52 protein-coding genes (2 of these 52 only partly in view) are annotated in these 57671 nt (G+C 51.8%); 25 read left to right on the top strand and 27 right to left on the bottom strand.

What is annotated here, in order from left to right; all coding sequences use genetic code 11:
• Nucleotides 1-669, top strand: partial view of a LysR family transcriptional regulator gene (locus SC127_RS22110; protein ID WP_332628271.1) — the 3' portion only. 228 nt of this gene lie to the left of the window's left edge; only the last 669 of its 897 coding nucleotides appear in the window; its start codon lies beyond the left edge, outside the window; its stop codon occupies nucleotides 667-669.
• Here the strand turns inward: SC127_RS22110 and SC127_RS22105 are convergent.
• From SC127_RS22105 to pspF, 8 genes are all read right to left on the bottom strand, one after another.
• A complete protein-coding gene (locus tag SC127_RS22105; RefSeq protein WP_332628161.1) occupies nucleotides 666-1784 on the bottom strand; it encodes a CMD domain-containing protein in 1119 nt (372 codons plus the stop codon). The genes SC127_RS22110 and SC127_RS22105 overlap by 4 nt on opposite strands.
• Nucleotides 1785-2125: 341 nt before the next feature.
• Nucleotides 2126-2914: an enoyl-ACP reductase FabI gene (gene fabI, locus SC127_RS22100; protein WP_215846734.1), complete on the bottom strand. Its 789-nt coding sequence runs from the start codon at nucleotides 2912-2914 to the stop codon at nucleotides 2126-2128.
• Between the two features lie 142 nt (nucleotides 2915-3056).
• The gene (gene sapF / locus SC127_RS22095; protein ID WP_243077862.1) at nucleotides 3057-3860 is read right to left on the bottom strand and encodes a putrescine export ABC transporter ATP-binding protein SapF; all 804 of its coding nucleotides are present in this window, start codon (nucleotides 3858-3860) and stop codon (nucleotides 3057-3059) included.
• A gap of 1 nt (nucleotide 3861) precedes the next feature.
• Entirely contained in the window at nucleotides 3862-4857 is a 996-nt protein-coding gene (gene sapD, locus SC127_RS22090) for a putrescine export ABC transporter ATP-binding protein SapD (RefSeq protein ID WP_215846735.1), read from the bottom strand.
• Nucleotides 4857-5747, bottom strand: a complete 891-nt coding sequence (gene sapC / locus SC127_RS22085) for a putrescine export ABC transporter permease SapC (RefSeq protein WP_243077863.1) — start codon at nucleotides 5745-5747, stop codon at nucleotides 4857-4859. The genes sapD and sapC overlap by 1 nt, the downstream gene beginning before the upstream one ends.
• Nucleotides 5734-6699 (bottom strand): putrescine export ABC transporter permease SapB, encoded by a 966-nt coding sequence (sapB, locus tag SC127_RS22080; RefSeq protein WP_215846736.1) that lies wholly within the window; start codon nucleotides 6697-6699, stop codon nucleotides 5734-5736. Before sapB ends, sapC begins: the two co-directional genes overlap by 14 nt.
• Nucleotides 6700-8322 (bottom strand): ABC transporter substrate-binding protein SapA, encoded by a 1623-nt coding sequence (gene sapA / locus SC127_RS22075; protein ID WP_332628158.1) that lies wholly within the window; start codon nucleotides 8320-8322, stop codon nucleotides 6700-6702. It lies immediately after the preceding gene.
• 591 nt (nucleotides 8323-8913) lie between these two features.
• Complete coding sequence (gene pspF, locus SC127_RS22070) at nucleotides 8914-9918, bottom strand: phage shock protein operon transcriptional activator (protein WP_243077865.1); 1005 nt, start codon at nucleotides 9916-9918, stop codon at nucleotides 8914-8916.
• A 164-nt stretch (nucleotides 9919-10082) separates the two neighbouring features.
• Here pspF and pspA point away from each other — a divergent pair, with 164 nt between their 5' ends.
• The 7 genes from pspA to tyrR all read left to right on the top strand — a co-directional run bounded on the left by pspA (nucleotide 10083) and on the right by tyrR (nucleotide 15823).
• Complete coding sequence (gene pspA / locus SC127_RS22065; RefSeq protein ID WP_215846738.1) at nucleotides 10083-10748, top strand: phage shock protein PspA; 666 nt, start codon at nucleotides 10083-10085, stop codon at nucleotides 10746-10748.
• Between the two features lie 36 nt (nucleotides 10749-10784).
• Nucleotides 10785-11012 (top strand): envelope stress response membrane protein PspB, encoded by a 228-nt coding sequence (gene pspB, locus SC127_RS22060; protein WP_215846739.1) that lies wholly within the window; start codon nucleotides 10785-10787, stop codon nucleotides 11010-11012.
• Nucleotides 11009-11359 (top strand): envelope stress response membrane protein PspC, encoded by a 351-nt coding sequence (gene pspC, locus SC127_RS22055; RefSeq protein WP_332628156.1) that lies wholly within the window; start codon nucleotides 11009-11011, stop codon nucleotides 11357-11359. Before pspB ends, pspC begins: the two co-directional genes overlap by 4 nt.
• Before the next feature lie 56 nt (nucleotides 11360-11415).
• A complete protein-coding gene (gene pspD, locus SC127_RS22050) occupies nucleotides 11416-11661 on the top strand; it encodes a phage shock protein PspD (RefSeq protein ID WP_215846741.1) in 246 nt (81 codons plus the stop codon).
• Nucleotides 11642-13039: a YcjX family protein gene (locus SC127_RS22045; RefSeq protein WP_332628153.1), complete on the top strand. Its 1398-nt coding sequence runs from the start codon at nucleotides 11642-11644 to the stop codon at nucleotides 13037-13039. The genes pspD and SC127_RS22045 overlap by 20 nt, the downstream gene beginning before the upstream one ends.
• The gene (locus tag SC127_RS22040; protein ID WP_243077867.1) at nucleotides 13036-14088 is read left to right on the top strand and encodes a YcjF family protein; all 1053 of its coding nucleotides are present in this window, start codon (nucleotides 13036-13038) and stop codon (nucleotides 14086-14088) included. The genes SC127_RS22045 and SC127_RS22040 overlap by 4 nt, the downstream gene beginning before the upstream one ends.
• Nucleotides 14089-14257: 169 nt before the next feature.
• On the top strand, nucleotides 14258-15823 hold the full coding sequence (gene tyrR, locus SC127_RS22035; RefSeq protein ID WP_243077868.1) for a transcriptional regulator TyrR: 1566 nt from the start codon (nucleotides 14258-14260) through the stop codon (nucleotides 15821-15823).
• Nucleotides 15824-15902: 79 nt separating this feature from the next.
• On the opposite strand, the gene tpx is transcribed toward tyrR, so the two are convergent.
• On the bottom strand, nucleotides 15903-16406 hold the full coding sequence (gene tpx, locus SC127_RS22030) for a thiol peroxidase (protein ID WP_215846743.1): 504 nt from the start codon (nucleotides 16404-16406) through the stop codon (nucleotides 15903-15905).
• A 152-nt stretch (nucleotides 16407-16558) separates the two neighbouring features.
• Between tpx and ycjG the strand changes: the two genes are divergently transcribed.
• Nucleotides 16559-17542, top strand: a complete 984-nt coding sequence (gene ycjG, locus SC127_RS22025) for an L-Ala-D/L-Glu epimerase (protein ID WP_332628150.1) — start codon at nucleotides 16559-16561, stop codon at nucleotides 17540-17542.
• Here ycjG and mpaA read toward each other — a convergent pair.
• A complete protein-coding gene (gene mpaA, locus SC127_RS22020) occupies nucleotides 17517-18224 on the bottom strand; it encodes a murein tripeptide amidase MpaA (RefSeq protein ID WP_215846745.1) in 708 nt (235 codons plus the stop codon). The two genes, ycjG and mpaA, sit on opposite strands and share 26 nt — an antisense overlap.
• Before the next feature lie 156 nt (nucleotides 18225-18380).
• On the opposite strand from mpaA, the gene SC127_RS22015 reads away from it, so the two are divergent.
• The 3 genes from SC127_RS22015 (at nucleotide 18381) to SC127_RS22005 (ending at nucleotide 21594) form a co-directional block, all read left to right on the top strand.
• Nucleotides 18381-20000 carry a peptide ABC transporter substrate-binding protein gene (locus SC127_RS22015; protein ID WP_243078494.1) on the top strand — a complete coding sequence of 540 codons (1620 nt, stop codon included), beginning with the start codon at nucleotides 18381-18383 and terminating at the stop codon, nucleotides 19998-20000.
• A 118-nt stretch (nucleotides 20001-20118) separates the two neighbouring features.
• Nucleotides 20119-21102, top strand: a complete 984-nt coding sequence (zntB, locus tag SC127_RS22010) for a zinc transporter ZntB (protein WP_215846746.1) — start codon at nucleotides 20119-20121, stop codon at nucleotides 21100-21102.
• Nucleotides 21103-21456: 354 nt separating this feature from the next.
• Nucleotides 21457-21594, top strand: coding sequence for a hypothetical protein (locus SC127_RS22005; RefSeq protein WP_243077870.1), 138 nt, complete (start codon nucleotides 21457-21459; stop codon nucleotides 21592-21594).
• Between the two features lie 50 nt (nucleotides 21595-21644).
• Here SC127_RS22005 and ttcA read toward each other — a convergent pair whose 3' ends face one another.
• The 3 genes from ttcA to SC127_RS21990 all read right to left on the bottom strand — a co-directional run bounded on the left by ttcA (nucleotide 21645) and on the right by SC127_RS21990 (nucleotide 25227).
• Nucleotides 21645-22580 (bottom strand): tRNA 2-thiocytidine(32) synthetase TtcA, encoded by a 936-nt coding sequence (ttcA, locus tag SC127_RS22000; protein ID WP_332628147.1) that lies wholly within the window; start codon nucleotides 22578-22580, stop codon nucleotides 21645-21647.
• A gap of 256 nt (nucleotides 22581-22836) precedes the next feature.
• Entirely contained in the window at nucleotides 22837-24255 is a 1419-nt protein-coding gene (locus tag SC127_RS21995) for an amidohydrolase family protein (protein WP_332628145.1), read from the bottom strand.
• A gap of 9 nt (nucleotides 24256-24264) precedes the next feature.
• Nucleotides 24265-25227 (bottom strand): ABC transporter substrate-binding protein, encoded by a 963-nt coding sequence (locus SC127_RS21990; protein ID WP_442955767.1) that lies wholly within the window; start codon nucleotides 25225-25227, stop codon nucleotides 24265-24267.
• Between the two features lie 536 nt (nucleotides 25228-25763).
• Here SC127_RS21990 and SC127_RS21985 point away from each other — a divergent pair.
• Nucleotides 25764-26744 carry an isopenicillin N synthase family dioxygenase gene (locus tag SC127_RS21985; protein WP_332628143.1) on the top strand — a complete coding sequence of 327 codons (981 nt, stop codon included), beginning with the start codon at nucleotides 25764-25766 and terminating at the stop codon, nucleotides 26742-26744.
• Between the two features lie 403 nt (nucleotides 26745-27147).
• Here SC127_RS21985 and SC127_RS21980 read toward each other — a convergent pair whose 3' ends face one another.
• The gene (locus SC127_RS21980; protein WP_215846751.1) at nucleotides 27148-27804 is read right to left on the bottom strand and encodes an MgtC/SapB family protein; all 657 of its coding nucleotides are present in this window, start codon (nucleotides 27802-27804) and stop codon (nucleotides 27148-27150) included.
• Nucleotides 27805-27987: 183 nt separating this feature from the next.
• Here SC127_RS21980 and SC127_RS21975 point away from each other — a divergent pair, with 183 nt between their 5' ends.
• Nucleotides 27988-28263 carry a putative hemolysin gene (locus SC127_RS21975; RefSeq protein WP_215846752.1) on the top strand — a complete coding sequence of 92 codons (276 nt, stop codon included), beginning with the start codon at nucleotides 27988-27990 and terminating at the stop codon, nucleotides 28261-28263.
• 32 nt (nucleotides 28264-28295) lie between these two features.
• On the opposite strand, the gene SC127_RS21970 is transcribed toward SC127_RS21975, so the two are convergent.
• On the bottom strand, nucleotides 28296-29288 hold the full coding sequence (locus tag SC127_RS21970) for a 2-hydroxyacid dehydrogenase (RefSeq protein ID WP_332628140.1): 993 nt from the start codon (nucleotides 29286-29288) through the stop codon (nucleotides 28296-28298).
• A 156-nt stretch (nucleotides 29289-29444) separates the two neighbouring features.
• Here SC127_RS21970 and SC127_RS21965 point away from each other — a divergent pair, with 156 nt between their 5' ends.
• The 3 genes from SC127_RS21965 to SC127_RS21955 are packed head-to-tail and all read left to right on the top strand — an operon-like array spanning nucleotide 29445 to nucleotide 32583.
• Nucleotides 29445-32066: a YdbH family protein gene (locus SC127_RS21965; RefSeq protein WP_332628138.1), complete on the top strand. Its 2622-nt coding sequence runs from the start codon at nucleotides 29445-29447 to the stop codon at nucleotides 32064-32066.
• On the top strand, nucleotides 32063-32251 hold the full coding sequence (locus SC127_RS21960; protein ID WP_215846753.1) for a YnbE family lipoprotein: 189 nt from the start codon (nucleotides 32063-32065) through the stop codon (nucleotides 32249-32251). Before SC127_RS21965 ends, SC127_RS21960 begins: the two co-directional genes overlap by 4 nt.
• 11 nt (nucleotides 32252-32262) lie before the next feature.
• A complete protein-coding gene (locus SC127_RS21955) occupies nucleotides 32263-32583 on the top strand; it encodes a YdbL family protein (protein ID WP_243077875.1) in 321 nt (106 codons plus the stop codon).
• A gap of 84 nt (nucleotides 32584-32667) precedes the next feature.
• Here SC127_RS21955 and azoR read toward each other — a convergent pair whose 3' ends face one another.
• Nucleotides 32668-33267 carry an FMN-dependent NADH-azoreductase gene (gene azoR / locus SC127_RS21950; protein WP_215846755.1) on the bottom strand — a complete coding sequence of 200 codons (600 nt, stop codon included), beginning with the start codon at nucleotides 33265-33267 and terminating at the stop codon, nucleotides 32668-32670.
• A gap of 257 nt (nucleotides 33268-33524) precedes the next feature.
• Between azoR and hrpA the strand changes: the two genes are divergently transcribed.
• A complete protein-coding gene (hrpA, locus tag SC127_RS21945) occupies nucleotides 33525-37427 on the top strand; it encodes an ATP-dependent RNA helicase HrpA (protein WP_332628135.1) in 3903 nt (1300 codons plus the stop codon).
• 130 nt (nucleotides 37428-37557) lie between these two features.
• On the opposite strand, the gene SC127_RS21940 is transcribed toward hrpA, so the two are convergent.
• The 5 genes from SC127_RS21940 to rstA form a co-directional block, all read right to left on the bottom strand.
• A complete protein-coding gene (locus SC127_RS21940) occupies nucleotides 37558-38367 on the bottom strand; it encodes a trypsin-like serine peptidase (protein ID WP_243077877.1) in 810 nt (269 codons plus the stop codon).
• Between the two features lie 269 nt (nucleotides 38368-38636).
• Nucleotides 38637-39053, bottom strand: coding sequence for an acid resistance repetitive basic protein Asr (gene asr, locus SC127_RS21935; protein ID WP_215846757.1), 417 nt, complete (start codon nucleotides 39051-39053; stop codon nucleotides 38637-38639).
• Between the two features lie 171 nt (nucleotides 39054-39224).
• A complete protein-coding gene (locus SC127_RS21930) occupies nucleotides 39225-40712 on the bottom strand; it encodes a carboxypeptidase M32 (protein ID WP_332628131.1) in 1488 nt (495 codons plus the stop codon).
• Nucleotides 40713-40733: 21 nt separating this feature from the next.
• Nucleotides 40734-42035, bottom strand: a complete 1302-nt coding sequence (gene rstB, locus SC127_RS21925; protein WP_243077880.1) for a two-component system sensor histidine kinase RstB — start codon at nucleotides 42033-42035, stop codon at nucleotides 40734-40736.
• Complete coding sequence (gene rstA / locus SC127_RS21920) at nucleotides 42032-42757, bottom strand: two-component system response regulator RstA (RefSeq protein ID WP_215846760.1); 726 nt, start codon at nucleotides 42755-42757, stop codon at nucleotides 42032-42034. Before rstA ends, rstB begins: the two co-directional genes overlap by 4 nt.
• A 181-nt stretch (nucleotides 42758-42938) precedes the next feature.
• On the opposite strand from rstA, the gene SC127_RS21915 reads away from it, so the two are divergent.
• Nucleotides 42939-43352 (top strand): hypothetical protein, encoded by a 414-nt coding sequence (locus tag SC127_RS21915; RefSeq protein ID WP_215846761.1) that lies wholly within the window; start codon nucleotides 42939-42941, stop codon nucleotides 43350-43352.
• On the opposite strand, the gene SC127_RS21910 is transcribed toward SC127_RS21915, so the two are convergent.
• The gene (locus tag SC127_RS21910; RefSeq protein WP_243077881.1) at nucleotides 43349-44740 is read right to left on the bottom strand and encodes an amino acid permease; all 1392 of its coding nucleotides are present in this window, start codon (nucleotides 44738-44740) and stop codon (nucleotides 43349-43351) included. The two genes, SC127_RS21915 and SC127_RS21910, sit on opposite strands and share 4 nt — an antisense overlap.
• A 204-nt stretch (nucleotides 44741-44944) precedes the next feature.
• Nucleotides 44945-45901, bottom strand: a complete 957-nt coding sequence (gene ydgH, locus SC127_RS21905) for a DUF1471 family protein YdgH (RefSeq protein ID WP_215846763.1) — start codon at nucleotides 45899-45901, stop codon at nucleotides 44945-44947.
• A gap of 542 nt (nucleotides 45902-46443) precedes the next feature.
• On the opposite strand from ydgH, the gene pntA reads away from it, so the two are divergent.
• Nucleotides 46444-47973, top strand: a complete 1530-nt coding sequence (gene pntA, locus SC127_RS21900) for a Re/Si-specific NAD(P)(+) transhydrogenase subunit alpha (RefSeq protein ID WP_243077882.1) — start codon at nucleotides 46444-46446, stop codon at nucleotides 47971-47973.
• Between the two features lie 3 nt (nucleotides 47974-47976).
• The gene (gene pntB / locus SC127_RS21895; protein ID WP_215846765.1) at nucleotides 47977-49365 is read left to right on the top strand and encodes a Re/Si-specific NAD(P)(+) transhydrogenase subunit beta; all 1389 of its coding nucleotides are present in this window, start codon (nucleotides 47977-47979) and stop codon (nucleotides 49363-49365) included.
• A gap of 60 nt (nucleotides 49366-49425) precedes the next feature.
• Here pntB and uspE read toward each other — a convergent pair whose 3' ends face one another.
• Together uspE and SC127_RS21885 are read right to left on the bottom strand one after the other, a co-directional pair.
• Nucleotides 49426-50382 carry a universal stress protein UspE gene (uspE, locus tag SC127_RS21890; RefSeq protein WP_215846766.1) on the bottom strand — a complete coding sequence of 319 codons (957 nt, stop codon included), beginning with the start codon at nucleotides 50380-50382 and terminating at the stop codon, nucleotides 49426-49428.
• A 118-nt stretch (nucleotides 50383-50500) separates the two neighbouring features.
• Nucleotides 50501-51253, bottom strand: a complete 753-nt coding sequence (locus SC127_RS21885) for an FNR family transcription factor (RefSeq protein ID WP_215846767.1) — start codon at nucleotides 51251-51253, stop codon at nucleotides 50501-50503.
• 313 nt (nucleotides 51254-51566) lie between these two features.
• On the opposite strand from SC127_RS21885, the gene smrA reads away from it, so the two are divergent.
• Entirely contained in the window at nucleotides 51567-52133 is a 567-nt protein-coding gene (gene smrA, locus SC127_RS21880) for a DNA endonuclease SmrA (protein ID WP_243077883.1), read from the top strand.
• On the opposite strand, the gene SC127_RS21875 is transcribed toward smrA, so the two are convergent.
• Nucleotides 52130-53050 carry a LysR substrate-binding domain-containing protein gene (locus SC127_RS21875; protein ID WP_243077884.1) on the bottom strand — a complete coding sequence of 307 codons (921 nt, stop codon included), beginning with the start codon at nucleotides 53048-53050 and terminating at the stop codon, nucleotides 52130-52132. The two genes, smrA and SC127_RS21875, sit on opposite strands and share 4 nt — an antisense overlap.
• A 328-nt stretch (nucleotides 53051-53378) precedes the next feature.
• On the opposite strand from SC127_RS21875, the gene SC127_RS21870 reads away from it, so the two are divergent.
• Nucleotides 53379-54713: an MFS transporter gene (locus SC127_RS21870; RefSeq protein WP_243077885.1), complete on the top strand. Its 1335-nt coding sequence runs from the start codon at nucleotides 53379-53381 to the stop codon at nucleotides 54711-54713.
• A 67-nt stretch (nucleotides 54714-54780) separates the two neighbouring features.
• Entirely contained in the window at nucleotides 54781-56121 is a 1341-nt protein-coding gene (hglS, locus tag SC127_RS21865; protein ID WP_243077886.1) for a 2-oxoadipate dioxygenase/decarboxylase HglS, read from the top strand.
• A 41-nt stretch (nucleotides 56122-56162) separates the two neighbouring features.
• Here hglS and SC127_RS21860 read toward each other — a convergent pair whose 3' ends face one another.
• Complete coding sequence (locus SC127_RS21860; protein ID WP_243077887.1) at nucleotides 56163-56597, bottom strand: DoxX family protein; 435 nt, start codon at nucleotides 56595-56597, stop codon at nucleotides 56163-56165.
• A gap of 191 nt (nucleotides 56598-56788) precedes the next feature.
• Between SC127_RS21860 and SC127_RS21855 the strand changes: the two genes are divergently transcribed.
• Nucleotides 56789-57671 carry the 5' portion of a carboxylesterase/lipase family protein gene (locus tag SC127_RS21855; RefSeq protein WP_243077888.1) on the top strand. It continues 638 nt past the right edge of the window, so the window shows 883 of its 1521 coding nt (coding positions 1-883); it begins with the start codon at nucleotides 56789-56791; its stop codon lies off the right edge, out of view.

The following is a 57671-nucleotide window of genomic DNA, read 5'->3' as shown; positions in this document are numbered from 1 at the left end:
GGCTTGAAGCTGGAAGTTGAATCCCTCAAGCACGGCGTTAACGGTACCTTGCGTGTGGGCGTAGTGCCGCAATGCAGCGTCGCGCTACCGCAACTCCTCAAGGCCGTTAAAGCGCGCTACCCGCAGCTGGATTACCGTATCGCGGTGCTCAGCGCCGATCAGCTGTTGGAGGCATTAAACAGCCATACCGTTGATGTCGGCATTGGTTTTTTTGAAATGGCAACACTGCGGGAGCTGCATTTCCAAACCGCCATGCTCGCTGATCGTGGTGTTGAGGCCGTTTTTCATCCCGAACATTTTCCTGATCTGCTGCAGCATGAAACGCTCACTTTGCAAACCCTGGCGCAACAGCCGCTCTGTCTGGCCGAGCCGACGCGTTACTTCCGTCGCTATATGGATATGGCGTTCCGAGAAGCTACTTTTACTCCGCGCGTGATTGTTGAAAGCGCATCGATTATGCAGTTGTTGCAGTGTACGCAAGTGGGATTGGGTGTATTGGTCTCGCCGATAGGGCATTTACTGCCGGAATCGCTGCACGGTTTAGCCCAGCGTCCGATTAATGTTACAAAAATGCCGCGAGAGGCGGCATTAGTGATTGCGGAGCCGGGGCGCGCAACGCCGCTGGCTCAGCATTTCTTTGATGAAGCGCGTGGATATGTTACGGCTTAACGCGCCTCGCCCAGTGCGAAGTAGATCCGACTGTTCCAGTTACTCAGCGCAACCGCCTGAATTAAATCAAACAACGCGGGTTGATCCCATTCACGACTGAGTAATGGCTGCAATTGTGCTGCACTAAAGCGTTCTGGCGTGCGGGTGAGCTGCGCCGCCAGCGTAACGATCTGCTGCTGTTCTTCACTTAGCTCAGCCTCATCCACTGATGCAATCAACGCTTCATCTGGGAAACTGTGTTGAAACGCCCAGCGGCTACCGAGAATACGTGCACTGGCGGCTTGCGCCAAACGGGTTGATGGATTGGGTTCTAGTCGCTGATTCAACGTTGCCCAGCCATACAGCGCCGCCGGATCGTGCGCTAACACCCACACTGCATCGGTAAGTTCTGTAATGGGCTGACAGAAAGTGATGGCCGCCAGCTGCTCGGCACTGGCGTAGCGCAATTCAAGAGGCTTAAGTGTGGGCAGCCAGGACGGTGGTTGGCCAAAGCCTCTGCTATCTGCGTCAGGCGGTGGCGTGATACCCGGCAACCAACGTACCGGCAAGCCCTGCAGCGCATGTATTCCCGCTACCACTCGCGCCTGATAACAGACAAAACCGATCAGCTGATTCAACGTAACAATATCAGGCTCGGTTAATCCCACCGCATCCAGCGCGGTAATGGACGCTGCGTTAATAACCTCAGGCTGCATGGCTAACTGGCGTGCATATTGTGTGATCTGAGTTAGCCGATTATTACTTTCACGTGATGAATCAGGCCCCGGCAACGGATTCAGGCGAGCTGAATAGTGATTGCACAAACGCTGTACGCCCGTTACCTGCGCCACGGTCAGCGCGGTGCTGAGTCGATCATACAAGGTGAGCGTGTGCGTCAACGTCGGCGCTGAGCTGTCAGGAAAAAGTAGCTGGCTAAGATCGCGTGCTGCCAACAGTGCAGGCTGATTATCAAGCAGCAGCGACTGCAGCGCAGATGTCTCTTGCTGCAAACCGAGCAGGAAGCGATCGTCAATGTGGGCAGCTTCGGGAACCAGCGGTGCCGCTTGTGAGTTACGCGGGCTGGTCTGGCTCTCGTAAAACCAGTGGTTATGGCCAGGGTAGCGGCGATGTTCCATGGTTAATCCTTTTGCAAATTCAGGTTCGTCGCAGCTGAGCAATAATCTGAAAACAGCGCGGCGACGAAGGGCTGACTTATCGTCGCCGAAGGGCAAGCCAGGGCAAAAGATTGTTCGGTGATAATTAATAGCGATTGAATATAACGACGACTAGCCCGACATCATTCAAACCGCAGATAGGTTAGCCGGGCTTCTTCGCCCCAGCCTTTCCAAAGTAAGCTCCTGGAGCTGATAAGCTTGCTGCCTTTTTGCAGCGCGAATGATTTGGGGTATAAATGATGCAAAAGAAAAGGGCGAGTCAGACTCGCCCTTAAAACTGATTTCACGATTTATTGCAGAACTTACTTCAGTTCCAGCTCGTTCATGGCAGCAATGCTGAAGCCGCCGTCAACGTGAACGATTTCGCCGGTGATGCCGCCAGCCAAGTCAGAGCACAGGAAAGCTGCTGAGTTGCCGACATCTTCGATGGTTACGGTACGACGAATCGGGGTTACCGCTTCGCAGTGTGCCAGCATTTTACGGAAGTCTTTGATACCTGAAGCTGCCAGGGTACGAATTGGACCCGCAGAAACGGCATTCACACGTACGCCTTCTGGACCCATCGCGTTCGCCATGTAGCGCACGTTGGCTTCCAGAGAAGCTTTTGCCAGACCCATCACGTTGTAGTTCGGGATAGCGCGCTCAGCACCCAGGTAAGAAAGCGTCAGCAGCGCTGAGCTTGGGTTCAGCATCTCGCGGCACTCTTTCGCCATCGCAACGAAGCTATACGCGCTGATGTCGTGAGCAATGCTGAAACCTTCACGGGTTACGGCATTCACATAATCACCCACCAACTGGTCGCCTGGGGCAAAACCAATGGAGTGAACGAAACCGTCAAATTTCGGCCAGGTTTTTGCCAGTTCAGTGAACAGTGATTTGATGCTCTCGTCTTCTGCAACGTCGCACGGCAGAACGATGTCGGAACCCAAATCTTTAGCAAACTCTTCCACACGACTTTTCAATTTGTCGTTTTGGTAGGTGAAAGCCAGTTCTGCGCCCTGTTTGTGCATCGCCTGTGCAATACCGTAGGCGATGGAAAGTTTACTGGCAACGCCAGTAATCAGAATGCGCTTACCGGAAAGAAAACCCATAGCTGTAATCCTTATGGTCATTGTTGTTGGCGGTCGCATTGATTAAAAAGTAGGCGACCGACGTTAATCGACGTGCGGATTCTAGCACGTCTCTTTGTGATCGGGTAAATCGACCCGTTATTTCCGCGACAGGCAGCAAAAATCAGTGCTCGCGGCGCCAGGCTTCGGCGGTCAGTGCTTCACCGAAATGGCTGGCAATAAGTCGCTTGGTCAGGTCATGCAGGGGAGACGCCAGCACATCGGCGGTGCCACCACGCTCAACCACTTCACCTTGATGCATAACCAGAACCTGATCGCTGATGTGTTTCATCATACCGAGATGCTGGGTGACATAAATATAGGCGATACCGTGTTTGTCCTGCAGTTCCAGCATCAGATTCACCAGCTGCGAACGCATTGTCATATCCAGTGAAGCCAGCGCTTCATCCGCAACAATTACTTTGGGTTGAAGAATTAACGCTCGAGCCAGACCCAGACGCTGCTTTTGCCCTGGTGCCAGCATGTGTGGGTAATAACCGGCATGGTCACGCAGCAAACCCACCTGACGTAACGTGGCAATAATGCGCTTTTCTCGCGCTTCAGCATCAAGTTCGGTATTAAGCCGCAAGGGGAAATCAAGGATTTGGCTAACACGCTGGCGCGGGTTAAGCGAATTCGAGGGGTCTTGAAAGATCATGCGAATGCGCTGGCTGCGATAGCCATAATCGCCATATTCCAGGGCGTGATCGTCAATCAGGATTTCGCCTTCGCTCGGCGGGATCATGCCGCTCAGCATCTTCGCTAAGGTCGATTTTCCCGAGCCGTTTTCACCGATAATCGCCAGCGTCTGTTTTTCACGCAGCGTGAAACTCACCGATTTTACCGCCTCAACGTGTTGACGGCGAAACAACCCGGTGCGATAGCGAAATGTTTTGCTGAGGTTGCGCACTTCCAGCAGCGTTTCCATGCTATTGGCCCTCCATGTTCAACGGGAAGTGGCAGGCATAGAGATGCGATTTAGTGCCGGTCAGGCGCGGTGTTTCTACACATTTGCGTTGCGCGTAAGGACAACGTGGTCCCAGACGGCAGCCAATCGGTAAGCTTTCTAACGATGGGATCGCACCGGAGAGCGTATTCAGACGACTTTTATGCGGCAGTGAACGGCCGAAATCAGGCATCGCGCGGATCAACGCTTGCGTGTAAGGATGGTGCGGTACAGACATTAAATCTTCACTTTGCGCCGTTTCCACGGTTTGCCCACAATACATGACGTTAATACGATTGGCCCAATGGCTCATGGTGCGCAAATCATGACTGATCAGCAAAATGGTGGTGTTGTTATTTTGATTCAGGCGGCTCAGCAGACGGAAAATTTGCGCCTGTGTAGTCGGCTCCATCGCATTCGTGGGTTCATCGGCAATCAGCAGGCGTGGCTGGTTCGCCAGCGCGATCGCAATCATCACTTTTTGGCATTCGCCATCGGTCAGCTCATAGGGGAAGCTGCGCATAATGTCTTTGTGATCTTTAATGCCGACGCGATGCAATAATTCAATAGCACGCGTTTTGCGCCAGAACCAAAAGCGCCGATACCAACGTCCTTTATAGGTCCAGCGCGGAATCGCCTGCATCAACTGGCGACCAACACTTTCCGATGGATCAAGACAGGCTTGCGGCTCCTGAAATATCATTGAAACGTTGTGACCAATAATGCGACGACGTTCGCGCGGCGACAGGCGCAGCAAATCGATATCGTCAAATACCATGCGGTCTGCTGTCACGCGCCAGTTGTCCTTGGTTACGCCGCAAATGGCTTTGGCAACCAAACTTTTGCCCGAGCCCGATTCGCCAACCAGGCCGCGAATTTCCCCTTCGGTCAACGTCAAATTAATGCGATCAACGGCTTTTACCGGGCCGTCAGCAGTCATAAATTCAATCGTCAAATTACGAATATCAAGTAACGGCATTATTCCACTCCCGCTTCGACAGCACGACGCATGCCATCACCGAGCAGGTTAATAATCAGTATGCTGACCATCAGCGCCGCGCCGGGTAACATCACCGTCCACGGTGCCACATAAATCAGCTCCAGCGAATCACCCAGCATGGCGCCCCATTCAGGCGAAGGCAGCTGCGCGCCCAGATCGAGAAATCCCAATGCTGCAATATCCAGTATTGCCATAGATAACGCGCGCGTGATCTCACTGATCAACATGGGCAACACGTTCGGCAAGATCGCATAGCGCAAAATATTGCGGCTGGTGGCACCATCAAGCCGCGCTGCCACCACATATTCTTTCTCCAGTTCATCGTGTACCGCGCTGTAAATGGCGCGCACCAGCCGTGGCATCAGCGCCAGCCACACGGCGAGCATGGCGTGTTCCAGGCGCGGCCCAAGAAACGCGACCACGATAATCGCCAACAGCAGCGAAGGAATCGACAGCAAGGTATCCAACACATGATTCATCACGGCCGATCGCACGCCATGCGTCATTCCCGCTAATACACCCAGCACCAGCGCCCAGAAGGCGGCAAACAGCGTAACGAGAATGGCGGAGCCCACTGTAGGGGCAACACCGCTCAGCAAGCGACTTAATACATCACGACCTAAGTCATCAGTGCCCAAGAAAAAAGAGACATCGCCGTAACGTGACCATGAAGGCGGCAAGAGTTGATAACCGAGAAACTGCTGATCGATGCCGTAAGGCGCCAGCAAGCCGCCAAACAAACACAGCAGCAGCACGGCACCAAAGCCGTACAAGCCAATCATGGCGGGTGTATCGCTATAAAAGTGGTGCCAGCTCTGACGAAATGCGCTGGGCAGTCGCTTCTCAGCGTAGATATTATCTGAGGGCATACCACTCCTTATGTTTTAACGGATTCATCGCTGCACCCACTACATCAGAGATCACATTAATCAAAATGACTAAGCCACCAATTACCATGACACCTGCGGAGATGGCTGCGTAATCTTGTTGGCGAATGGCGTTGATTAGCCATCGGCCCAAGCCTGGCCAGTTGAATACCATTTCGGTGATCATCGCCAGCGTGAGCATGGTGGAAAACTGCAGACCAAGACGCGGAATCACCGGCGGCAAAGCGTTATGCAGGACGTGGCGACGAATCACTGTTAAGCGCGATAAACCGCGGGTGGCGGCCGCTTTGACATAGTTTTTATCCATCACTTCACTGGTGCTGGTACGCAGCAGACGAATCACTTCGGTGGTGGGCACAATCGCCAGCACTGTAACGGGCAAAATCATGTGATGCAGCACGCTGATCAACATCTCATGGCGCCACGGCGATGGGCTTATCCAGGCATCAATCAGGGCAAAGCCGCTGACGTTTTGCACCGGATAGAGCAGATCGTAACGGCCCGAAACCGGCAGCCAGCCCAGCGTTAACGAGAAAAACAGCGTTAACAGCAGCGCCAGCCAGAACACTGGCATGGAAAAGCCGAGCAGCGCCAGCGCACTGATGATTTTGTCCTGCCAGCGGTTACGCATCACACCCGCGCAGATACCCAGCGGAATACCCAGCAGCAACGCCAAGATAAACGCCAGAATGCACAGCTCCATCGTCGCGGGGAAGACTTCACGCAGCTGTAATCCGATCTCTTGACCGTTGGTACTAGAAAGACCAAAGTCGAGTTGCAACATGCCTTTGAACCAAAACCACCAAGCATCCATCAGCGATGCGCCTTCCAGCGGCGCATTCGGCGTAAAATAGCTCAAACTAAAGCTCACCAGTGACAGAAGAAACAGCGTGATCACCAGCAGCAGCAGGCGACGCAGAATATAGATAATCACTTAAGGCTCCTCTCGCTCATCACGATAGACACCGGCAAACGAGGCGTTGCCAAACGGGCTCAACACCAATCCTTTAATATCGTGGCGATACGCCTGCAAACGCAGCGACGACGCCAGCGGCAGCACTGGTAGCTCCTGCGCCAGCATCTGCTGAACACGATCGTAGTTATCAATTCTTCCCGCCAACTGTTGCGTCAACAGCGCGTCTTGCAACGTTTCATCGAAGGCTGGCAAACACCAGTGCGCGTAATTAGTTTGCGAACGAATGGCGGCACAGCTTAATAGTGGGCGGAAAAAACTGTCAGGATCGTTGCTGTCGGTAGCCCATCCCGCCAGGGTTAAGTCATTATTCATTGACATAAGCTGGGCTTCCTGGAACCTTCCCTCAACTGGCACGATAGTGACGCTAACGCCAACTTGCGCTAAATCCGCCTGTAACAGTTCAGCAGTTTTTAACGGGCTGGGATTCCAGGATTGTGATGACGAAGGCACCACTAAACGCAGATGCAAATCTGTAACACCCAGCGCTTCCAGTGCTGCGCGTGATTTTTTGGGGTTATATTCCGTCACACGTGCATTGTTGTCATAAGCCCAGGATGCGCGCGGCAAAATCGACGCGGCGGTTTCGGCTGTGCCGTAATAAATCGACTCCATCAGACGTTCATTGTTAATCGCCAATGCCAGCGCATGACGCACTTCAGGGCGATCTAACGGCGCTTTACGCGTGTTAAACGCCAAATAGGCAATGTTCATACCGGGACGCAACGTCATGCGCAGACGTGGATCGTCGCGTAAAATACTGAGCTGGCTGGCGGCGGGGTAGGCGAGTACGTCGCATTCGCCGGTCAGCAGCTTAGATAAGCGTCCTGTGCCGCCAGCACCGAGATCGATCACCGCCTGTTGCAGACGCGGCACGCCTCTCCAGTACTGCGGGTTGCGTGCCAGACGAATATATTGACCTGTACGGTACTCGCTGAGCTGGAACGGCCCGGTGCCAACTGGCTGGCGATCCAGTTCTTCCTGACGACCTACAGCGCTGAGCTGATCGGCATACTCTTTCGATAAGACAGGCGCATAGTGCGTAGCCATATGCCAAAGAAACGAAGCATCCGGGCTATTGAGCCGCATCTCAACGGTGTTGTTATCGATTTTTTTCACGCTTTGCACTGAATCGGCAAATTGCAGGCTGTCGAAATAGGGATAACTGCCGCCGTTAACGTTATGCCAGGGATGTTTGCGATCAAACATGCGAGCAAAACTGAACACCACATCATCAGCATTAAGCGTCCGTGTGGGTTTGAACCAGTTGGTCTGCTGGAAATGCACGCCCGAGCGCAAGTGAAAACGGTAGGTCGCACCGTTATCGCGCACTTCCCAGCTTGCGGCCAGATCAGGTTTCAGCCGATACGTGTAAGGGTCGACGTCCAGAAGACGGTCATAGAGCTGGGCAGCCAGCGTATCAACCGCTAAGCCGCTGCTGGCCATTTGTGGATTAAACGTGCTCAGCGTGCCGTTAACGCAATAAACAAAGCCGCTCTGGCGAATGTCGCCCGCAGGTGCAGACCACGCAGGCGCACTCAATACACTGAGGCTGAGCAACAGCGAAAAGATTAGTTTGGACATAGAACTCAACGATTTTGAGGCATTACGCTGAGTGTATAGCAAAGCAGCCTTTGTCCAAAATCTGTGGCGCTGGCAGGTCGATTATTATTCGCTGCGGCGCAAAAAGTAATCACAGTGTTAGTGTGGAAATGAGAAAAATTCTCAATTAGAGCTTTACAGATGATAATAGGAATGATTATTATTCATCTGCGCTTCGACGGTGGCTCTACCGAAGAAGAGCACGACATTGCTCACATTGCTTCCAGTATTTAGCCCGCCTTGTGCGGGCCTTTTTCTTTTTTCGTCATATTTTGCACTGATGCGGCGTTGGCTGTACTCGTTTGCCCTGGTCACTTACCTGATTTTTCGTCATATTTTGCACTGATGCGGCGTTGGCTGCACTCGTTTGCCCTAGTCACTTACCTGAGTAAGCTCCCAGGGACGCTCTCGCTTGCCGCCTTGCCTCAGCACAAACTATTTAGAAAAAAACGGTGCGCGCTCATACATGATTGAAACTCGCTTGCCCTAGTCACTTACCTGAGTAAGCTCCCAGGGACGCTCTCGCTTGCCGCCTTGCCTCGGCGCAAACTATTTAGAAAAAACCGGTGCGCGTTAACTCACATCGTCCCTTGCCTGAATACCGTGTTTTTTCATCATGGCGCGAAGCTGGTGGTAAGTGACACCCAACAAGCTTGCTGCGCGGCGCTGATTATATTTCGCTTGCAGTAAACCAGCTTCGACTAACTCACGTTCCTGCTGATTCTGCCATTGGCGCAAATCAACCGGTAAAGCAGGAAGGTCGGCGAAATCCGTTTTGATGTCAGTCACTTTATTAGGCTCGCCACGTGACGCAAACGGATTGATGATGATCTTTTCCAGCATCTCTTCACTGCTGTTATGACGATAAACCGAGCGTTCAACCACATTCTTGAGTTCGCGCACGTTTCCCGGCCAGCTATGATCCAACAAGGTTTTGCGCGCTTCATAGGTGAAACCCGGAAACAGCGGTAAGCCCAGTTCCCGACACATCTGGATAGCGAAATGTTCTGCCATGACCAATATATCGCTGCGCCGTTCACGCAGTGGCGGTAGCTGCACCACATCAAAGGCCAAACGATCGAGCAGATCGGCGCGAAATTTTCCTTCCGCCGCCATCACCGGCAAGTCTTCGTTGGTCGCGCATACCAGCCGCACATTGACCTGCAAAGACTGATTGCCGCCTACGCGCTCCAGTTGCCCATATTCAATGACGCGCAACAGCTTTTCCTGCACTAACATCGGCGCTGCGCCTAATTCATCCAGAAAAAGTGTGCCGCCATCAGCGCGCTCAAAGCGGCCAAAATGACGTTTTTGCGCGCCGGTAAAGGCGCCCGCTTCATGACCAAACAGTTCAGAGTCGAGCAAATTTTCATTAAGCGCAGCGCAGTTCAAAGAAATAAACGGACCTTGCCAGCGATCGGAAAGATAGTGCAAGCGGCTGGCGATCAACTCTTTGCCCGTCCCGCGTTCGCCGATGACCAACACCGGCTTTTCCAGCGGTGCCAGCTTAGACACTTGCTCAAGCACCTCCAAAAAGTTGTTGGATTCGCCCAACAGATTATCTCTTTGCTCTGACATGATGAAATTCGCCATCCGTTAATCAAATTGACTACAACGAAGTAGGGTTTAAGTGTAGTGATTTTTTAAAAGTCAGCAATATCAGGATGATAAAAACTGGCACGCATCTTGAATTAAGTAATCAGCGCATGACGCACATATGACTTTTAAAGAGGAACATCATTATGGGTATTTTTTCTCGTTTCGCCGATATCGTAAACGCTAACATCAACTCGCTGCTGGAGCGTGCAGAAGATCCGCAGAAACTGGTACGCCTGATGATTCAGGAAATGGAAGACACGTTAGTTGAAGTTCGCTCAACTTCAGCGCGCTCATTGGCTGAAAAGAAACAGCTGAGCCGTCGTATTGAGCAGGCTGAAATCCAGCAGTCTGAATGGCAGGAAAAAGCTGAGCTGGCGCTGCGTAAAGATAAAGATGATTTGGCCCGTTCTGCGTTAATCGAAAAACAGAAGCTTACCGATTTGATTGCCACCTTAACGCAGGAAATCAGCCTGGTTGAAGAAACGCTGGAGCGTATGAAAGGCGAAATCGGCGAGCTGGAGAAAAAACTCAGCGAAACGCGGGTTCGTCAGCAGGCATTGACGCTGCGTCATCAGGCAGCTTCTTCTTCACGTGATGTCCGTCGTCAGCTCGACAGTGGAAAAATCGATGAAGCAATGGCGCGCTTTGAATCTTTTGAGCGCCGCATCGATCACATGGAATCTGAAGCGGAAAGCTACGGTTTTGGTAAGCCTAAAACGCTAGATCAGGAATTTACTGACCTCAAAGCGGATGACGAAATTAGCCAGCAGCTGAATGCGCTGAAAGCCAAAATGAACCGCAGCGAATAAATTCACATAATTGCGAATACTGATTAAGGAGAGTCAATGAGCGCACTTTTTCTTGCCATACCGTTAACGATTTTCGTGTTGTTCGTTGCGCCGATCTGGTTATGGCTGCATTACAGCAACAAACGTAACGGCGGATCGGAGCTGTCGCAGAGTGAAATTCAGCGTTTACAGCTCGTCACCAAAGATGCGCAGCGCATGCGCGACCGCATTGAGGCGCTGGAAGCGATTCTTGATGCGGAGCACCCACATTGGAGGCAGCCATGATGAAAGGACGTAAGTTGTGGCGCATACCCGATGAGGGAAAGTTAATGGGCGTGTGCGCTGGCTTAGCTGAATACCTCGACATTCCGGTGCGTTTGTTACGGGTCATTGTGGTGTTATCGCTGTTCTTTGGCCTGTTCGTGTTTACTGTTATCGCCTATTTTGTTTTGGGTTTTGTGTTAGACGTAAAACCCGCTGATGCTGCGCCGAACGAACGCCAGCCGAGCGCCAGAGAACTGCTGGATCAGCTAGAAACCGCCTTGCGGCATGACGAGCGCAGCGTGCGGGATATCGAGCGCTACGTCACTTCAGAAACCTTTAGCGTGCGTAGCCGCTTTCGTCAGATTTGATCTTCATCTTTCACGGGCCTGTTTCAGGCCCTTTTGCTGACTCCTCGGAGGTGTTGATGTCACTACGTTCATCTGCTTTTCGCCATCGCGCGGCACCCGCGTTGAAGTCGGCGGCTAAATTCATCATTATCAATGCTGTCACCTACGGTCCCGCCGGCGTTACTGGTTGGGCAGTGAAATCCGTAGCGCGTCGTCCTTTACGTCTTCTGCTTTCACTGGCGCTGGAGCCGCTGCTGAAACGCGTGATGAACCGGGCGGCATCGCGCTTCATCAAGGAAAAAGATGAAAAGACTGCAAACTGAATTAACAGCGTTGATGAATCGTGGGGTTGATCGCCATCTACGTTTAGCGGTAACCGGGTTGAGCCGCAGCGGGAAAACTGCATTCATCACTTCGTTGGTCAATCAACTTCTTAATGTTAACAGCGGCGCACGATTGCCGCTGTTTTCCGTGGTGCGGGATGAGCGCCTGCTGGGCGTAAAGCGCGTCCCGCAGCGTGACATGGGCACGTCACGTTTCACTTACGATGAAGGACTGGCGCAGCTTTATGGCACGCCGCCGTCTTGGCCAACGCCTACGCGCGGCGTCAGCGAGATGCAGTTGGCACTACGTTATCGCCCCCGCGATTCGCTGATGCGTCACTTCAAAGATACCGCCACGCTTTATCTCGAAATAGTCGATTATCCGGGTGAATGGCTGCTCGACCTGCCGATGCTGGCGCAGGATTACACTGACTGGTCACGGCAAATGAATGGCTTGCTGCAGGGCGATCGCGCTGAATGGGCAAAACCCTGGCGCGAAATGTGCCAGCAGCTCGATCCTTTCGCGCCTGCTGATGAAAATCGACTGGCCGATATCGCTGCCGCCTGGACCGACTATCTGCATCGCTGCAAATCTGAAGGTTTGCACTTTATTCAGCCGGGCCGCTTTGTTTTGCCGGGCGATATGGCGGGTGCGCCTGCGCTGCAATTCTTCCCATGGCCAACCGGCGACGATGCGCAAGCCAGCAAACTGGCGCAGGCCGATAAAGGCAGTAATTTTGCCACGCTACAACAGCGCTTTCATTACTATTGCCAACACGTGGTGAAGGGCTTCTATAAAAATTACTTTTTGCGCTTCGACCGCCAAATAGTGTTAGTCGACTGCCTTCAGCCACTGAACAGCGGGCCGCAGGCGTTTAACGATATGCGGCTGGCGTTGACCCAGCTGATGCAGAGTTTCCATTACGGGCAGCGGACGCTGTTCCGCCGACTCTTTTCACCCGTGATTGATAAGCTGCTGTTCGCCGCCACGAAAGCCGATCACATCACCAGCGATCAGCACGGCAACATGGTTTCACTGTTGCAGCAGTTGGTTCAGGACGCCTGGCAAAATGCCGCCTTTGAAGGCATTAAAATGGATTGCATCGGTCTGGCGTCAGTGCAGGCTACGCAGAGCGGTTTAGTTGATCACCGTGGTGAGAAAATCCCGGCGCTGCGCGGTCATCGACTTGATGATAATGAACCGCTTACCGTGTATCCGGGCGAAGTGCCACCGCGCTTGCCGGGCAATGCTTTTTGGCAGCAGCAGGGTTTTCAGTTTGAGCAATTTCGCCCACAACAACTGGATGTTGATCGTCCGCTGCCTCACATTCGCATGGATGCTGCGCTGGAATTTTTATTGGGAGATAAACTGCGATGAGCGATCCATTAAAACCTCGTATCGATTTTGCTCGCCCGCTGGATGATGCGCGCGAAATGCCGTTGCGTCCCGCGCAGGCATTTGAAGAAGATGCACAAGCCGCCTTTCTTGCCGTGAAAGAGGATGATGTCAACGTCGAAGAAGAGGGTGCAGGTGAGCGAGCAGTTGAGGCGGCACTCAAACCAAAACGCAGTATTTGGCGAAAAATGGTCGGCGCTGGAATCGCTCTTTTTGGCATAAGCGTGGTTGCCCAAGGGGTGCAATGGACGCATGATGCCTGGCTGGAACGCGACTGGTTTTCGCTGGGTAGCGGCGTAGCGGGTGGATTAATCATTGCCGCTGGCGTCGGTGCGTTAGCCAGTGAGTGGCGGCGTTTATATCAGCTACGTCAGCGTGCCGAAGAGCGTGATGTTGGGCGTGAATTGCTGTATAGCCATGGCATCGGTCAAGGCCGGGCGTTTTGTGAAAAACTGGCGAAGCAGGCGGAGCTTGATCAGGCGCATCCCGCGTTACAGCGCTGGCAAGCGTCGCTACACGAAACTCATAACGACAGCGAAATTGTGCGCTTGTATGCCCAGCTGGTGCAACCGGTGTTGGATCGTCAGGCGCGTCGTGAAATAAGCCGTCATGCCGCTGAATCAACATTGATGATTGCGGTCAGTCCGCTGGCGTTGGTCGATATGGCCTTTATCGCCTGGCGTAATTTGCGCCTGGTGAACCGCATCGCCGCTATTTACGGCATTGAGCTCGGCTATTTTAGCCGGATCCGTTTGTTCCGCTTAGTCTTACTCAACATGGCGTTTGCTGGCGCTTCTGAACTGGTGCGCGAAGTGGGAATGGATTGGGTATCGCAGGATATTGCGGCAAAGCTTTCAGCACGTGCTGCGCAAGGCATTGGTGCAGGTTTGCTAACAGCGCGATTGGGTATCAAGGCGATGGAATTATGCCGTCCGTTGCCTTGGTTGGAAGAAGATAAGCCGCGTTTAGGCGATTTCCGCCGTGAACTTGTTGGGCAACTCAAAGAGGCGCTGCAAAAAAGCAACGCTTAACGCCGCGTTGCTCGACGCGCGCTGAGTTATCGCAGCGCGCATATTACTCATCTCGCCTAAATCCTCGCCACAGACACAAAAACTGTCAACTTTTCCTGACAGATCTCTTTCTGTCACGCGCTAAGTTAGCGTATTATCGCTGAATCTTAACCTGTTTAAGGCCATCGCAATGCGTTTGGAAGTCTTCTGTCAAGACCGCATCGGTTTGACGCGCGAACTGCTTGACCTGTTGGTGGCGCGTAATATTGATCTGCGCGGCATCGAAATCGCGGCCTTGGGCCGTATCTATCTAAATTTCTCAGCGCTGGAATTCGAACAGTTCAGTAATCTTATGGCCGAAATCCGCCGTACACCGGGCGTGACGGATGTGCGCACTGTCACGTACATGCCATCTGAACGCGAGCATCGCGCCTTGAGCGCTTTGCTGGTTGCGATGCCCGAACCGGTGTTTTCTATCGATCTCAAAAGCAAAGTAGAACTGGCTAACCCAGCCGCCCTAAACCTGTTCAATCTCGACGAACAGAAAATGCGTAACTTCAGCGCGGGCAACCTGATCAACGGCTTTAACTTTATGCGTTGGCTGGAGAGCGATCGGGTTGAAGCTCAGGCGCAGCATGTGGTGATTGAAGGGCGTGATTTCCTGATGGAAGCGCGTCCTATTTATCTCACGGCGGAAGAGGGTCAAGGCGATCAGCCGGTGGGCGCAATGGTGATGCTGAAATCCACAGCGCGCATGGGACGCCAGCTGCAAAACCTGATTGTTACCGATGAATCAGAATTCGATCATATCGTTGCTGTTACGCCGAAAATGCGTCAGGTGGTCGATCAGGCGCGCAAGTTAGCGATGCACGATGCGCCGCTGCTGATTGTGGGTGATACCGGCACCGGCAAAGATATGCTGGCGCGTGCCTGCCATCTGCGCAGTGCTCGCGGTAAAATGCCGTTCCTGGCGCTGAACTGTGCCTCATTGCCGGATGAAGTCGCGGAAAGCGAACTTTTTGGCCATGCAGCGGGGGCGTACCCCAATGCGCTGGAAGGCAAAAAAGGCTTTTTTGAGCAGGCCAATGGTGGTTCGGTGCTGCTGGATGAAATTGGTGAGATGTCGCCACGTATGCAGACTAAACTGCTGCGTTTCCTCAATGACGGCACTTTCCGCCGCGTTGGGGAAGAGCACGAGGTTCACGTTAACGTTCGGGTGATCTGTGCGACGCAGAAGAATTTAATTGAGTTAGTCCAGCGAGGCGAATTTCGTGAAGACCTGTTTTATCGACTGAATGTATTAACGCTGAATCTGCCGCCGCTGCGCGATCGTCCTCAGGACATATTGCCGCTCACGGAGATGTTTATTGCCCGCTTCGCAGATGAGCAAGGCATTCCGCGTCCTCGGTTGTCGCCACAGTTAGCCCCTTTCTTAATGCGTTACAGCTGGCCGGGCAATGTGCGTCAACTGAAAAATGCGCTCTATCGCGCGCTGACTCAGCTTGAAGGATATGAACTGCGACCGCAGGACATTGTTCTGCCAGAGCAGGCGCTGGATGTGGCGTTGGGCGATGAAGCCATGGAAGGGACGCTGGATCAAATTACCAGTCGTTTCGAGCGATCCATTTTGACGCGTCTCTACATTTCCTATCCGAGTACGCGCAAGCTGGCTAAACGTTTAGGCGTTTCGCATACGGCTATTGCGAATAAGCTGCGTGAATATGGTTTGGGGCAAAAGCGTACGGAAAGTGAGTAGCCTGTTCTGAATAAGCAGCCACGAATCAAAGGCTGAGAATAAACGTAAAAGCGGATAACCAGGTTATCCGCTTTTTTTATTACTTCAGTACAGCCAGTGCCGCGTCGTAATCAGGCTCATTGGTGATTTCATTCACCAGTTGGCTGTAGATAACATTGTCATTCTCGTCCAACACCACCACTGCGCGAGCCGTTAAACCCTGCAGTGCGCCTTCCGCAATTTCGACACCATAATCTTGTTTGAACTCAGTGCCGCGCAGAGTAGACAACGTGATGACGTTGTTCAGGTTATCTGCACCGCAGAAACGCGACTGAGCGAAAGGTAAGTCAGCTGAAATACACAGCACCACGGTATTGTTCAATTCGCTGGCGAGCTGATTGAATTTGCGTACCGATGTTGCACAAACGCCGGTATCAACGCTTGGGAAAATGTTCAGAACTTTGCGTTTTCCTGCATACTCAGAGAGCGAGACATTTGCCAGCGTCTTTGCAACCAGCGTAAAAGGCTTGGCGCGCTCGCCCGCTTGTGGGAACTGACCTGCAACCAGCACGGGCTGATCTTTGAAATGAACTGTCTGGGACATAGATGTTCCTTTTTATGATGGAATAATTGCCGAAAAATTTGCGTAAGATGAAATATAGTCATTGTTTATGACATATTTTTTAAGGGTTTACGAGTGCATTCGTTGTACTACGCTCAGGGCTAAGTCGCCAGCGAGCTGATTAAGGAGAGGTGATGAGAACGGTAAAAAGTTATCCCGAAGCCTGGCCGTTACACACGCCGTTTGTGATTGCACGTGGAAGTCGTACCGAAGCTAAAGTTGTGGTGGTTGAACTGGAAGAAGCCGGTATCAAAGGTGTGGGTGAAGCGACACCTTATGCACGTTACGGTGAAAGCGAGCCGTTAGTGTTGGAACAGATCGCCACGCTGCTGCCGCAACTCCAGCAAGGTATGACACGTGAAGCGTTGCAATTGGCGCTTCCCGCTGGCGCAGCGCGTAATGCCATTGATTGTGCATTGTGGGATCTGGCGGTAAATCAGCGGCAGCAATCGTTGCTGCAACTCAGCGGCATGACCGCGCCCGATTCGGTCGTCACCGCACAAACTGTCAGTATTGATGCGCCGGAAGCGATGGCCAGTAGCGCGTTGGCCTTATGGCAAAATGGGGCGACGTTGTTAAAAATCAAGCTGGACAATAGCTTCATCACTGAACGGCTAATCACAATACGTGCCGCGGTGCCGGACGCAACCTTGATCGTTGATGCTAATGAATCATGGCATGCAGAGGGATTGGCGGCGCGTTGTCAGTTATTAGCCGATTTGAATATCGCGATGCTGGAGCAGCCGCTGCCAGCAGGGGAAGATGCCGCGCTGGCGACCTTTATCCATCCGCTGCCGATTTGCGCTGACGAAAGCTGCCACACGCGTGACAGCCTGCCTTCACTGCGTGGTCGCTATGAAATGGTTAACATCAAACTGGATAAAGCAGGCGGGCTAACGGAAGCATTAGCCCTGGCCGATGCCGCCAGCAAAATGGGGTTCGAGGTGATGCTGGGCTGCATGCTCTGTACTTCACGCGCCATTCGTGCAGCGTTACCGTTGGTGTCGAAGGCGCGTTTCGCTGATTTAGACGGTCCAACCTGGCTCGCAGTGGATGTTGAACCGGCACTGAAAGTGCAAAACGGCAGGGTGATTATTGCTGCCAGCGCAGTAACTTAATCATCATGTCAAGGTAGGTTTCCGTGGCTTCATCCACGGAAATCACCGGCATCTCCGCTGTTACGCAGGGCAAACTCAGGTCGTTACACCAGCTGCCAAAGGAGCCCGGCGTGTCATAACCGATGGCGCTCACGCGGGGCAACGCGGTGTGCTGTGCCAGCCATTCACCCACTGCAACCTGATGAGGATCGTCAATACAGGCCAGCGGTTCATGCCACGAGACAATCCAGGCCGGTTTGAGCTGATGAATCAATGCGCACAGCGCCTGCGTTTCGGGTTCCGACGCGGGATGCGTGCCGGTAGATAACCTGACATCGCGATCGTCAGCCACGCTATTCCAGCGGTACACCGTATCGGCCGATTGCCAGTTAGCCGCCGGAAAGTTGCGATTGAGATCGACACCATTGGCATTAGCGCGTAATCCAAGCTGGCATCCATCTGGATTCACTGCCAGCACGACATGATGACGACGGAGATGATCGGGCAAGCTACGCATGGCAGCAGAGAGCGTGGCAATTGTCGCGTTTTCATCGCCATGCGTGCCCGCCAGAATCAAACCACTGTCTGCATCGGCCTGCGGCGCGGGGAACCAAAGCAGCGGTGCGCCCAACACCGATTTGCCATAAAGCTGAAACGGAACATCCAGTTTGCCTCGCAGCGATCGCGGGTGTAATGACGACATGTTCACTCTCTTTGAAGGGGTTTACCCTAAAAGTAGCTGAAAAGCCTGCGCGGGAAAATAGCTATTTATCAATCAGCAATTTGCGCTAAAGTGCCCGAGGACAAGCTGCGTCAGACAGGGTCTGATGCAGCGCTTCTTTGGGGTAAAGAGGTGATGATGATCAACACGTTTCGCATGACGTTGGCGGCGCTCAGCCTGGCCAGTGTTATCTCGCCCGCGCTGGCGGCCAATGTACCGGCGGGTGCACAACTCGCCGATAAACAAGAAATCGTACGCCATATAAAAGATGAACCCGCTTCGCTCGATCCTGTGAAAGCCGTGGGATTACCTGAAATTCAAGTGATCCGCGACCTGTTTGAAGGTCTCACTAACCAGGACGCACACGGGAAAATCGTGCCGGGCGTGGCGCAAAGCTGGAGCAGCAGCGACAACAAAACCTGGATTTTCACCCTGCGTAACACGGCTCGCTGGTCAAATGGTGAGCCGGTTACTGCGCACGATTTTGTCTACAGCTGGCAGCGGCTGGTCGATCCTAAAAATAGCGCGTCTTTCGCCTGGTTTGCCGCTCTTAGCGGCATTGAAAATGCGACAGCGATCACCAAAGGTGAAATCAGCCCAGACAAACTTGGCGTGACTGCGCTGGATAATCAGCGTTTGAAAGTGACACTGGATCGCCCGGTGCCTTGGTTTCCAAGCTTGGTTGCTAACGTGGCGCTGTTCCCGGTACCACAAAAAGTGGTAGAGAAAGAGGGTGAAAGCTGGACATCGCCGGGCAAATTGGTGGGCAATGGCGCGTATCAGCTCAGCGATCGAGTGGTAAATGAAAAAATTGTGCTGACGCGCAATCCGCAATATTGGGATAACGCGCATTCGGTGCTCTCTAAAGTGACGTTTTTACCGATTAACGAGGAATCCAGCGCGACCAAACGCTATCGCTCTAATGACATCGACATCACCGAATCTTTCCCCAAAAACATGTATGCGCTATTGAAGAAAGAATTACCGGGCGAGGTGTATACACCGGATCAACTCGGCACCTATTACTACGCGTTTAATACGCAAAAAGGACCTACGGCGGATGTGCGGGTGCGCAAGGCGCTGTCCTGGAGTATTGATCGCAGCATTATTGCAGAAAAAGTAGTGGGAACCGGCGAAAAACCGGCCTGGCACTTCACGCCAGACGTGACCGCAGGATTCAAACCGCTGGACTCCATTTTACAGCAGCATCCACAAAATGAGCTCAATGCCCAAGCCAAAGCATTACTGGCATCAGCAGGGTATGGACCTGAAAAGCCTTTGCATCTCAAGTTGCTGTATAACACCTCTGAAAGCCACCAAAAGATTGCCATTGCTGTCGCCTCAATGTGGAAAAAGAATCTCGGCGTTGACGTCACGCTGGAAAATCAGGAGTGGAAAACCTATATCGACAGCCGAAACAGCGGTAATTTTGATGTGATTCGCGCTTCGTGGGTGGGTGATTACAATGAGCCGTCAACTTTTCTTAGCCTGCTAACATCTGGCAACACTAGCAACATCGCACGCTTTAAAAATGAGGATTACGATGCGGTGATGGCAAAGGCCAGCAGTGAAACTAGCGAACAAGCCCGCAACGTCGATTACAATCGTGCAGAGCAAATCCTTGCCGATCAGGCCCCCATTGCGCCCATTTATCAATATACCAATGGCCGTTTAATCAAGCCGTGGGTGAAAGGTTATCCCATCACCAACCCCGAAGATGTGGCCTATAGCCGCGAACTCTGGATAGAAAAACAGTGATCCTGCCGCGGCCTGTTCACAGGCCGCGTTCTGACATTTTTACTCACAGCCAGAAGATTGCATCTGTTTGCTGCCGCGCTAGACTGTATCGTATTGATTTTGGTAGTGAGGCTCCATCGTGGATGTGATTGAAGGCAAAGCGTTACAAGTTTCAGATGCCATTATTGCTTGTCAGCTTGACGGTAAGGGTGGCCAGATTGCCATCGAAGATAAAGATATTATTCACTGCGAGAAGCCGTGTTGGCTCCATCTAAATTACACCCATCGCCAAAGTGCCGAGTGGTTGCAATCTACGCCGCTGCTGCCTGATTCAGTGCGCGATGCGCTGGCGGGAGACAGTATGCGTCCGCGCGTTAGCCGGTTGGGTGACGGGTTCATGATTGTGCTGCGTAGCGTCAACCACAACAGTGATTCACGGCCAGACCAGTTGGTTGCTATGCGGATGTTTATCAACGATAAGTTGATCGTCTCAACCCGTCGCCGCAAAGTGTATGCAGTAGATGAAGTGTTGACCGATCTGCAGAATGGTAATGGTCCGGTGGATTGCGGTAGCTGGCTGATAGATATCTGCGACACCTTAACCGATCACGCCAGTGAATTTATCGAAGAGCTGCACGATAAAATCATCGAGATGGAAGATGCACTGCTTGATCAACGCATTCCCGCACGGGGCGAATTGGGCTTACTGCGTAAACAACTGATCGTCATGCGGCGCTATATGGCACCGCAGCGTGATGTTTATGCACGCCTCGCCAGTGAAAAATTACCCTGGATGGATGATACCGAACGCCGTCGCATGCAGGAAATTTCGGATCGTTTAGGGCGTGGTCTGGATGATTTAGATGCGGGTGTTGCGCGTACTGCGGTGCTGGCAGATGAACTCGCGTCAGTGATGGCGGAATCGATGAACCGTCGGACTTACACCATGTCATTAATGGCGATGATTTTCTTGCCCGCGACCTTCCTGACTGGCTTGTTTGGCGTCAATTTAGGCGGCATTCCCGGTGGCGAATGGCGCTACGGTTTCAGCGTTTTTTGCTTTCTGTTGGTGGTATTAGCCTTGGGTGTAGCGGGCTACCTCAAACGGCGACGCTGGCTTTAAAAATTGCTTAAAAAGGGTTATCAGCATGTTATAGAGACGTTTTTATCGGACTGATGATGGAGAAAGGGCGATAAAAACTGATCGATATCAATAACGGCGAACGCCGATTGACGCAAACTCTCTTCCGCAGGTGAATGCAACGTCAAGCGATGGGCGTTGCGCTCCATATTGTCTTACTTCCTTTTTAGAATTATTGCATAGCACATTATAATTCGAATCATGCCGGCCTTATCCGCCGGCTTTTTTTTTGCCCGCCTGGCTCAGCCGCACATTCTTTCCTATGCTTAAGTACATACGATAAGTACAGACGAAAAATACATTCGAAAAGTGTCCACGCAACAGAAGGAGAACGGCATGAACGCGATTATCGCCAGCGAACCGATTCCAACTGACCCAACGCCAATCCCCGATCCGTTTCCACAACCTCAGCCGCAACCCGATCCACCCAACCCTGACTTCCCGCCGGTTATGGATCCGCCGCCGCACAGATAAAAAAGGGCGCGCTGTTATGCAGCGCGCCCTCTCTGTTTCTACGTTGAATTTTACTTAATCTGCAGCACATCCAGTCGCGTACTCAGGACTGGCGACTCTTCCTCTTCTGCGCGCCAGCCAATCGGCTGCACCGGTAAGGTTTCCCGGTCAAACGCTAAATCGCCACCATCCACCACGTCATCGCCGTGTTTGATGCCTTTGAAGTCAAACAAATTGATATCAGCCATATGCGATGGCACCACGTTTTGCATTGCGCTGAACAGGGTTTCAATACGACCGGGATAACGTTTATCCCAATCGCGCAGCATATCTGCTACGACCTGACGCTGCAGGTTCGGCTGTGAACCACACAGGTTGCAAGGGATGATCGGATACTGGCGCGCCTCAGAGAAACGAATAATATCTTTTTCACGACAGTAGGCCAGTGGGCGAATAACGATGTGTTTGCCGTCATCGCTCATGAGCTTCGGCGGCATTCCTTTCATTTTTCCGCCGTAGAACATGTTCAGGAACATCGTCTGCAAAATGTCATCACGATGATGGCCTAATGCGATCTTAGTGCAACCCAACTCACTCGCGGTTCGATAAAGGATGCCACGACGCAAGCGAGAACACAGCGAGCAGGTCGTTTTGCCTTCAGGGATCTTATCTTTGACGATGGAATAGGTATCTTCCTCGACAATTTTGTACTCAACGCCCTGTGATTCCAGATATTCCGGCAGGATGTGACCCGGAAAACCGGGCTGTTTCTGATCGAGATTCACCGCCACCAGGCTGAAATTGACGGGCGCACTTTTCTGCAAGTTACGCAAAATTTCGAGCATGGTGTAGCTGTCTTTGCCGCCGGAAAGGCAAACCATGATGCGATCACCTTCTTCAATCATATTGAAGTCAGCAATGGCAGAACCGACATCACGGCGCAGGCGCTTCTGCAGTTTATTAAGGTTGTACTGCGCTTTCTTTGTATCTTCTTGACTTTGTTGCATTTAATTATTGCCTGACATTGAGGTGAGCACCCGATAAACGCGCTGCGTCAGCGCGTGACCCGGTCACTAAACAGAGCGACATCGACTATGCACAGTATGGTACGGATTGCGGCGATGAAAGCCAGCATGATTTTAGCGTAAGCCGGCGTGTTCACCGACAGGCCTGTCAGGTCCTCCTTGCAATAAGTTTCCCTCTCTATCCTCTGTAATTAAACGCTATTAAGGCTTTGAATGAACCGACAAAGCCTTAACGCCATCAGTTTACATTTGCCCGCTGTTGCAAAATTTTTACAGCCTCTGCCGCCTCGCGTCCCAGCTCAGCCAGATCGACGCCGGGAATCACATCATCTTCGACAATCACTTTTCCCTGGCAGAGCAACATTTTCAATGCCGCGCGTCCGCCACTCGCCACTGGCCCGATTGCACTATCATGCAGGCCAAAATAGCGCGGATCGTCAAGTCGATAGACAGCGATGTCAGCCGCCATGCCCGGGCGAAGTTCCCCCGTATCCAATCCTAATATTTGCGCACCGCCAGACGTTCCCCAACGCACCACATCTTCAATCGTGGCGGCATCGCCGCCGCCTTCAAAGGTTCCGCCCGCGTAACGCGGTTTCGCCAGCATCCCTTTACGTGCGCGCTGTAATTGCCATGCTGCATGGGTTTCGCTTTGCATATCTGCGGCTTCATTAGAGGCGGCACCATCCACGCCAATGGAAATTTTCACACCCGCTTGCTCCAGCCCAATTAAATCAGCGATACCGCTACCAAGCCGCGCATTGCTTTGCGGGCAGTGAGCAATACCTGAGCGCGATGCACCAAGCATCGCAATCTCTTCAGGCAGCAATTTGACCAGATGAGCAAACCAGACATCCTCACCAATCCAGTCATGTTCGGCGCAAAACTGCAAAGGCGTCATGCCAAATTTTGCTTTTGCCGCATCCAGATAATCGACAGTCTCTGAGAGATGGCTGTGTAAACCAATGCCAAGTTTTCGCGCCAGGCTGGCGCTTTCACGCAATTCTTGCGGCGTAGTTGAATGCAATGTCGTTGTGGGTGCCATAACCACGCGGCGCATGGCATGTTGGCTCGGTTGATGATAGCGCTGAACCAGCCGTTCGACGTCCTCCATCCATCGATCAAATTTTTCAGGCCGTAAGGCTGTCGGTAAGCTGCTCTCGAGTCCACGACTTTGGGTGGCGCCGCCCCGGCATAAAACAAAACGCACGCCTAATTTCTGCGCTTCATCAAACAGAATCTCAGCGCCATCAAACGGCATATCGGGCCAATAAAGGTAGTGGTGATCGGCAATCGTGGTGCAACCAGAACGCACCAGTTCAATTAAACCCACACGCGTCGCCACGCGAAAGGTCTGCTCATCGAAAGCGCCACGAAAACGGTAGGGCGTGGCAGCCAGCCACGCGCCCAGACTCTGATTCAACCCTTGCGGCTCACCTTTTAGCAGAGATTGAAACAGATGGTGATGAGTATTTACCCAGCCGGGATAGACAACACAATCTCGGGCGTCGACCAGCCTCTCTCCCTGTTGGCATGTCAGGCTTCCCATTTCAGTGATAATGCCTTGCCGGATGCGAATATCACTTGCAGTGCTGCGCGGCTGTTGGCGGTTTCCCGTGAGAATCGCATGGCAATTTTTGATCAGTAGCGCGTCCATTCTTTCTCCTTACAGGGCAGGCTGCGGGTAAAACTGGGTCGTAAACGCGCTCTGCCAGTTAACGGATTTATTCAGCAGGCCAGCGTTAACCATAAAGTCTCGTGTTGCCTGCCAGCGTGCAGGTGTCATGGCGCCAATTCCTTGCTTAGCCGCATCGCCGCCCTCAATGAGATGTAACGTTTTGAGCTGTCCAACGCCAAAGGCCAGCACGGCATCGGTCATTTGTGGATTCTCTTTTTTTATCAGGGCATTACCGGGTTTAGGATCGCTAAGATAAGATTTCCATCCTTCCATTGATGCGGCAACAAAGCGTTTCATGACCTCCGGTTTTTCTGCCAGCAGATCGTCGCGCGTGACCAGAATGCCGCCATAAGCGGGATAGCCGTAATCGGCAAAAAGATAGAATTTACTGTCCGGTTGAACGGCTTTGATCTGCTGAACTTCTGAAGTGGCATACGCCTGCTGCGCCGTATTTTTATCGGCGAGAAAAGGCTGCATGTTGAAGGTATAAGGGCGAACCTGAGCGTCGCTGAGCTGATATTTGCTTTTCAACCATGGCCACCAGCTGGCTTGACCGCTGGCAGACACTAATACGGTTTTGCCTTTCAAACTCGCCAAAGAATCAACATCGCTGTGGGTGATAATGCCTTGTGGATCAAACTGGAAAGGCGCGGCAATCGCTTTCAGGGGAAAGTTTTTCGCAATGCCCTGTAGTACCTGAAGGTCATAGCTGATGATGACATCTGCACGCTTTGCCAGCAGCAGCGTCATGTTATTAAGTTGCGGCCCACCAGAACGCACCTCAACATCAAGGCCATATTTTTTATAAATTCCGGTGGCAACAGCTTGGTAATAACCCCCTTGTTCTGCTTGCGCAACCCAGGTTGTTTGTAGAACCAGTTTGTCTGCGGCGTGAGAGAAGGCGCTAGCGCTCATCGCGAAGGTGAAAAGAGATAAACGGAATAACGACATTGACATTGTAACCCCCAATTCAAGCATGAAAATGCCATCAGGGGATGAGTGGCTAAGCGTTGTGCTCGCGATGCTTATCATCGCCCCCTGACGAGGTACAGCCGAAGCTGCAGAGCAATGTCCCACATGGATTCTGCTGCCATGTTGACCGCTTATACTCTGAATTTTTTGTTGCAAGCCACATGCCAGCTACAAAACGGCGAGTGTATCTCAATGATTATGAAAGTGATTTTAAAAAAACAGAAAAATCCACTGAGGAGCAGAGTCGCCATTAAGCACGCTAATGGCGCAAAAGGTGCAGAAATGCACATTCTTAGTGCATAAGCAGCGCTTTTGGGTAGCCAAAAAATATCAACGACCTGATTAATAAAGAATTTATGAAGTGGCACAGCACTTGCTTGATGACCAGAGAGTAGAAGCTGTCAGCCGATATCATTCTCGGTGGGTCATTGCTCAATCACGTAGTTGTGAAGTGAGGCTTTGACCCGTCGCTCAGGCGTGGGTCATTCGTTGAAAATCGTTAACGAGGTAGACCAATGACCAATACATCAGCTTATGCATTACATGAGTTATCAAAAGAATCGCGGATGGGCGCGCGAGGCGTGGAAGCAGCACGCGAAGTGCGCATTATCGACCTGACCGATTTTGACCAGCGCAAAGAGGAAATAGCCGATCAGGTATGGCAAGCCGCCACCGATATCGGTTTCTTTCAGGTTTCCGGTCATGGTATTGCTGTTGAAGAGATCAATTCAGCTTTCGTGAATGCAGAGCGATTCTTCGCATTACCCGAAGCCGATAAAGCTCGTCATCCTTTGCGACGTAACGCAGGGTGGGAATATCGCTCGCAAATACGCCCCTCAACCGGTAAACCCGATCAAAAAGAGTCTTATCAGATTACCCGGCCACGTATGGAAGGGCTGTGGCCTGACGATGTCACGTTGCCGGGCTTCAAACAGCGCGCGCTGACGTTTGAACGCCAATGCTGGGAAGTGGGAATGAAATTATTATCCTGCTTCGCCATTAAGCTGGGCATGCCTGAAACGTTCTTTACTCAAGCGCATGATCCGTCGCGTGAGACGTATCAAAGCACCTTACGCATGCTGCACTATTTTGCCATTAGTGGCGAACCGGATGGCCCGTGGCGTGCGGGTGCGCATACTGATTTCGATTGTCTGACGCTGCTTTTTCAACGTGATGGACAAGGTGGGCTTCAGGTCTGTCCAGGCAAAGAGATGGATGAACAAGTCTGGACGCCGATTGAACCGTCAGAAGGGCTGATCACCTGTAATATTGGCGATATGCTAATGCGCTGGAGCGATGACAAACTGCCGTCTAATTTTCATCGGGTTAGTAATCCATTGCCGGGCGAATCGGTTCCAGCTCGCTACAGTCTGGCCTTTTTTTGCCAGGCCAATGAAGATGTCATCATTGAAGGCCCGGAGAAAAAGTATCCTGCCATCTCTGCAAAAGAGTATCTGGCGCAGCGGATCAGCGCGAACTTCTCAGGTAAGTATTGATTAACAAGAATGCCCGGTCACGCCGGGCATTTCTCGCCATGACGCTTGCGCTTACCGTGATCGCTAAGCTTAGGTCGAGCCCGCCATATCACCGCCAATGATCCAGACCGATTTATCAACCAGCGCATCGACTGTGTCACAGAGCGCAACCGCAACAGGAGGGGGGAGTGATTTAACTGCTTTTTAAGCTGAATCATTGCCGCTCAACACCGACTGATTGTGACGTTGTCACTTAAAAATATTTGATGAATCTCAGGCGGTAACGCTTCGCTATGCTGATTCAGCAAGCGCAAAGCACGCTGGCGTTGATGATCAACGCTTAACCGAAAGCCGAAGTTAAACACCGCGTTCTCTTCTAAGTGGTGGTAATAGCTCACGCAGGGGTATCTCATTTTAATGAGATTCAAATCAGTTCAAGCGACTGCACCCCTTTGATTTCCATGACTTTCTCATAAAGATGCGCATCTTTGGCTTTGTGTGACAACGTCACATGGACGCTAAGTTCACATAAGCCCGTTTCTGGATTGCGATTTACCACAGCAATATGTCCATAGCGAATGCCTTCACGCTGTAACACCAATAACACCAGCGGCACGCTTTTCGCTTTAAGGAACACCACAATGGTATGATGTTTGCCTATCAGTAGATGGCTCAGACGGCGGAAGACTTCCAGCACCACTAAAGCTAAAACCGTGCCGTAAATGCCGATTTCATACATGCCGCTACCAATTACTAAACCGATTGCGGCGGTCACCCAAAGTCCGGCGGCGGTGGTTAAGCCCTTAACTACCTGCTTTTGGATGAGGATAGTACCGGCACCCAAAAAGCCCATGCCGCTAACGACTTGCGCAGCGATACGGCTGGGATCCAGAGAAACATGTTGATCGTTGAGCATATCGGCGAAGCCATATTTCGATACCAGCATAAACATCGCGCTGCCTATCGCCACTAAGATATGGGTGCGCAAACCCGCTTCTTTGGCCCGCATCTGGCGTTCCATCCCAATTAATCCACCTAACACGCCGGCAAGGGCGATGCGGATTAGCATATCCGTTAACATGGCTTTTCTCCGAAATATCAGAACCGTTTTTAATCTGTCAAACCAAGCATGGCGCTAAACAAGATAATTCTGCTTGTAAAGCTAGCCAGGAAATTTTGTAAAAAGCTGTTTCACCTCTCGACCCCTTGCGCTGCCTGACATATGCTGACTCCGCCCCTAACCTCAATTCCCGGAGTTTGACTGATGAAAGCTGCCACCCTTCTGCTGGCCGGCGCCGCTTTGTTGCTATCCGCCTGTAGCAGCAACAGTGATGACAATGAACCGCCACAACAAGCTACCGCCGCCCATATCCAACCCCACGTTGTGATGTCTTCTTTAGCCGAGAGTAATTGTGCGGGTGCCGGTGGAACATTGGCGTTTTCGCATCAGTTAGATGGTTCACGCGTGGGGATGTGCCAGTTGGTTAATGGCCGCCGCTGTGATGAACAAGCGTTGATTGGCGGACGCTGCGCACGTTAACGTAGAGGGCCGGCTAAACCGGCCCGCGTCTTTTACGCTGAAAGCTGGTTAGGGCAAGATTCGCCTTTTTCGAGCTGGCTGAGATTACTCAGCGTAGTTTGTGATATTGCCGTCAACGCTTCGGCAGTCAAAAAAGCCTGATGTCCGGTAAACAGCACGTTATGGCAGGCTGACAAACGGCGGAAAACATCATCTTGAATCACGTCATTTGATTTGTCTTCAAAGAATAAATCCCGTTCGTTTTCATAGACATCCATGCCAAGCGAACCGATCTTTTGCTGTTTCAATGCATCAATTGCTGCTTGTGAATCGATTAAACTGCCGCGACTGGTATTAATGATCATCACGCCATCTTTCATCTGGCTGAAAGCGCCTGCGTTGAGCAGATGATGATTCTCGGGGGTTAACGGGCAATGCAGCGTTATCACGTCTGACTCAGCAAACAGCGTTTTGAGGTCAACATATTCGGCGCCTAATTCCAGCGCTTGCTGGCTTGGGTAAGGATCATAGGCCAATAAGCGCATACCAAATCCCTTCAAAATACGCATCGTCGCCACACCAATTTTGCCGGTGCCGATCACGCCTGCGGTTTTGTTATGCATATTAAAACCGGTTAAACCGTCCAGAGAAAAGTTGGCATCTCGGGTGCGTTGATAGGCACGATGAATGCGGCGATTAAGTGTCATCATCAGGCCAATCGTATGTTCCGCCACGGCTTCGGGCGAATAGGCAGGGACACGCACCACGTTGAGGCCCAACTCAGCCGCGGCGGCTAAATCCACATTATTGAAACCAGCACAACGCAGTGCGATGTGCTTAACACCTAACGCAGCCAACTCCTCAAGCACCGGGCGGCTACCATCATCGTTCACAAAGATGCACACAGCATCGCAGTCCACGGCATTTTTGGCCGTGGATTCGGTCAGCAAAAAGTCGAAAAAAACCAGTTCGTAGCCATACTCCTGATTCACCTGCTCGAGATATTTCTGGTCGTAGTGTTTGGTGCTGTAAACCGCGATTTTCATCGTTTTGCTCCTGCATACGGGGATATCCCAAGGATAACGTGTTCTGCCGCGCTTTGCTGAATCTGCTTCATCATCTCGCCGGCAATCCTTCACCTTGTGCGCGTAACATGCCATCATCTTTGTCAGGATACTGTAAGAAAAAGGATTATTGCTGTCATGCCGCGGATTTTCCGTCGACGACTTGCTGCGATTCTGGCGCTGATTCTGCTGGTGCTGGGTTTATTGCTCACCATCACACAATGGCTGCCGCGGCTGGTCGGCATCTGGATGCCTCCTGAAACACGAATCGAACTGGAAGGCACGCCACGCTGGCGTGACGGCGGCGTGTGGTTTCCTCACATTCGCTATCTGACCGGCGATTGCGTCTTAGCTTCGGTTGAACACGTTTCACTGGGCTGGCATCTCTCACGTTGGCGGCTCAACGCGGGGCAAGTCAGTGTAAACAGTGAATGTCTGCAACACATTCCTGCCACAAACGATAATCCCTCTGCACCCAAAAGCCTGGCTGAATGGCAAGCCATGCTACCTGGCGCCGATCTGCATATTGATCAACTGATCATTGCACCCTGGCAAGCGTATGCCGGTCAGTTGGATCTGGCGCTAGAGAGCGGTCAGCAGCAGTTGCATTATCAGGGCGACAACCTACAGCTTGAGGCGACGTTAAAAGGTCAGCAGCTCAACATTCAGCGACTGACGTTTAAAAATGGCGCACTCCCTGAACCGGTTACCGTAAGTGGTCAGCTGGAGTTACCGAAATTCGCCGATGGCTTACCGGTGAACGGTAACGTGAGTGGGCAACTGTCACTGGGGGCACTCCCCGATCCGCTTGACGTCACGCTTGACTGGCAACAGCAGCAAGGCATGTTAAAAGTGATGATGCAGGGCATTCCGCAGCCGTTGTTAAGTTTGCCGTGGCAGGCCAGCGCGCAGCAGATCCACATCGAAAAAGGGCAATATTACTGGCCGCTGGATGCACAGCCGCTGTCGGGCTTTATCAACCTGACGCTGGATAACTGGCAAGCCGGGCTGGAAGCTGCGCGCATAACAGGCCGACTTAATCTGTTAACCCAAGGGCGCGGCGGCAAAGGCAACGTCGTTTTAGGGATCGGGCCGGGTCATCTGAGTATGACGCAAAGCCAGCTGCCGTTTCAGCTCACCGGCGAAAGCAAGCTCGTGGAGATGCAGCTGTACGGCACCATTCCAGGTGAGCTCAGCGGCTCGGTTCTTGATCCATTGTTGACGTTAAAACCTGGCGCGCTTCTGCGGTTGCGCGGGCGGTTGCTGGCCACGCTGGACGTTGATGAAGCCCGCTGGCCGTTGGCCGGCGTGCGACTCTCTTCGCAAGGTATTGATGGTCGATTACAGGCGATTCTAAAAGCCCACGATCCCAGCTTCGGAAAGTTTTTGCTGCACCTTGATGGCCGGGCAAATAATTTCTGGCCAGATAAAGGCGAATGGAACTGGCGTTATTGGGGGGGCGGCGAAATGTTGCCGCTCAATGCAAAGTGGGATGTGAAGGGCACTGGCGGCTGGCAGGATACGTTGATTCATCTCGATACCTTATCAACGGGGTTCAATCAGCTGGAATATGGCATGGTGCAGGTTAGTAAGCCGCGTTTAACGCTGACGACGCCGGTTAACTGGCAGCGAGATGTGCAACGCCCGTCGTTTGATGGCGGGTTCAAAATGCAGTCGGGGCAAACGCAGTTTAGCTACGGCGGCTGGTTACCCAACTCAGATCTGGAATTTAAAGCCAAAGGGCGCGATCCAAGCCACTTTATCTGGCGCGGTGAGCTAAAGGCAGGCGATATTGGCCCATTGCGCGTCCACGGTCGTTGGGATGGCGAACGCCTGCGCGGCGAAGCCTGGTGGCCAGCACAATCGCTCACTGTTTTTCAACCTTTACTGAGCCAGGATCTGAAGATGAAAATTCAGTCCGGTGAGCTGCGCGCGCAAATCGCCTTTTCTGCCGCGCCGGAACAAGGTTTTGAAGCGGGCGGACACTGGACGGTCAAACAGGGCAGCGTCTGGACGCCTGACAGCCAAATCAATGGCGTCGATTTCTCATTGCCTTTCCGCCTTAAGCAGCAGCGCTGGCAACTGGGCGTGCGCGGCCCGGTTTCACTGCGTATCGCTGAGGTAAAAAATCAGTTTGCCCTGCAGAACATACGTGCCGATTTGCAGGGGGCTTATCCCTGGACGGAATCACATCCATTAACGCTGCAGGACGTCAGCCTGGATTTGCTCGGCGGGCAAATTACGTTGCCATCGTTACGCATGCCGCAACACAAGGTTGCTCGTGTTGCGCTGCGTGATATCAGTTTGAGTGAGCTCATTACCGCCATCAAACCCAAGCAGTTTGCTATGTCCGGCAAGGTTAACGGTGAATTGCCGCTGTGGCTTAATCATCAACGCTGGCTGATTGAAAAGGGTTGGATTGCCAACAGCGGGTCGCTGACATTCAGGCTGGACAAAGACATGGCTGATGCGATTACCAGCAACAATATGGCAGCGGGCGCGGCAATGAGTTGGCTGCGTTACATGGAAATTTCCCGCTCGTGGGCCACCATCAATCTGGATAATCTGGGCGACCTGACGATGGATGCGCAGGTGCAAGGGACAAGCCGCTTCAGCAATCGTAATCAAACCGTTAATCTCAACTATCGTCATCAGGAAAATCTGTTCCAGCTATGGCGCAGCCTGCGTTTTGGCGATAATTTGCAATCCTGGGTGGAGCAAAACGCCACCTTGCCATCGAAAAAGGACCCTCAACCATGAGCCTTAGGGCATTACTGGTTTTAGCCGCCGGGCTGCCGCTGATCGGATGCGTGCCGCGCATTGAAGTCGCCGCACCCAAGGAGCCGATCACAATCAATATGAATGTAAAAATTGAGCATGAAATTCATATCAAAGTGGATAAAGACGTGGAAGCGTTATTGAAAAACCAGAGCGATCTGTTCTGAGGAGAAACTGCATGAAACGCATCAGCGCCGTGCTGCTTTTGGTCTGGATAGTTGCCCAACCGGCGTGGGCGATCACGTTGGATGAAGCGCGCCAGCAAGGTCGGGTAGGCGAAACGCTTTCCGGCTATATCGCTGCCCGTGAGCAGGATAATGAGACGTTGGCTTTGGTTAAGCGCATTAATGAAGGGCGCAGCGCGCAGTATCAGCGCCTGGCGCAGCAAAACAATCTCACCACCTCAGACGTGGCCAGCATTGCCGGGCAAAAACTGGTGAGAAGGGCCGAAGCGGGTGAGTATGTGCGTGGGATAAACGGACAGTGGCTAAAGAAGTAACCGTCGCGACAGCATTTATTCACAGGTTAACGCGCATAAAAAAGCCGGGCATTAAGCCCGGCAAGGTACAACGGCATCAAAAGCTTAAGCAGCAACAATCTGCTTGATTGCATCTTTAGCATCTTCAGTGGCTTTGGTTGCCACTTCTGGACCGTAAGCGATGCCTTCAGCGAAGACGAAATCAACGTCGCTGATACCGATGAAGCCAAGGAACAGCTTCACGTATGGCGTTAACAGGTCAGAAGCGGTGTCTTTATGAATGCCACCACGGCTGGACAGGATGACTGCGCGCTTACCTTTAACCAGACCTTCTGGGCCCGCTTCGGTGTAACGGAACGTGACGCCAGCACGCGCAATCAGGTCGAAGTAGTTTTTCAGCTGCGTTGGGATGTTGAAGTTGTACATAGGCGCAGTAATAACAACCACGTCATGGGCTTGTAGTTCAGCGATCAGCTCATCAGACAGCGCCAACGCTTCTTGCTGACGCGGTGTCAGTGGCGCGTCAGACGGGCGCAGTGCGCCAACCAGTTCACCATCCAGTACCGGAATCGGGTTTGCTGCCAGGTCACGAACGGTAACGTCGTCACCGTTGGCTTTAGCCTGGTCAACGTAGAAGTCAGCCAGTTGGCTTGATTGTGAATAGCCTGCAAGGATACTGGATTTCAGAACTAAAACTTTGCTCATGGTATTTTCCTGTCTGTTATGCGGAAGGCTTCCCGCTCAATGCTTTACACTCTACGGATATCAGCGGCACGGTGAAAGCGCAATATTTCGAGATCTATGTTCGAATTTATTGAATAAGCTTCACGTGCGCCCGGTCTCGGCAACGCCTGAAATGTGCTATTATGCGCACAATTATTTTATTGAATCAGCTGGTTATCCCAGCCCCATTGGGCGCTGTATTTCACAGCGACACCGTCTGAGTAAGGTACGTCATTACTATGTCATCACCGGATAATTCTTCTCTCGCGCCGCTCTGGTCGCGGCTTGATGCTGTGATGCTGCGCGATCGGCAGCGTTTGCAGCGTCGTTTGCATGGCGCAAAAAAAGTTAAAAATAGTGAAGCGCAACAAGGGATTGTGGCGGAGCTGGAGCAAGATTTTGCCGCAGCTGAACAGCGTGTTGCACAGCGCATCGCGGCCACGCCAACCATCACTTTCCCCGAAAATTTGCCGGTCAGCCAAAAGCAGCAAGAGATTGCTGACGCGATTCGCGAACATCAGGTGGTGATCGTGGCCGGTGAAACCGGTTCGGGTAAAACCACGCAGCTGCCAAAAATTTGCTTAACGCTGGGACGCGGCGTGAAAGGGCTGATTGGCCACACGCAGCCACGTCGCCTGGCTGCACGTACCGTAGCGAACCGTATTGCGGATGAGCTGGATACCTCGTTGGGTGGCTGCATCGGTTACAAGGTGCGCTTTAACGATCAGGTCAGCGAAACGACCCAAGTGAAGCTGATGACTGACGGTATTTTGCTGGCAGAAATTCAGCAAGACCGCCTGCTGCTGCAATATGACACCATTATTATCGATGAGGCGCACGAGCGCAGTCTTAACATCGATTTTCTGTTGGGTTATCTGCGCGAGCTGTTGCCGCGTCGTCCCGATCTGAAAATCATCATTACTTCAGCCACTATCGATCCACAGCGTTTTTCACGTCACTTTAATAACGCGCCGGTAATTGAAGTTTCAGGCCGTACTTATCCGGTTGAAGTGCGTTATCGCCCGATTGTGGAAGACGCTGACGATGGCGACCGCGATCAGTTACAAGCCATTTTCGATGCCGTTGATGAGCTGGGCCATGAAAGCGCCGGTGATATTTTGATATTCATGAGCGGCGAGCGTGAAATCCGTGATACCGCGGATGCACTCACCAAGCGTGACTTACCGCATACCGAGATTTTGCCGCTCTACGCGCGCTTATCCAATGCTGAGCAAAACCGCGTGTTTCAGTCGCACAGCGGACGTCGCATTGTGCTGGCAACCAACGTGGCAGAAACCTCGTTGACCGTGCCGGGTATCAAATATGTTATCGATCCCGGCACCGCGCGTATCAGCCGCTACAGCTTCCGTACCAAAGTGCAGCGCTTGCCGATTGAGCCAATTTCTCAAGCGTCGGCAAATCAGCGTAAAGGGCGTTGCGGGCGCGTATCGGAAGGGATCTGTATTCGCCTGTTTTCCGAAGATGATTTCCTGAGTCGCCCGGCCTTTACCGATCCTGAAATTTTGCGTACCAACCTGGCTTCGGTAATTTTGCAGATGACCGCGCTGGGATTAGGCGATATCGCTGCGTTCCCGTTTGTGGAAGCGCCCGATCGCCGCAATATTCAGGACGGCGTGCGCCTGCTGGAAGAGCTGGGCGCGCTGACGCTGAACGAAGAGGATGGGCACTACAAACTCACCCCTTCAGGACGCCAGCTGGCGCAGTTGCCGGTCGATCCGCGTTTGGCCCGTATGGTGCTGGAAGCGCAAAAATATGGCTGCGTACGTGAAGTGATGATTATCACTGCGGGCTTGTCGATTCAGGATCCGCGTGAACGTCCGGCGGAGAAAAAGCAGGCTTCGGATGAAAAGCATCGCCGCTTCGCTGATAAAGAGTCCGATTTCCTCGCCTTCGTTAATCTGTGGAATTACCTCAGCGAGCAGCAAAAGGCGTTGTCCGGCAATCTGTTCCGTCGCCAGTGTAAAACCGATTTTCTTAACTACTTACGCGTGCGCGAATGGCAGGACATTTACACGCAACTGCGTCAGGTGGTACGTGAACTGGGGATCCCTGTTAACAGCGAACCCGCTGGGTTCCGCGAAGTTCACTGTGCGTTGCTGACAGGTTTGTTATCGCATATCGGCCAAAAAGATGCCGACAAGCAAGAGTTTACCGGCGCACGCAATGCACGCTTCGCCATTTTCCCGGGTTCTGGTTTGTTCAAAAAGCCGCCCAAATGGACAATGGTGGCTGAACTGGTGGAAACCAGCCGCTTGTGGGGCCGCATCGCTGCACGCATCGATCCAGAATGGATCGAGCCGCTGGCACAGCATTTGATCAAACGCAGCTACAGCGAACCGCATTGGGAGAAGGCTCAAGGCGCGGTGATGGCGACGGAAAAAGTCACGCTTTATGGGTTGCCTATCGTTGCGGGCCGCAAAGTCAATTATGGTCGCATTGATGCGACATTGAGCCGTGAGCTGTTTATTCGCCATGCACTGGTGGAAGGTGACTGGCAGACGCGTCACGCCTTTTTCCGCACCAATCAGAAGTTGCGCAGCGAAGTCGAAGATTTGGAACACAAATCACGTCGTCGTGACATTTTAGTCGATGATGAAACGCTGTTTGCGTTTTATGACCAGCGCGTCGGCAAAGAGGTGGTCTCCGCTAAGCATTTCGACAGCTGGTGGAAGCGGGCCAGCCGCGAGAATGCGGAACTGCTCAACTTTGATAAGCAGATGCTGATCAAAGAGGGCGCGGATAAGGTTAGTCAGCTTGACTACCCGAACTTCTGGCATCAAGGCAATCTCAAACTGAAGCTGAGTTATCAGTTTGAACCCGGCGCCGATGCGGATGGCGTGACGGTGCATATTCCGTTGCCGCTGCTGAATCAGGTTGAGGATCAGGGTTTCGAATGGCAGATCCCAGGCATTCGCCGCGAACTCGTCATTGCGCTGATTAAATCGCTGCCGAAGCCGCTGCGCCGTAATTTGGTGCCCGCACCCAACTATGCCGACGCCTTCTTAGGGCGCGTGACCGCGATGGAAATGCCGCTGTTGGATGCGTTAGCGCGAGAGTTTCGTCGTATGACCGGCGTCACGCTGGAACGTGAAAACTGGCAATGGGAACAGGTACCCGATCATCTCAAAATGACCTTCCGCATTATCGATGAACACAATCGTAAGCTGCAGGAAGGCAAAGATTTAACGGCGCTGAAAGCGCAGCTTAAAGGGAAAGTGCAGGAAACGTTGTCGAAAGTGGCAGATGACGGGCTGGAGCAGAGCGGCCTGCATATCTGGAGCTTTGGTGATTTACCGCGCAGCTATGAACAGAAGCGCGGCAGTTATCAGGTAAAAGCCTGGCCAGCGCTGGTGGATGAAAAGGATAGCGTCGCGATTCGCCTGTTCGACAGCGAGCAGGAGCAGCAGAAAATGATGTGGCGCGGTCAACGCCGCTTGCTGCTGCTTAACATCCCGTCGCCGGTTAAATATTTGCACGAGAAACTGCCGAACAAAGCCAAGCTGGGACTCTATTTCAATCCGTACGGCAAAGTACTGGAGCTGATAGATGACTGTATCGCCTGCGGAATCGATAAGCTGATCGCAGAGGCGGGCGGGCCAGCCTGGCAACAGGACGATTTTGCCCAGCTGCATGAAAAAGTTCGCGCTGAGCTGAATGAAACGGTGGTCACCATCGCGAAGCAGGTTGAGCAGATCTTGACCGCGGTGTTCAACATCAACAAGCGTTTGAAAGGGCGTGTTGATATGACGCTGGCTCTTGCGCTTTCCGATATCAAAGCGCAGATGAATGGCTTGGTTTATCGTGGGTTTGTCACGGGCAACGGCTGGAAACATTTAGCGGATACGTTGCGTTATTTGCAGGGCATTGAGCGTCGGCTGGAGAAATTGCCTGTCGATCCGCACAGCGATCGTGCGCGCATGCTCCGTGTGCAGGCAGTTGAGCAGGCTTATCAGGCATGGCGCAATAAACTGCCGCCACAGCGTTTGGATGACGAAGAGGTGCTGAATATTCGCTGGATGATTGAGGAGTTAAGGATCAGCTTATTTGCTCAGCAGCTTGGCACGCCTTATCCGATCTCAGATAAACGTATTATGCAGAGCATGGAGCAGATTGCCGGATAGGTGTTTGGCATCAATGCGTAATAAGTCATAAAGCCTCGGCCACAAGGATGTGGCGGGCGAGGCTAAATATGGATTGAAGCCTTATCAACGCGTGTCGGTTATTGCTGTCACATGCGCTTTTGCCAAACGTTTACTGCGCCAGCGCTTCCAGTTTATCGCGGAACGACGTCACGGAAATGGCGCGATTATCCGCCAGATAACGATCTTTAGCCGCCGGGGCTGAACTCTGCACCGCTATCAATTGCCAGCCTTTATCACCATTCAGTAACAGAGGCGATCCGCTATCGCCGGGCAGCGTATCACATTGATGTGATAGCACCGCGCGCTGCGCCCAGCCCGTAATCACACAGTCGCTGTGCGAGTAGAGAGTATCAAGGTGATCTTCAGGGTATCCCGCTTGTGTCACTTTACGATCGGCTTGTTTCAACGCGGCAGTAAGATCGCTGCGCGAGCCTTCAAACAGCGGAATAGGTGTAATAGCCGAGGGCGGATTACGCAGAATCACTAAGCCGTAATCAAGCGGAGCCGCATTGCTCGGGACGATCCATCCTTCGCCATCAGCCTTTAAACGTTTAGCCAGTGAAGGTTCAACGCGCGCATCAATATCGTGGATTTCATAGCGCCAGCCTTTATCGCTGGCCATAAAACGCAGCGCCACCGGTTTATCAAAATTACCGGGCGGGGTTAACAAACAGTGACCAGCAGTTAACGCCAGATGGGGTGAAATCAGCGTAGCCGTGCACAGGTTGCCGCTCTCGGTTTCAAGTTGACCGATGGCATCCCAAGGTACAGCGGTGATATCGCTGATCGCTTTACGGTGATCTTTACCAAAGAACAGCGTCTTGATCTCGTCAGGATTGGGCGCGTCATCATCTTCATCGGCATGTACAACGGTGTTAAAACTGAATAATCCAACAAGTAACAAGATAGCCAGGCGCATAGTTCTCTCAATGGCGAGAATAAGTAGAGGATAAGGTCATCACGCTTGAGCGATAACTATAGTCGGTGAGCGGTTAAAAAGGGAGTTTTATTGGGATTATCAGCACACTACAACGACTAAATAAAAAAGCAGGCTGCGACTACGCCGCACAGGATCATCACAATCAATATAATTTCGAAGCGATAGCGATGCACCATTTCAGCCACTCCATTAAACAAACACCCGGCAAAACCGGGTGCTTTTAATCATTCACGCTTCAGGACTAAGCCTTATTTTTTAGCAGCAGCTTTCACAACTTTTTTGTGATGAACTTTTTTAGCAGCCTGCGCTTTCTGCGGAGCGGCTTTCTTCACAGCTTTTTTGTGATGAACTTTCTTAGCAGCCTGCGCTTTCTGAGCCGCATCTTTCTTCATCGCTTTCTTGTGGTGAACTTTCTTAGCGGCCTGTGCTTTTTGAGCGGCATCTTTCTTCGCCACTTTTTTGTGATGAACTTTTTTAGCAGCCTGCGCTTTCTGGGCAGCCGCTTTGTGATGTTTCTTGTGTGCAGTTTTATGCACAGTTTTTGCTGGCGCTGCGGTGGTGGTTGTGGTGGCAGCAGCAGCTGGCGCAGCTGTTGTTTCAGCAGCGAAAGCAACAGAAGAGATACCCATAGCAGCGGCGATCACCAGCGCAAATAATTTTTTCATTGCAAAATTCCTCGGACGATTTTTTCATGTGTAGCCCACTGCGGGGCCGGTGAAAAGACTATATGCAAAACCCGTCACGGCTTCCGTGGGTGATTGGTATCGGCGTGTAACGGATTGTACGAAGCGAGGAAGGCAATGAGAAAAGAGGGCGGCCAAACGACCGCCGAAAGCTTAGTTGTGCAGATAACGTTGTACAAGATGCTGACGGAAATAGTGTGGATTAAGGGCTTCGCCAGTGGCGTTCAACAGCAGTTGCTCGGTTGAAAAACGGCTGCCGTGCTGCCAGATATTCTGTTGTAGCCAGTTAAATACCGGCTGCAAATCCCCTTCACGAATCAGCTCACTTAACTGCGGAATCGCTTTTTTCACCGCCTGGAACAGCTGCGCCGCGTACATCGCACCCAAGGTGTAGGTCGGGAAGTAGCCGAATGCGCCGTCGGTCCAGTGAATATCTTGCATGCAGCCGTCGCGATAGTTGCCGCGGGTATCAATGCCCAGCGACTGCTGCATTTTCTCATCCCATAAGGCAGGAATATCGTCGACTTCAATCTCGCCTTCGATCAGCGCTCGTTCGATTTCGTAACGCAGCACCACGTGTGCTGGATAGCTCAGCTCATCGGCATCTACGCGAATATATCCCGGCTTCACCTGCTGTGTTAAACGAACAAAGTTATCAGCCTGCAGTGCGGGCTGGTCGCCCATGTGTATTTTTACCTGCGGCAACATGCGCTGCAGGAATTCGCGGCTGCGGCCCAACTGCATTTCCATGAACAGACTTTGCGATTCGTGAATGGCAGTGGAACGTGCGAGCGCTACCGGCTGACCACGCCACTGCTGCGGTAAGTTTTGCTCGTAACGCGCGTGGCCGGTTTCATGGATGACGCCCATCATGGCGCTGAGGAATTCATTCTCGTTATAACGCGTGGTGATGCGTACATCTTCCGGCACACCACCGCAAAATGGATGGGCGCTGACGTCAAGACGACCATGATTAAAATCGAAACCCAGCACCTTCATGATATCCAGACCCAGTTCGCGTTGCGCGTTAACGGGGAAAGGGCCTTTCGGATGGATAATCTCCTGCTGCGACTGCTTCTCCACCACTTGCTGGAGGAGGTCCGGTAACCAGGTTTTAAGCTCACCAAATGTGCTGTCGAGTTTAGCGCTGGTCATGCCTGGCTCGAAGACATCCAGTAGCGCATCGTAGCGCGAGCTGCCGTTGGCATCGGCACGCAGTTGGGCTTCTTCGCGGCTTAAGCGAACCACTTCTTTCAGGTTGGCAGAGAAGCCTTTCCAGTCGTTAGCGGGACGCTGCTGACGCCATGCATGTTCACAATGTGAACCGGCAATCGATTTTGCTTCAACCAGCGAGGCGGGCAAGAGTGTGGCTTGCTGATAAGCGCGGCGTATTTCCAGTAAATTAGCGCGATCAACGTCGTTCAGCGACTGCTGCTCTGCTTCCTGAATTAAATCACCGACGCGTTTGTCGGTTAAAATTTCATGCTGTAATACGCTCATTTCGGCCAGTGCTTCACCGCGCGCACGACTGCCGCCCGGCGGCATGGTGGTTTGCATATCGCAACCGGCAATGGCAGAAAGATGGCTGAAACGAGAAAGACGCTGAAAGATGGCGCTAAGCTGTTGATACGCTGAGGACACGTAGGGCTCCTTGTGGAAGTTTTAACGCAGCGGAATGTCCCGCAAGGGTAGATCAACCGGCCAGCAAAAGCGAACGCTGGCACCGCCGAGCGGGCTGCTTTCAATGGCGACATTGCCGCTTAACGCTTGAGCGATAGAATAAACAATCGCCAGACCCAGCCCGCAGCCGCCAGTGGCGCGGTCGCGGCTGGGATCAAGACGAACAAAAGGTTCAAACACCCGTTCGCGCTCCTCAAGGGGAATGCCGGGGCCATCATCTTCAACCTGTAAAAAGCCCAGCGAACCGTCAAACCACAGGCTGATACGCAGCCGCTGCTGCGCATAGCGCAGCGCATTGTTGACCAAATTGTCCAGTACACGCTCCATTAATCGAGTATCTGAAACGCCGTAATTTTCTCGTTGAGGTAAATCCAGATCGATTTGCGTGTGAGGATTAATCGCGCGGAAATCATCAAGCCGCTCGCGCAACCAATTGGCCAAATCCAATGATTTAAGATTTAAATCGACACGCGGGCGATCGAGTCTCGCATAGGTCAGCAGCTCTTCAATTAAGCTTTCAAGCTGGCCGATATCACGATTCAATGCCGCTAGCTCCGCTTCCGTTAGGTTATCGCTCATCTCGAGCCGATAGCGCAGCCGCACCAATGGCGTGCGCAATTCATGGGCAATGCCATCAATCAGCTGCTTCTTACTGGCCACCAGCGTATTGATGTTTTCGGCCATCTGATTAAAGGCAATACCTAAGCGAAACAGGCTGGAGGTGCTGTCAAAATGGGTACGAACATCCAGTTCTCCTCGGCCAAATCGTTGCGCTGCTTTTTCTAAGCGCTGCATCTCTTTCCAGTGCGGACGCATCCAGATGAAGACCGGTAGCGCCAGCGACATGCCGATGAACACCAGCAGTGCGATGTCCAACAGCCGCATTTGATGAAGGTAGAACAGATAGGGAATGGGGCCGACAGATAAAACGTAATGGCTGCGCGGGATATGCTGCAAGAAAGTATATTGATCGTCGAGGGCGACGATTTCACCCGCGTGCAGGCGCCGCATATCGATCTCATCAAGCTGATATTTACTCATCGGTTCAATATGCAGATCAAACGACAAACCGAGATCGAGACTTTTAACGGTTTTATTCCAGTCGCGTGGTGGAATCTCACGCAGTTCGCTGCGGATTAAATAGAGCGAGCTGGCCATCAAGTCATTCATTGATTGTCGCCCGGCACGTTCAGCGGTGAATTTGTAGACCAATCCCACCAGCAACGTCATCACCAGAAAGCAGACAAACAGCAGCAGATAAAACTGGATAAAAAGCTTTCTCATACTGAACGGGTATCCCACGCCTGCGGCGCAAAAAGATAGCCTTTGTTACGAATGGTTTTTATGCGAAAAGGTTCGGTTGCACTGTCATGCAGCTTTTTGCGCAGGCGCGAAATGGCAACATCAATACTGCGATCCAAGCCATCGTAGCTTACGCCGCGTAAGGTTTTCAGCAGCGCATCGCGGTTGAGGATCTGTCCGGCATGGTTGGCTAAAAACCACAACAGCTCAAAATCAGCGGTGGAAAGGGCGATCTGCTCATCGAACAGCGTCACCTGGCGATTAAGTGCGTCGATGGTTAGTGAGCCGAAACGCAGCATTTTATGCGGTGCGATGATCGCAGGGGCTTCGCCAGGCTGACTTTGCTGTGACTGACGCAAATGCAGACGCAATCGAGCCAGTAAAACAGCCGGGGGCGTGGTTTTAAGGATGTAATCTTGCGCGCCCATCTCAAGCGCCAGGATGTGGTTCATGTCGCTGTCGAGCGACGTCAGCAACACAATGGGACCTTGCCAATTTGCACGCAAATCACGGCAAATTGTCATGCCATCTTTGCCCGGCAACATGATATCCAGCATCACCAGATCCGGTTGTTCCTGGGCAATGGTTGCCTCGGCACGATCCCCGCGCGTTTCTACAATGACCTCAATATCATGACGTCCCAGATAAGCGGCAATCAGTGATCCCACTTCAGGTTCATCTTCAACGTAAACGATTCTGTTCATATTTTACTAACAAGGCATGTAAGTATGGAATGCAGCATAACTTTTCCTGGTCCTGAGCTCTACGCGACCGCACGAAATATCCTTATGTTACTGGTATAGAACCCGCAAAATGTGCCATCATTAGCCCTGCGTTTTTTGCGCAAGTTTCGGAACCGTAACGATAAACATGAGGAGCGTGAGTGTGTCTGATAAAGAGCTGGCATCAGCCATATACAGTGACCGCATCTGCTTCAATTACAGTGATTTTCTTTCCGCATCTTGCAAGAAACGTTGGAGTTTTGTTGATGCCATTTATGGCGTGTTGCCGATCTTCGGCATGGTGACACGCAAATCTGCGCACAGTTTACAGGCCACTGACGAGCACCTGAAAGAATTAGCATTACAAATCATTTCAACTCAGGTCAGCGACGAGATTAACATCGCTCGTTTGATCACCCTTGCTGAACAGCAGCACATTAACCGCTTTGATATCCAGCTTCCTTATCCGCTCTCCGAGCAGCAGCTCGACAGCATCCAGCAGGAATACCGCAAGCCGGTCGATTTAACACAGCAGGTTGACCTGCTGTGTGTCTCCATTCCCGAACAATCACATTAATTCGTTAGCTGCCACATTGCGGGCAACGTGGCAGCAATCAACAATCCCATTGCTACGCGCTCAAGCGACGTAAGCGCAATATCGCTTCGCCCGCCACGACGGGCAAACAGAAACAGCAGCAGACCCGGCGCATAAAGCACCACTGACATCAGTAGATGCAGGGGACCAGAGGCATAAAGCAGCCAAATGCCATAAGTGCTGGCACCGATGCCGATAGCCATTGGCAGCGGTTGACCTTTTCCTCGCACCACTTTAATCAGATACAAACCCACTAGCAGATAGGGCACCAGAATCATTTCTGAGGCGATATTAAGCAGCGTATTATAATCAGCCTTTGTCAGGGCAATAAGGATCAGGCAAACCTGAACGCTCCCGTTGGTCAGCCAAAGCGAGGCTGATGGGGCGTTGCGGCTGTTTTGACGTGCAATACTGCGCGGGAACGCACCTTGCTGCGCAGCGATAAAGGGAACTTCTGCTGCCATTATCGTCCAGCTCAGATAAGCGCCACAGACGGACACAATCAATCCGGCAGCAATCACTGCATCACCCCAATTTCCCATTAAATGCGTCATCAGACCCGCCATGGAAGGATTACGCATCTCTGCCAGTTCTGCTCGCGGCACAACGCCTAATGAAAGCAACGTCACCAGTAAATAGACCAATAACGCGGCAAGCACCGCCAGCAAGGTTGCACGGCCTACATCTTTTTTATTGCGTGCACGAGAGGAAACAACCACTGCGCCTTCAACCCCGATGAAAACCCATAAGGTGATCAGCATGGTTTGCTTGATCTGTTCCCACAGCGGTTGGCCAAGCGTGACGCCGGAAAAATCAAAGTGGAATCGGTCGTAATTGAACGCCATCACCGCCAGGACAATGAACAGCAAAAGGGGGATCAATTTACCTAAAGTGGCTAAAAGATTGATGCTGGCTGCGGTTTGTACGCCACGAAGCACCAGACAATGCACCAGCCAGAGCAAAACGGACGCTCCCAACATCGCTTGCCAGGTATTGCCATCGCCAAAAACAGTGTGATCGGGTGTGTCAGTGAAGAAGCTCAACGCGGAAAAAACGATCACCAGATAAGAGACGTTGGCGATAACCGCGCAAAGCCAATATCCCCACGCCGAGCAAAACCCCATGAGTTCGCCAAATCCTGCTCGCGCATAGGTGAATATGCCGCCATCTAGCTCGGGTTTGAGACGCGTAAGCATCAACATAGCCAACGACAGAAAAATAATCCCTACGCCCGTGATCAACCAGCCAATCAGCAACGCCGCCGGACCGGCTACGGCCGCCATGTTCTGCGGCAAGCTGAACACGCCTGCACCCAGCATAGAACTGAGCACCAACGCCGTTAAGGCACTAAGACCTAATTTTTTCTCCAAAACATCCTTCCTGCTAGCATAAGTGGCTGGGTAAAACGGCATTTATCGAATTTATATCGTAGCTTAAGCGACAGGAACGATGAAATACCCTGAAAAGCAGGCGGAAGATTTTACGGAGTGCTGAATGAGATGGCAATGCGTGAATATGCAAAAGCGGGCAGGGATTATGCAAATAACAGGGCGGCGGGCGCCGCCCTGAGAATCTTACTTAAAGATGTCTGCGGTAACAGTCAGGTTACCGCCACTTTGGTTCTGCCATTGACGCGTCACGTGATAGAACTTAGCGCCTTTATCGGCTGCACGTTTAGCGACTTCTTCAGAAATTTCGGTAGGCGATCCAAAATGCCCGGTGAAGGTCACGGTATCAAACGGCTGCATCTGCGCAGCGGTAATGGCGTTGACTTCCTGAACTGATTTACCGTTTGCCAAATTTACCGTGTAACGTTTACCGGTGGAGCTTTGTGTTTCGAAGAAGCGTCCAACATTGTTGCTTGGTGTTTCTGAAGACGCAACATTAGGAATCTCGACATTCTTCGCTGCCGCGCCGCCCGCAGCGATAGCCGCTTTACCGGCTTCGGAATTGGCTGGGATCAGGTTAGGACTTTGCACCTTGCGCGCTTTGGCATCCGCTTTATAAACGTAAGCCGTAACGTATTGGTTACCGCCGTTGTTGGCATCAATCTGGCGCACGATAAAGAAGGAGGCTGCCCCTTTCTCTTTGGCTGCTTTAGAGATGGCGTCATTGACATCCGGCTGGCTGGCAAAGAAACCGCTGGCTGATACGGTATCGAAAGGTTCAAGCATGAAGGCTTCATTTTTTGGCAATTCTTTCACGCCATTGAAGCTACGGTATTGATGTTTGTCACTGTCGGCATTAGCGGCATCGGCTTTGTAGAGATCGGCTGTCACGCGCCAGTTGCCGCTGTTTCCGTTACTGTCATTGATGCCCTGAATGTAATAAGAGGTGGCGCCCATCTCATCTGCGCGCTTTGACACCGCGTCGGCAGCGTCGCCAATCGCGTTGAAACGGCCGGTGATATTAATACGTTCGAATGGCTTCAACGCGGCCGCTTTTTCCGGCGTCAGTTCCTGCGCAGCATATGCGTTAGCTGCTAACAGAGATAACAAGGTCGTCGCCAGAATGGTGTTCTTCAGCTTCATAAAAATGATCCTTCGCCTTACGCAAAAATGAGTACGAAAACGTGCTGGACTCTTGATGTATAACAGATTAGCCGCTGATTATTGCATGTTATAAACAGGCTGTCGCAGCCATTTTTTGCGGCATATCTCGTTAATGAAGACTGTTTTTTTCATTCATCTATGACGAAAAGATATTATGGCTGCGATCAGCGTCAATTAACCCGTTTAAGTGGTAAGGCTTAACGTTGTAACAGTTAATATATTGTTAAATAACGGTTTTTGTCGATGCGATGTGCGTCATGACACGATTTTGCTTAGCAGATAATTTTATTTAAGAGTCGATTAGCAGTGTTAAAGCACGGGATTTATTCTCTGAGACTGAATAATTGTGTGAATGTCATAAGTATGCGTTATGAGTGTAGATCGGCAGACATATTTTCAGTAGGTTATAAATACTTCGAAACAAATGCATTTCATTTATAAGCGCCTGAAACCGTGTTTCAGGCGTTGTACTGTCATGCAGGTAACAGGCGATCATCCTTTAACCGATAAAAGGGAACATTATGTTAATTGGAATTCCCAAAGAGCGGTTGTTAAACGAATCGCGCGTGGCTGCCACGCCGAAAACCGTTGAACAACTGATTAAGCTGGGTTTTAGCGTCACTGTCGAGCATGACGCCGGTAAGCGTGCAAGCTTTGATGACGAAAGTTATCGTCGCGCCGGCGCGACACTGACTGACAGCCAGCAGGTGTGGCAATCTGACATCGTCCTTAAAGTGAACGCACCTGATGATGCAGAGATTTTACTGGCGCGTGAAGGCAGCACCTTAGTGAGTTTTATTTGGCCAGCGCAAAATCCCGATCTGCTGGAAAAACTGGCGGCGCGCAATGTAACTGTCATGGCGATGGATTCAGTGCCGCGCATTTCACGCGCGCAGTCGCTTGATGCGCTGAGCTCAATGGCAAACATTGCGGGTTACCGAGCCATTGTTGAAGCCGCCCATGAGTTTGGCCGCTTTTTTACCGGTCAAATCACGGCAGCGGGTAAAGTTCCTCCCGCTAAAGTCATGGTAATTGGCGCTGGCGTAGCTGGACTCGCGGCAATTGGTGCGGCAGGCAGTTTGGGCGCTATCGTGCGTGCCTTTGATACTCGCCCTGAAGTAAAAGAGCAAGTACAGAGCATGGGTGCCGAATTTCTCGAGCTCGATTTCGAAGAGGAAGCGGGCAGCGGTGATGGCTATGCCAAAGTCATGTCGGAAGCCTTTATCAAGGCCGAAATGGCGCTGTTTGCCAGCCAGGCGCAGGATGTTGACATTATTGTTACCACCGCGTTGATTCCCGGCAAACCGGCCCCCAAACTGATCACCGAAGAGATGGTTGCCAGCATGAAACCGGGCAGCGTCATCGTTGATTTGGCGGCACAAACTGGCGGTAACTGCGCGTTAACCGTTGCCGATCAGGTTACTGTGACGCCTAATGGCGTGAAAATCATCGGTTACACCGATCTGCCAAGCCGTTTACCTACGCAGTCGTCTCAGCTTTATGGCACCAATCTGCTTAACCTGATCAAACTGTTATGCAAAGAGAAAAACGGCGAGATCGCTGTCGACTTTGATGACGTTGTGGTACGTGGCGTTACTGTGATTCGCGAGGGAGAAGTGACCTGGCCAGCTCCGCCGATTCAGGTTTCTGCTGCGCCTAAAGCGGCACCCGCTGCTCAACCGCTGAAAAAAGCGGAGGCAAAACCCGCTTCTCCAACACGTAAATACCTGCTGATTGCGCTGGCTATCGTGCTGTTCGCTTGTCTGGCAAACGTAGCACCGAGTGAATTCCTGTCGCACTTCACCGTCTTCGCGCTCTCCTGCGTGGTGGGTTATTACGTGGTGTGGAATGTCAGCCATGCGCTTCATACACCGCTAATGTCAGTCACCAACGCCATTTCCGGCATTATCGTGGTGGGAGCGGTGCTGCAAATGGGGCACGGTGGATGGGTTACGTTTATTTCCTTTATTGCGGTGCTGATCGCCAGCATCAATATTTTTGGTGGCTTTACCGTCACTCAACGCATGCTGAAAATGTTTCGTAAGGGGTAACACATGTCTGGCGGATTAGTGACTGCAGCATACATTGTTGCCGCAATTTTGTTTATTTGTAGTCTGGCTGGCCTCTCAAAACATGAGACGTCCAAGCGGGGCAATACCTTTGGTATCAGTGGCATGGCAATTGCGCTGATCGCCACCATTTTTGGCCCAGACAGTGGCAACGTGGTCTGGATTCTGTTGGCGATGGTGATTGGCGGTGCAATTGGTATTCGTCTGGCGAAAAAAGTTGAAATGACCGAAATGCCAGAGCTGGTGGCTATCCTGCACAGCTTTGTGGGTTTGGCGGCGGTATTGGTTGGTATCAACAGCTATATCGATCATGCCCCCGGTTTGCCGAATGTGATGGAGAATATCCATCTGACCGAAGTGTTTATCGGTATCTTTATTGGTGCAGTGACCTTCACCGGTTCTCTGGTGGCGTTTGGCAAACTCTGTGGCAAAATTTCGTCGCGTCCATTGATGCTGCCACATCGGCACAAGCTGAACTTGCTGGCGTTGGTGGTTTCATTCCTGCTGTTGCTGTGGTTCGTTAATACCGACAGCTCAGGCGCGCAGGTGTTTGCACTGTTTGTCATGACTGTCATTGCATTGGCGTTTGGCTGGCATCTGGTGGCCTCCATCGGCGGTGCAGACATGCCGGTCGTGGTTTCGATGCTGAACTCCTATTCAGGTTGGGCGGCGGCGGCGGCAGGTTTTATGCTGAGCAATGATTTGCTGATCGTTACCGGCGCGCTGGTTGGCTCTTCGGGTGCCATCCTCTCGTACATTATGTGTAAGGCGATGAACCGATCGTTCATCAGCGTTATTGCTGGTGGATTCGGTACTGATGTCAGCGTAGCAGGCGAGAGTGACGAAGCGGGTGAACACCGTGAAATCACGGCTGAAGAAACGGCAGAAATGTTAAAAGCCTCCACGTCGGTCATCATCACACCCGGCTACGGTATGGCAGTGGCGCAGGCGCAATATCCAGTAGCTGAAATCACTGACAAATTGCGCGCGCGGGGTATCAAAGTTCGCTTTGGTATTCATCCGGTCGCAGGACGTTTGCCTGGTCACATGAACGTGTTGCTGGCCGAAGCCAAAGTACCTTATGACGTGGTGTTGGAAATGGATGAGATCAACGATGACTTTAGCGATACCGACACGGTGCTGGTGATTGGTGCTAACGACACTGTAAACCCGGCAGCACTGGAAGATCCGCGCAGTCCAATCGCGGGTATGCCAGTGCTTGAAGTGTGGAAAGCGCAAAATGTTATCGTCTTCAAACGTTCAATGAATACCGGCTACGCTGGAGTGCAGAACCCGCTGTTCTTCAAAGACAACACACACATGTTGTTTGGCGATGCAAAAGCCAGCGTTGAAGGCATTTTAAAAGCGTTGTAATCATTAGGTATGCCATAAAAAAGGCGGCTCTATGAGCCGCCTTTTTTGGTTGAGAAGAGATTAATCTTCCTCATCTTCCTCATCGTCTAAATCAATCGGTGAAGTGAAGTCATCTGGCTTTATTGCCAGCAAATCACAACGAAGATGATCAATGACTTGTTCGGCAGTATTACCGAGGAATGCGGCGGACAATCCAGTGCGCCCAATAGTGCCTAACACCACGATACCTGCGCTGAGATGACCGGCTAAATCAGGAATCACTTCTTCCGGCAAACCTTTCGCGACGTGTGTGAACTCTTCACCAATTGAGAACTTCTGGCGTAACGCTTTCATTGCCACTAAATGCTGGCCGCGAATGGCGTCGTTATAGACGCCGGGATCGAAATCAGGCAGTTCAATGGCGATATTAATGGGTGTGATGGGATACGCGCCAACCAAATGGACTTCGGTATGATTCACCATATCGGCAAGCAGTTTTGTTTCGCGGATCAGCTTTTGATTCAATCCATCATGATGCGGCTCTTCGCTGGCGAGATTGACCGCGACAATCGCTTTACCGCCTTCCGGCCAAGGCTGATCTTTTACCATCCAGACTGCGCAGGGACATTTACGCAGCAAATGCCAGTCGGTGGGGGTGAAAATCACGGATTCGAGACGATCGTGCTGATGCGCCATCTTCAGGACTAAATCATGTTTCTGGCTTAGCACTTCCTGAATAATGGCTTCATAAGGGCGATTATGCCAAATAACCTTTATTTCAATCTCTATACCCGCGTCCAGATACGCTTGCGCCTGCTCACGAATCCATTCAGTTCGTTGGCTGATAACGCCCTGACGCATTGATGAGCGCTCATCTGGCGACAGCAGCGTGGTCATCTCATAAGAGAAATCATAGATAGGCAAAAAGGCTTTGATTTTGCCGCCAATGAGTTGGTTGAGATAAACCGCACGACGCAGCGCTGGCTGATCGTCCTGCTGAGCATCAATGGCAACCAGAATATTTTGGTAGCGTGACATAAGGGCATTCTCCATACACCAAAGCAATTGGATTAAAGATAGCCTATGTTTATGACGGGAAGAAGGGAAAAAGTTGTTGCCGGATCAATAAAATAACATTTATCGACCCGGCAATTATCTATGCAGCCTGGTGACTCTGGCCGGCTAATTCAGCCAGTAAAGCGTGGTTTTCAATAGTGATGTATTTTCCTTTAACCGCCAGCATTCCGCTTTTTTGGAAGCGTCCCAGCAAGCGGCTAATCGTTTCTACCGTCAAACCAAGGTAATTACCGATATCTCCGCGCGTCATGGTGAGGCGAAATTCGCGCTGTGAGAAACCCCGTTGACCAAAACGGCGAGAAAGGTTCCAAATAAAGGCGGCTAAACGCTCTTCCGCATTCTTTTTGGAGAGCAGTAAAATCATGTCTTGATCGCCTTTGATCTCACCACTCATCAAACGCATCATTTGCTGACGCAGAGCCGGCATTTTGCCAGAGAGATCGTCCAGCGTTTCGAAAGGAATTTCGCATACCATTGCCGTTTCTAACGCCTGAGCAAAACTTGGATGGTTGTTGCCCATAATGGCGTCGAAACCCACTAAGTCGCCAGCAAGATGGAAACCGGTGATCTGTTCGTCGCCCTGTTCGGTGATGGTGTAACTTTTAATGGTGCCGGAGCGAATAGCATAGAGCGATTTTAAATCATCGCCGGCTTTGAAGAGAGTTTGACCTTTCTGTATCGGTTTTTTACGCTCAATAATGTTGTCGAGCTGATCTAGCTCATGTTCGTTTAGCGTAAAAGGGATACATAACTGACTGATGCTGCAATCCTGGCAGTGAATAGCACAACCGCCTGACTGAATACGACGAATGCTGCGTTTTTCAGGGATCATAATGGTTAGCTCTACGATAATTGACTGCGGTCAATTTTAACATTTTTCAGCCCGAAGGGAACTCATCCGAGCAGTATTATCCTCACCAAGTGTAAGGATGGATTTTCCAGGCGGGAAGGGCGGCATGACGGGCCTTGGCGGTATTAAAATGTGTCATGTGTCACGAAATGTTGCCGCTTTATTGATCTCACGCACACATTTTCTTTTGATATTCTTAAGTAAAAAACAGCTTTAGCGCAGGTATTCCGCTTTTTGCTACTCTCTCTGACGGGGTCTATATTGCGACCCATCATTATATTAGGTGTGAAAAACCATGAACCTTGATGAAGACAATATTTTTCGAGATGCCATCGGTGATGTCACTCCACTGAAAGATACAGCCAACACCTTGTGGTTAAAATCCCCTTCAACCAAAGCTCCGCGCCCAACTCAGGCAGAAGCGGAGCAGGATAACTTCCTGACACGCGGCTTTCTCGATATTGTGCCGCTGGATACCTTGCTGGAATACAAAGCTGACGGTATTCAGCAAGGCGTGTTAGATAAACTCCGTAAAGGGGAATATCCACTTGATGCCAGCCTGAATCTGCTGCGACAGCCGGTTGAAACCTGTCGTCAGGCAGTGTTTAGCTTCATCCAGCAGGCGAGAAAAGAGGGGCTACGCAATGTGCTCATCATCCATGGCAAAGGTCGTGACAACGAATCTCATGCAAACATCGTACGCAGTTATCTTGCGCGCTGGCTAAAACAATTTGATGAGGTTCAAACCTTTTGCGTGGCGCAAGCCCAGCATGGTGGCAGCGGGGCGCTCTATGTCGGCATGCGCAAAACCGACAAAGCGCGCCTGGATAACTGGGAAAAGCACGCCAAACGCAGCCGCTAACTGTGAAATTTGCGAATCGTTGACATCAGTACTTCTGTACTCAAACTCAACGTATTGCCGGTGCGGGTGATGATTCCCACCGGCTCGCCCGCACCAGAAGAATTAATCGGCAATGCACATACGGCGTTATGCGTGAGATCCTCTTTAATGGCGCCAGAAGGGACGAACCAAATATAGTCGTAACGCAGCGCAAGCTGCCGGGCAAGCGACGTTGAGGAGGTCTCAACACAATTAGGCGGCAATACGCAGCCTTGTTCATCAAGCATCTGCTGCGCAATCCGGCGTGGCGCCGTTCCTTCCGGTGAAATCACGACCGGCCATTGCATCGCACGGGATAATGTGACGTTGTCACATAAAAGGGGGTGCTCAGGACGAACAACCAGCTTAAGTGATTCCAGAAACAGCAGCTCATAAGTTAAACCTGCCATCATTTCGCTATCAGCCATTCGGCCAATACCAATGTCAAATTCGCCCGCTCTCAGTCCCGCTAATAAGACATTATTGTGCAGGGTTGCGACCTGTACCGTGGTATGCGGTTGCAGTTGATGAAAACGATCCAGAATTTGCGGCAACATACCCATCGCCGCTGTGGTTAGTGCGCCTAAGCGAATGATGATAGGGCGGTCAGTGAGCGGTTCATTAAAGCTTTGACCCGCATGGTTTAGCGCATCCAACACTTTTACGGCGTGTGTCAAAAACTGTTCGCCCATGGTAGTCAGCTGTGCGCCTAGTCGACCCCGCTCAAAAAGCCGAACGCCCGTTAACTCTTCCAGTTCATTCAATGTTTTCGACAGGGCAGGCTGGCTCAGGCTCAGCGTTTCTGCCGCTCTGCCTAAAGTGCCTTGCTGCGCGACGGCAACAAAAGTATGTAAGTGGCGCAGTCGTATGCGCTGATTAAAGATGATGTTTTTGTCCATTGTTCAAACTTAATGACAAACTCAAGAGGCTGGCAACCCTAAAAAATGGATTCTGTTAACTTTGCTGCAAAATAACATTAACAAATGAATTCTTAAATCGGAATACAGCAATAAGCTGCTGAATTTGATAAGAACATGCGACAAATATATTCGAGTAAGGATGCATGTTAGCCATATTACAATCAATCACTTACCAATAAAAAGGTTGAATAATTCTCAATATCATATAAAAATCGGGCGTTTTATTGTTAACGATCGGCTATCATTAGCGCCGTTTTTTTTACCAAAACTGATGTCTAATCCTGATCGCGAAGTGAGGAGTATTTCAGTGACCAGCGTCGAGGCGGTGGATGTTCGCCAGTTAATAAACCAACGTGCTTTAAGCCGTTGGCAGAAACGGTTAATCGCATTGTGTTTCATTGTGGTTGCCCTCGATGGCATGGACATCGCAATTATGGGATTTATCGCGCCAACGCTTAAAGCTGCGTGGGGCGTGACCAATCATCAGTTAGGCGTGGTCATTAGCGCAGCCTTAATAGGATTGGCTATCGGTGCAATGGTTGCCGGTCCGCTGGCCGATCGCTATGGGCGTCGAATGATGATTATCCTGAGCGTATTCTTTTTTGGCCTCTGGACGTTAGCGACCGCGCTATCGCAAAACATCGAGCAGATGATGTTGTTCCGCTTCCTGACGGGGCTTGGATTAGGGGCTGCAATGCCCAATGTCGGCACGTTAGTGGCTGAATACGCACCAGAACGCCGCCGCGCTTTTATCATCACCGTGGTGTTTTGTGGATTTACCTTTGGTGCTGCCAGCGGAGGCTTTGCTGCTTCGTGGTTGCTGCCTCGCTACGACTGGCATTCCGTTTTGTTGCTGGGCGGGATTCTACCGTTGATCGTGCTGCCGTTTTTGCTGCGCGGCCTGCCTGAATCTGTACGCTTCCTGATCAGTCGACGCGCGCCTGCAGCGCGGATACATGCCATTTTGGAGCGTATGCTGCCTGGCACCACACGCCCAGACACCGATTTTCATGCGGTAGAAGCCGTTCCACAGCATAGCGGTGCCATCAGTACGGTTGTTTCTCCGCGCTACCTGTTTGGCAGCCTGATGCTGTGGGGCGGCTATTTTATGGGCTTGTTCCTGGTGTATCTGATTGGCAGTTGGTTGCCGTCGTTGGTCAATACTTTGGGGATGTCGGTTACGGAAGCCGCGATCATTACCGCCATGTATCAAGCTGGCGGCACACTGGGTTCGCTGTTCGCAGGTTGGTTAATGGATCGCTTTAACGCCAACCTGGCCTTAGCGGGCATCTATTTCTGCGGGGGTATTGCAATTGTAGCGCTGGGTTTCTCACCGGCACAGGTCGGTATTATGAGCGGCATCGCCTTTTGCAGCGGCTTCTGCTTCAACGGCGCAAATACGGGAATGAATGCACTTTCTGCCAGCTATTATCCCACGCATGCGCGTGCTACCGGCTCCAGCTGGATGCACGGCGTTGGGCGCATTGGTGCCATTCTTAGCGCTTTTATCGGCGCAGAAATGCTGTCGCTGGGCTGGTCATTTAATTCCATTTTCCTGCTACTGGCTATTCCCGCTGTCATCACAACCCTGATGTTGATCTTAAAAAATCGCTACGGCTTTAAGCCGATCACAAATTCGTGATTTTTTCCGCTGGCATCAGCGCGTTGCATTAAAGTAGCTGCAACGTTCTCGGTGTCAGGTGGATAAAATGGACAACTTTCAAAGTGCGGACGCAATTCGCACACGCTTCTCTAAAGCTATGTCGGCCCTTTATCAGCAAGAAGTTCCGCAATACGGGACGCTGATGCAGCTGGTTATGACCGTCAACGAACGCACATTAGAAGCCAATGTTGGCCTAAAAAATCGTCTTTCTGCGTCAGATGAACTCAGCCGACTTAGCGTTGAACGTCACGGCGCTATTCGTGTCGGCACCGCTGACGAACTCTCCATGCTGCGACAGATGTTTGCCATAATGGGGATGTTTCCCGTTGGCTACTACGATCTTTCTCAAGCGGGCGTGCCGGTGCATTCCACCGCGTTTCGGCCCATCAGTGACACAGCTTTACGCCGCAATCCTTTTCGTGTTTTCACTTCACTGCTTCGCCTTGAATTAATCGACGATGAGCTGCTGCGCAGAAAGGCCGCAGAAATCCTTGCCGCGCGGGATATCTTTACGCCGCGTTGCCGCCAACTGATTAAACAACACCAGCAGCAAGGCGGATTGCACGCAGACGATGCGGCCATGTTTGTTGATGAAGCGCTGGAAACCTTCCGCTGGCATTCTCATAGCAGCGTTGACAGCGCCACCTATCAGGCTTTGAATCAGCAGCATCGACTGATCGCTGATGTTGTCTGCTTTCCGGGCTGCCACATCAATCACTTGACCCCGCGCACGCTGGATATTGATCGCGTGCAGGAGATGATGCCGTCACGCGGCATTGAACCCAAAACGTTGATAGAAGGTCCGCCGCGCCGTCAGGTGCCTATTTTACTGCGTCAAACCAGTTTTAAAGCGCTGGAAGAGCCGATAACCTTCAAAGATGGACATCATGGCACGCACACGGCACGCTTTGGCGAAATTGAACAGCGCGGCATAGCACTCACGCCTAAAGGGCGAGCGCTCTATGATCAACTGCTGAATAACGCGGGCAGCGGCAGCGATAATCAGCAGCATCAGCAGCATTTAGCGAGTGTGTTTGGTGCTTTTCCTGATGATGAAATTACGCTCCGCCAGCAGCAGCTCGCGTGGTTTGATTATCGTCTTAGCGAGAAAGGGTTGGCATCGCCGCCGCGCCAGCATGATGCGTTAGAAACGCTGATTGCAGAGGGCCGTGTTATCGCCGATCCCATTACGTATGAGGATTTTTTACCTGTCAGCGCTGCGGGGATTTTTCAGTCCAATTTAGGCGACAAGTCGCAGGCCAGATCGGCAGGCAAGGCCAGTCGTTCCAGCTTCGAACAGGCGTTAGGCAGTGAAGTCATCGATGAAATGCAGCTGTATGCAGATCGACAGCAGCGTTCATTACAGCGCTGCGGTTTAGAACAGTAAAAAAGAAAAGGGCGACATTGCTGTCGCCCCTTCATTTCTTATTATTGCAGGCGCGTATCGCGCACCAGCGTATATTTTCCCGCACCCATCAACATTATCACCAGCGCACCTAAAAAATAGAGCGCTTCGGTTTCCAACGACCATGCACCGACATCAGAGCGATGCCATACATCGCCGCTCTTCACCAGCAACGTCGCCACCAGCATATTGATTGCAATGATGAAGGCAGCGGGACGGGTAAATAAGCCAATGATGATCATGATGGGGGCAATTATTTCCCCGATGTAAGCACCGTAAGCGATGAAATCCGGTAGACCCTTTTGCGTAAGAAGGCGCGCAATCCAGCCGACGCCGTGAATAACTTTGAACTGGCCATGAAAAAGCAGCAAGCCACCAAATGTTATTCGTAACAACAGTTTACCCATTTCGGGATGATCGGCCATTCGCACAAACAGTTGGTTGATGCCACTGAACATGCGTCACGCTCCTCTACCGGATTGAATAAACAAATCTAAAGAAAAAATCGTTTACTGCATATTCAATAGTTTTGATTATCTTGTTCAGACCTTTCAACCAACCTTCGGCATATTCTGCAAATGTGTCTCAGACATAGACAATGTCTTAAGCCCTGCAAATAATGGAAAGATGCTTTAACAGGGAATCAGTGATGAAAAATGAAACAGGTCTGAGGATCATGACTGCGGAAGGCGAGTTACGAGGGAGCATGGATGATGATCTCTTTGTCTTCAAAGGTATACCTTATGCAGCCGCGCCAGAAGGCCCGCTTCGCTGGCGATCGCCGCAGCCGGTAAAGCCGTGGCAAGAGGCGCGCGATGCCACCATGTTTGGTGCTGCCAGTTGGCAGAACCGTGAATATTGCCTGGCCGTAGGCGGTGGCGATCCAGGAAATTTCAGTGAAGATTGTCTCTATCTTAATGTCTGGACACCGGACATTGAGCCGGTAAAACCGTTACCGGTCATGGTCTGGCTGCACGGTGGCGGTTACACCATCGGCGCGGGCGGTTTAGCCCCCTATAACGGTAAACCGTTAGCATCACGTGGCGCGGTGGTGGTTACGGTAAATTATCGTTTAGGCCATTTGGGATTTTTTGCCCATCCGGCGCTGGATAAAGAGTACCCCGCCAACGGCGTAGTGAATAACTTTGGTCTGCTTGACCAAATCGCTGCACTGCAATGGGTACAGCGCAATATTCCTGCTTTTGGTGGCGACCGCCGCAACGTCACACTTTTTGGTGAGTCATCGGGCGCGCGCAGTGTTCTGTCACTCTGCTGTTCTCCTTTAGCCGAAGGACTCTTTCATAAAGGAATTGTGCAAAGTGCTTACAGCTTGCCGGACACGCCGCGCAAAAAAGCGTTGCAGCAAGGCGTCAGCGTGGCAAAACACTTTGGCCTGACGGAAAATGCCAGCGCCGAACAGCTGCGTGATCTTCCCGCAGATGCGTTCTGGTCTCTGGAACAGCCACTGATGATTGGCCCGGTTCCCATAGCCGGAGATGCTGTATTACCTAAGCCGATGCTGGAAACCTTTT

Source organism: Pantoea sp. T14, assembly GCF_036663535.1.
Lineage (GTDB): Bacteria > Pseudomonadota > Gammaproteobacteria > Enterobacterales > Enterobacteriaceae > Pantoea > Pantoea phytostimulans.
Note: the sequence above shows the minus strand (reverse complement) of the source record. Positions and strands in the feature narration are given on the sequence as shown.

What these genes read in the sequence shown, in the direction of transcription:
- pspA (WP_215846738.1), top strand. Translation starts at nt 10,083, where the DNA reads ATGGGTATTTTTTCTCGTTTCGCCGATATCGTAAACGCTAACATCAAC.
- SC127_RS22105 (WP_332628161.1), bottom strand. Translation starts at nt 1,784, where the DNA reads ATGGAACATCGCCGCTACCCTGGCCATAACCACTGGTTTTACGAGAGC.
- SC127_RS21990 (WP_442955767.1), bottom strand. Translation starts at nt 25,227, where the DNA reads ATGTCGTTATTCCGTTTATCTCTTTTCACCTTCGCGATGAGCGCTAGC.
- tyrR (WP_243077868.1), top strand. Translation starts at nt 14,258, where the DNA reads ATGCGTTTGGAAGTCTTCTGTCAAGACCGCATCGGTTTGACGCGCGAA.
- SC127_RS21955 (WP_243077875.1), top strand. Translation starts at nt 32,263, where the DNA reads ATGAAACGCATCAGCGCCGTGCTGCTTTTGGTCTGGATAGTTGCCCAA.
- pspD (WP_215846741.1), top strand. Translation starts at nt 11,416, where the DNA reads ATGTCACTACGTTCATCTGCTTTTCGCCATCGCGCGGCACCCGCGTTG.
- SC127_RS21960 (WP_215846753.1), top strand. Translation starts at nt 32,063, where the DNA reads ATGAGCCTTAGGGCATTACTGGTTTTAGCCGCCGGGCTGCCGCTGATC.
- pntB (WP_215846765.1), top strand. Translation starts at nt 47,977, where the DNA reads ATGTCTGGCGGATTAGTGACTGCAGCATACATTGTTGCCGCAATTTTG.
- mpaA (WP_215846745.1), bottom strand. Translation starts at nt 18,224, where the DNA reads ATGTCGTCATTACACCCGCGATCGCTGCGAGGCAAACTGGATGTTCCG.
- SC127_RS21970 (WP_332628140.1), bottom strand. Translation starts at nt 29,288, where the DNA reads ATGAAAATCGCGGTTTACAGCACCAAACACTACGACCAGAAATATCTC.
- rstA (WP_215846760.1), bottom strand. Translation starts at nt 42,757, where the DNA reads ATGAACAGAATCGTTTACGTTGAAGATGAACCTGAAGTGGGATCACTG.
- uspE (WP_215846766.1), bottom strand. Translation starts at nt 50,382, where the DNA reads ATGTCACGCTACCAAAATATTCTGGTTGCCATTGATGCTCAGCAGGAC.
- pspC (WP_332628156.1), top strand. Translation starts at nt 11,009, where the DNA reads ATGATGAAAGGACGTAAGTTGTGGCGCATACCCGATGAGGGAAAGTTA.
- SC127_RS21940 (WP_243077877.1), bottom strand. Translation starts at nt 38,367, where the DNA reads ATGCGCCTGGCTATCTTGTTACTTGTTGGATTATTCAGTTTTAACACC.
- SC127_RS22040 (WP_243077867.1), top strand. Translation starts at nt 13,036, where the DNA reads ATGAGCGATCCATTAAAACCTCGTATCGATTTTGCTCGCCCGCTGGAT.
- SC127_RS22015 (WP_243078494.1), top strand. Translation starts at nt 18,381, where the DNA reads ATGATCAACACGTTTCGCATGACGTTGGCGGCGCTCAGCCTGGCCAGT.
- fabI (WP_215846734.1), bottom strand. Translation starts at nt 2,914, where the DNA reads ATGGGTTTTCTTTCCGGTAAGCGCATTCTGATTACTGGCGTTGCCAGT.
- sapA (WP_332628158.1), bottom strand. Translation starts at nt 8,322, where the DNA reads ATGTCCAAACTAATCTTTTCGCTGTTGCTCAGCCTCAGTGTATTGAGT.
- ydgH (WP_215846763.1), bottom strand. Translation starts at nt 45,901, where the DNA reads ATGAAGCTGAAGAACACCATTCTGGCGACGACCTTGTTATCTCTGTTA.
- hrpA (WP_332628135.1), top strand. Translation starts at nt 33,525, where the DNA reads ATGTCATCACCGGATAATTCTTCTCTCGCGCCGCTCTGGTCGCGGCTT.
- SC127_RS22045 (WP_332628153.1), top strand. Translation starts at nt 11,642, where the DNA reads ATGAAAAGACTGCAAACTGAATTAACAGCGTTGATGAATCGTGGGGTT.
- hglS (WP_243077886.1), top strand. Translation starts at nt 54,781, where the DNA reads ATGGACAACTTTCAAAGTGCGGACGCAATTCGCACACGCTTCTCTAAA.
- SC127_RS21860 (WP_243077887.1), bottom strand. Translation starts at nt 56,597, where the DNA reads ATGTTCAGTGGCATCAACCAACTGTTTGTGCGAATGGCCGATCATCCC.
- pntA (WP_243077882.1), top strand. Translation starts at nt 46,444, where the DNA reads ATGTTAATTGGAATTCCCAAAGAGCGGTTGTTAAACGAATCGCGCGTG.
- SC127_RS22005 (WP_243077870.1), top strand. Translation starts at nt 21,457, where the DNA reads ATGAACGCGATTATCGCCAGCGAACCGATTCCAACTGACCCAACGCCA.
- smrA (WP_243077883.1), top strand. Translation starts at nt 51,567, where the DNA reads ATGAACCTTGATGAAGACAATATTTTTCGAGATGCCATCGGTGATGTC.
- pspF (WP_243077865.1), bottom strand. Translation starts at nt 9,918, where the DNA reads ATGTCAGAGCAAAGAGATAATCTGTTGGGCGAATCCAACAACTTTTTG.
- SC127_RS21965 (WP_332628138.1), top strand. Translation starts at nt 29,445, where the DNA reads ATGCCGCGGATTTTCCGTCGACGACTTGCTGCGATTCTGGCGCTGATT.
- ycjG (WP_332628150.1), top strand. Translation starts at nt 16,559, where the DNA reads ATGAGAACGGTAAAAAGTTATCCCGAAGCCTGGCCGTTACACACGCCG.
- asr (WP_215846757.1), bottom strand. Translation starts at nt 39,053, where the DNA reads ATGAAAAAATTATTTGCGCTGGTGATCGCCGCTGCTATGGGTATCTCT.
- SC127_RS21885 (WP_215846767.1), bottom strand. Translation starts at nt 51,253, where the DNA reads ATGATCCCTGAAAAACGCAGCATTCGTCGTATTCAGTCAGGCGGTTGT.
- ttcA (WP_332628147.1), bottom strand. Translation starts at nt 22,580, where the DNA reads ATGCAACAAAGTCAAGAAGATACAAAGAAAGCGCAGTACAACCTTAAT.
- SC127_RS21975 (WP_215846752.1), top strand. Translation starts at nt 27,988, where the DNA reads ATGAAAGCTGCCACCCTTCTGCTGGCCGGCGCCGCTTTGTTGCTATCC.
- pspB (WP_215846739.1), top strand. Translation starts at nt 10,785, where the DNA reads ATGAGCGCACTTTTTCTTGCCATACCGTTAACGATTTTCGTGTTGTTC.
- sapF (WP_243077862.1), bottom strand. Translation starts at nt 3,860, where the DNA reads ATGGAAACGCTGCTGGAAGTGCGCAACCTCAGCAAAACATTTCGCTAT.
- azoR (WP_215846755.1), bottom strand. Translation starts at nt 33,267, where the DNA reads ATGAGCAAAGTTTTAGTTCTGAAATCCAGTATCCTTGCAGGCTATTCA.
- rstB (WP_243077880.1), bottom strand. Translation starts at nt 42,035, where the DNA reads ATGAGAAAGCTTTTTATCCAGTTTTATCTGCTGCTGTTTGTCTGCTTT.
- SC127_RS21875 (WP_243077884.1), bottom strand. Translation starts at nt 53,050, where the DNA reads ATGGACAAAAACATCATCTTTAATCAGCGCATACGACTGCGCCACTTA.
- SC127_RS21985 (WP_332628143.1), top strand. Translation starts at nt 25,764, where the DNA reads ATGACCAATACATCAGCTTATGCATTACATGAGTTATCAAAAGAATCG.
- sapD (WP_215846735.1), bottom strand. Translation starts at nt 4,857, where the DNA reads ATGCCGTTACTTGATATTCGTAATTTGACGATTGAATTTATGACTGCT.
- tpx (WP_215846743.1), bottom strand. Translation starts at nt 16,406, where the DNA reads ATGTCCCAGACAGTTCATTTCAAAGATCAGCCCGTGCTGGTTGCAGGT.
- SC127_RS21995 (WP_332628145.1), bottom strand. Translation starts at nt 24,255, where the DNA reads ATGGACGCGCTACTGATCAAAAATTGCCATGCGATTCTCACGGGAAAC.
- sapC (WP_243077863.1), bottom strand. Translation starts at nt 5,747, where the DNA reads ATGCCCTCAGATAATATCTACGCTGAGAAGCGACTGCCCAGCGCATTT.
- SC127_RS21980 (WP_215846751.1), bottom strand. Translation starts at nt 27,804, where the DNA reads ATGTTAACGGATATGCTAATCCGCATCGCCCTTGCCGGCGTGTTAGGT.